The following is a 45,547-nucleotide window of genomic DNA, read 5'->3' on the forward strand; positions in this document are numbered from 1 at the left end:
GGAGCAATTTTCCATATCGCTCAGAAGCGACTTTCATAATATAACATGATTAATTTATCATGTCAACATATTTTTTGTTGTTAAAAACTTTTCATTTACTCCTCATGTCGAGGACGAAATCTAATATAACATGTGAGTAAAATGTTTGCAATATAATTTTTTAAAAAGCTTATAAAAAAATATTTTTTCCCTTTTCATTTCATCATTAACCAAACCTTCTTTATTCTTCATTTACAAAAAGAACGCTGCTTTAAGAGATTTAATAGTATAAAAAATATCTTAGATATCCACAATTTATCAACAATAAAGTGAATAACATGTTATTAAAAATAAAGCATAACTATACTTATCCACAATTGTGTATAAATTTATTCACATTACCCACAGAAAATTATAGAAAAGTTAAGTGCTAACAGGAAAAACCTTTTCATAGAATAAAGATAAATCCAATCTAAAAATGAAAGATGAGAATATGCTGCAATCGATCGCACTCTATTTATCCCTATTTATGGCCATTCTATTTTTTGCCTTTGCCTACGTTGAAGGATTAAGAATTGCCGATTCCAATGAAAAAGTCTATGGAGGCACATCTATTTTTACTGTAGTTTTTGGTTTTATTTTTTCCAGACTCTCATATGTTTTTCTATAATCTATAAAAATAATCCCCTGCCGTAAGGGGATTACTTTTTGAAATCTTCTTTATAAAATTGATAAATCAGCTGCTTTCATTTCCTATTTTTTCTTTTAATTGTCGGTACAAATCATTTATGTCGTACAATACTATTGTTTCCGTTTTTCAATTTTTAAGTTATCTAAATAATTTTGGTCAATCAATCCTTTATACGTTTCTTGCCAACTTTTCACATGGACCCGAGCAATTTGAGCTGCATCGTCTCCCACTGCTTTACGTATAATCATATTCTCTCCTTCCGTTTATCTATACAGAATGTTCCCTCATATGTTTTATTTTTACTTTTCTTTCATCTATAAGGAATAAAGAAATACCGATAATAATAACTAGACCGCCAATCATTTGAGTAGCAATCACGTTCTCGCCGAGCAAAAAATATGCCATTATTGTCGCCCCAACCGGTTCAAAAAGGATAGCCATTGAGATCGTTGAAGTGCTGAGCCACTTTATGGACCAATTAAATAACGTGTGCCCAAGCAGCGTCGGAATGAGTGCAAGCAAAATGAAATAAATCCAGTCCTTTCTCTCTGCCGGTATAATTGGCTCATTTACAGCAAGGATATAAATAAAAAGCGTAATAGTACTGATGGTGTAGACAACAAAAGTATAAGTGATAAGAGACAGTCTTTTTCTCACTGTTTGGCCAAATAACAAATAGGCAGTTACAAGAGCACAAGCTGCAAGGGCCAAAAAGTCGCCAAATAAAGCGGCTCCGCTGATTTGAAAATCACCCCAGCTAATAATAACGCTCCCGGCAACTGCGATAATTCCGCTTAATATCGCTTTACCCGATAATCTTTCCTTGAAGAAAAAATAAGTACCTATAAAAGCAAAGATAGGCTGCAATGTTACAAGAACTGTCGAGCTTGCAACAGATGTGAAATTTAAAGACTCAAACCAGAAGATAAAATGAAATGCTAAAAATAAACCGGCTACAATGGAATATAGCCAGTCTCTCATCGTAATAAAACGGAGCTCGCCGGCATATTTCAAAAGAAAGAGCGGCAGCATAAATAAAACTGAAAAAAATAATCTATAAAAAGCAATTACACCCGAGGGCGAAGCAGCTACCTTTACAAGAATGGCGGATGTTGAAACTGCTATGACCCCAATTGCGAGGGCAAGGTATGGATTTACTTTCTGATCCCGCATAGTCTAACTCCTTTGCCTCTTTGGTTTAAAATTACACCATTTTACACCATGAAAAGGGGTAATTCTTATGAAATTATTAATTTTTTAAATGCTAAGAGAAAATTGGTCTCATTACTTTTTTCCAGTTACTCCAAGTTCTCAACTTCCACCTGATTAACCCCTGCCAATGATTTCAATTGGTGATAAACTTCTGTCGTATAAACATTTTTATTTGTGGTGATAATACCACTGATCGTAACGTCATCCTTTTCTTCTTTTAATTTAATTCGTTTTATCCCTATTTTCCTGCTTTTCATTTCTATCAATAAATTGGTTAAATCTGTTGTTTTATCAATGATTATCTTAAATTTGATTTCTTTTTCACTTAACTTTTTTGGTCCAATCCACTCAAACAAAAAAGGGATGATTTTTACTCCAACGATAATAAAAATAACACCTAGAAAAGCCTCTATGTAAAAACCAGCACCAATAGATATTCCGATTCCTGCGGAAGCTAAAACTAATGCGGCAGTTGTTAATCCTGATATAGCCTCATTGCTTCTTCGTAAAATCACCCCTGCCCCCAAAAAACCAATTCCGCTAATGATATACGACGGTATGCGCCCGGGATCCATTGGACGAGAGTATTCTTTAGAATAAAGAAAAGCGGACTCATAAGATACAATCGTTAATAAACAAGCCATAACTGAAACAATTTGGCATGTTTTTAAACCTAAAGGCTTCCCCTTTAATTCTCTTTCTAATCCAATGACCAAACCCGCTAATCCAGCAAAAATTAATTTTACCAACACTTCATTTTTTATTAACGATTCGACAATCTGATTCATTTTCTCTCCCCTTTAACCTGTATTTAAATCTTTTTATTAATATATAACATAATTACAGTGATAAGTTTTTAATTCTGTTTAATTGATTTCATAATATTTATTAAATAATTTAAACTGAAACATGATTAGAATCAAAGTTTGTAAAGAGTTTACCAAAATTTCAACTGCTTTTTAAAAAATTTTTCTATTGCATAGAAAGTAAAATGCCGCTATAATATCTTCTGTACCTCATACGGGGCATTAGCTCAGCTGGGAGAGCGCTTGCATGGCATGCAAGAGGTCAGCGGTTCGAGCCCGCTATGCTCCACTTAATAGCTTATGATGAAACGCCATTTCAATTGAAATGGTGTTTTTTATTGAAGATAGATGGGATTACTCAGTCAAACTTACATTTTTTCTAATACTTTACAGATGAAAATTTTTTGGAAATATGCTATATTATTCACCGTCGGTTTAACAAATTCAATTAAGCGGATGTGGCGGAATGTCAGACGCGCTAGATTCAGGTTCTAGTGGTAGTAATACCGTGGGGGTTCAAGTCCCTTCATACGCATTTTTTCAGGCTTCAACTTTTTTGGTTGAGGTCTTCTTAAATTGACCTTAAATTATTTCATTAAAGGGATCTGTATCCATCCACTCCCTTTAAAGCTTCTCAATCGGGAAGTAGCTCAGCTTGGCAGAGTACCACGTTCGGGACGTGGGGGTCGCAGGTTCAAATCCTGTCTTCCCGACCATCATAAAAATGCGTGTGTAGTTTAATAGTAGAATTTCAGCTTCCCAAGCTGACGGCGGGGGGGCGATTCCCATCACCCGCTCTGCAGCCTAGTTTGGCGAAATAATTCATATCTATCATTCTGGAGAAGTACCCAAGTGGTTTAAGGGGGCGCACTCGAAATGCGCTAGGACGGGCAACCGTCGCGTGAGTTCGAATCTCACCTTCTCCGCTTATTGTTTGGCAAAAAAAGACTTTTAACTTATAGAAAGATTGAAAATGCCGGGATTTTTCTCGGCATTTTTTGCATTTCTATAACAGAAAAAACTTTAGGTGCTTAAGAATTCAAATTTTTCCTTCTTCGAAGCAGAAATTGACATGTAACCAAAAGGTTTTATATACTTAAATACGAAACCTTTTGGTTGCATATCTATTTAAAAACGGAGGTAAGTCATATGGAAGTAAATCAGCCAAGCAAAGTTCCAGACATCCGTAAAACAACCGTATTTAATGCACCAATTCAGAAAGTATGGGAAGCAGTAGCAACTTCAGAGGGCATCGCTGCATGGTTTATGCCAAATAATTTTGAGCCAAAAGTCGGGCATGAATTTACTTTACAGTCACCTTTTGGACCATCACCTTGCAAAGTTCTTGAACTTGACCCGCCTCACCGCCTTTCCTTTTCGTGGGATGAAAGTTGGCATGTTTCTTTTGAATTAAAGGAATTGGAAGGAAAAACGGAATTTACACTCATTCATTCCGGTTGGGGTGATCCGAATGAAATAATGACAAAGCCGGGAGAAACACAATCCGTCATAAGAAACCGAATGAACAATGGCTGGGAGTCTATTGTTAAAGAGAAACTCCGTAAAGTAGTTGAGGGTTAATGTCAGCAGCGAAAAAGCATGATATTTTCCAAGCAATCGCTGATCCTACCCGGCGTAAGATGCTTCGACTTCTCGCTGAAAAAGAATTGCCTGTCACTGAAATAAGCAGGCACTTTCCTATGAGTCGTACAGCAGTTTCGAAACATTTACGCGTTCTTTCTGAATCGAAACTTGTCAGTGTCAAGAAATCGGGGAGGGAGAAGCTTTATAAGCTCCAACCGGACGCACTGCTCGAACTAAAAGAATGGCTTTCCTTTTTCGAGCAATTTTGGGAAAATAAGATTTCAATGCTTCAACATTTTGTGGAAAATGAAGAGATAGGCGAATTAAATCTTATAGTACCTAACAATGAGGAATCGAATGAATGATACCGGTCTTAATGACCAAAAAAGGTAAGCAATCATATTCAATATGACGAATATGTGCTTACCTTTTATTTTTTCGTCTAAAGATTAAAATGTATGGGCTAATTCCTTAGCGCGGGCAATTGCATTTTCTTTAATTTCTTGAGCTTTGTCAGGCATTGCATTGTGTCCTTCAATAAATAAGCCTTCAAGTGAAGGAACGCCGAAGAATTTCATCATAGCGTCGATGAATCTGTGGCCCATTTCTAATTCAGCTGCCGGACCTTCTGAATAGATACCGCCGCGTGCTTGAATGTGCAATGCTTTTTTATCTGTTAACAAACCAACTGATCCTTGTTCTGTATATTTAAAAGTTTTTCCTGCAACAGCAACTGAATCAAGATATGCCTTCATAACTGGAGGGAATGAAAAGTTCCACATAGGAGTTACGAATACATATTTATCTGCTGCGATGAACTGTTCGCACAACTCTGAAAGTCGGCCCACTTTTGCTTTTTCTTCAGCGGTAAGTTCTTCGAATGATTGTCCTGAACGAAGTTTTCCCCAACCGCTAAGTACGTCTGCGTCAATTTGCGGAATGTTTTCTTTAAATAAATCAATATGAACCACTTCATCGTTCGGGTTGACTTCTTTATAAGTATCGATAAACACTTTTCCTGCTGCCAAGCTGTAGGATTGTGTTTCATTTAGCGGGTGAGCCGTGATGTACAATACTTTTGCCATGATGTTTTTCACCTTTCTTTTATTAAATTTTCTTTGACATTTTAGTTTTCATCAGAAAACTAAATAATAGTCAAAAAATATATCTCGAATTAAATTATTTTTAATTCGAGATAAATAATACTAAAATTTTTTTTTCGAATCAACCATTTTGTCTCTGAATAAATATAAAAAAGATTTGCCTGAAATGACAAATCCTTTTTATATTACTAATTATTATCAAATGAATAAGGATTGCGACCTATGATTTTTCTCATTTCATCAGTTATCTCAAAATAATCATTTCCTGCAGACTCATCAGAAACCGTATTTTCCAACTGTACGCTGCCATCATAGTACATAGGTTTTTGTTCCAATTATTTTCACCTCCACAAACTATTAGGCAAACGATATACATTTATCTAAATATATTTTATCATTAATATGAAAGATTTTGAATATTTAATAAATATTATTTTTTTATAATTATCTCTATATATTAGAAGGTCTTGATCTTTACTGCCAAAGCAATTATAATTAAAAACTGATGTCCCAGTAGCTCAGCAGGATAGAGCAACAGTTTCCTAAACTGTAGGTCGGGAGTTCGAATCTCTCCTGGGACGTTATATTATTTTTACCTATTCAATTAAGAGGCGGATATTACCAATTCCCGCCTCTTTTTATGAGAAAATGAAAAGGACCTGACTGTATGAGCCAGGCCCTTTTTGATTAATCGTAATTAAGAGAAGAAACCCATCATCTAAAACTTTATTACAATGGCAAAAGAGCAATTGATTCACGTGAACGGATATCTTCAATCATATTTACCCATTCTTGCGGTTTTTCCGAAAGCACAGAATAATAAGTAGTAAGGAAATCTGCTACCAAGCTGGCCGAAAGTTCCGTTACATTTTCGTCCATCGGCATAAAGCAAAGATCCAGTCCCGAAACCGCCTCTCCGTTATTCTCCCATGAAGGATGCACATATGAAAGGTCAAGGCGTTTATAGCCAAGGTGTGAAAGCACTTCGCGGCGAACGTAAGGATCCATCGGTTTTACTCCGCCAAATTGATAGTTTTCTACTTGGTAAGGATCGTAGATTTCAGCAAACATTCCAAATAACTCATTTCCGTTTTCTTTTGCTAAATTTTGCAAATCTTTTAAACGATTTTGGGCAAGAAAGCGTCCAAGGCTTAAGCCCGGTTTCCCAATGATCGTAAAATCTGTCATCGCAATGTTCCAGTCTTTGTAGTAGCGGTATTCCGTGGCTCCTACTACCTCATCCTCATGAACCGCTACAAATACACGGATATCCGGGTCCTCTAACGGTTCTTTCCATAGATCAAATTCTAACACTTCTTCAGGTGGAAATACCTCTTTCATTAAATTATGAAGTTTTGAAAACAAAGGATCTTCAATGCTCGTAATACGTACATATTCCATCTGTCATCCCCCATTGCATATTATTCTTTATTTTTTCTCATTTCCAAAAAGATTGCTGATTTTAAAAATTCTTTGAGTTGCTTAATGTGTTCCCATCAAATGTGATGTAAATTCACAGCAAATTAGTAATCCTATTCATTTACATATTTTTTAAAGAACAAAAGTTCAATAAAACCTTTATTTAAATGGATTTTTCCATTCCATTAATGCAGCATATCCGCATGATTCTTCATCTTCCAGATAATTTTCCACAACTCCGATTGGCATACGGCCGCAACGCAGCAGGAACGTAATAACAGGGTCTTTTAATTCTCCCTTGACAACTGCTTCTAAATAGTCATTAGCTGACATTTCATCTGCTTTCTTGTGATAGCCAGGCATCCGCCCGCCGCCGAGCAGCCGGTCAAGCCCTTTTTGAATCACGACATGGTACATTGACTGCATCATAATCTTTCCGAGCCCAAGCTTTCTGTATTTAGGACGGACGCTGATATCAACAATATACAATGTATTTCCATTTGGATTATGATTGCGGATGTAGCCGTTATCGGTAACTTCTTCCCACGTGTGGTTCGGGTGTTCAGGGTCAAAATCCGTTATGAGGCCAGTGAGTGACCCTGCCAACTCCCCATTCACTTCGATGCATAATGCCCCTTCCGGAAACAGAGTGACATGATTATTCAACTGCTCCTTATTCCACCATAATTCAGATGGAAACGGCGGAGGAAAGCATTCAGCTTGAATTTGAATTAGGTCATCAAAATCTTTCTCCGTATAGTTGCGAACTACAGCCGGCAAAGGGCGATCTTGATCATACACATATATTTCACTGCGGTAATAAATGTTACGATCTTTCAACTTCCATTCCCTCCCAATCCGGATATAAATCATTTCTGCGGTCGCGCCATGTTGTCACGGATCCCCGCTCGCGCACTTCGTACAGAAGATCTAAATCAAGATCAGCAGTTATAATCATATCGTCGTTTATTTCACCTTCTGCCAAGATTCCCTTCGGCGGGAACGGAATATCATTCGGCGTAATAATAGCTGCCTGTCCGAAATTAGCGCGCATAAAATCAACAGTCGGCAAGGAGCCGATTGTTCCCGTTACAACGACATACACTTGATTTTCAATTGCTCTTGCATGGCTAGTGTATCGGACTCGGTGGAAGCCGTGGCGGTCATCCGTACAGGACGGGCAGAAGATTACATCCGCTCCTTTTGCTTTTGCCATCCGGACGATTTCCGGAAATTCAATATCATAACAAGTTAGGAGAGCAATTTTTCCCTTCTCCGTGTCAAAAATGCGGAAGTCTTCGCCAGGCGCCATATTCCATTCATGAACCTCCGTTGGCGTGATATGCAGCTTTGCCTGTTCTTCTATTCTTCCGTCCGGATAAAATAAATGAGCTACGTTATAAAGGCGGTCATTTCTGCGAATGACATGGGTGCCGCCAATAATATGCGTGTTTGTTTCTTTAGCAAAGTTTGAAAAAAGAGTTCGGTATTGCTCCGTGAAATCAGGTAATTTGTCGATAGGCAACCCTTTTCCATCCTTGCTTCCGATCGATAAAAGCTGTGTCGTAAAGAATTCAGGGAAAAGAATAAACTCCGCATTAAATTCTTGGGCAGTTTTTATATAATGTTCGCATTGTCTTGCAAACTCATCAAACGAATTAATTGTATGCAAATGATACTGAACAGCTGAAACCCGAATTTTCAACTTAATCCCCCCAGTATGATTCAAATCATTAATTTATTTTCTCTACTGTGATTATGAGTCATTTTTTACATTATCACAAGTACTGACTTTTGTGTTATATGGTTACAAAAAAGTAACCAACTTTTTTTCTTAACTATCAGTGTACAAGACTTATAAGGGAATGTACATTCAAATATGTATTTCAAAATATAGTATTGTTAATAATGGTCGAAGAATACTTGTTTTGAGGTGAAAAGTGTGCACCAACGTTTTTATGCAAATTTTTTGCGGCTTCCAATTATATTACGAACCCTTTTCTTGGCATTATCGGCCATAATCTTTTTTGGTGCACTAATACATATAATCGAACCGTCAACATTTCCGTCTATTTTTGACGGCATCTGGTGGGCAATTGTCACGACATCAACTGTCGGATACGGAGACTTTGCCCCTAAAACAATTCCGGGACGAATAACCGGAATGTTTTTAATCTTAACAGGAGCTGGATTTTTATCTTTTTACTTTGTAAATTTAGCAACAGCAACCGTTACAAGACAAAACGCATATATTGAAGGAAAGGTGGCATTTAAAGGCATGGGGCATTTGATCATAATCGGTTGGAACGAACGTTCAAGAGAAATTATCCATCATTTATCGAATGCCGGACCTAATCTTCAAATTATTCTAATCGATGAAACACTTGAATCAAATCCAATGCCCAACATTCTTCATTTTGTAAGAGGAAGAGCGAATCAGGACGAAACTTTAGTAAAAGCGAACATTTTTAAAGCTGAAAAAGTGTTAATTACATCAGACCAGCATAAAGATGAATTGCATGCTGATATGTTCTCGATTCTTACCCTCTTGACGATTAAAGGGTTATGTCCCTCTGTTCATTGTATTGTTGAGGTGCTGACAACTGAACAGATGGCCAATGCAAAACGTGCCGGAGCTGACGAAATTATTCAATCGAACGTTCTGACTAGTTTTGTGATGGTGAATAGCATAACAGCCAGGAGAAAAATATCATCGATATTAGAACTTTTAGGCCAGCTTGATGGAGTCAAATTGACTTTGTCTGAATCATCAGACAATTTGATCGGCAAATCCTTCAAGGAGGCTTCCTCATTATTACTGGCAGAGGGGATTTTAATCGTAGGCATAAAAAGAGGAGAGGAAACTTTTGTAAATCCCTCCCACCCGTTTATCATTTCTAAAGATGATCAATTACTTAAGATTATTCGTTAATCAGCTAACAAGACAGATTCTAATTCATTCACCAGCGATTTACCAATGTCTATATATTTTTCAGGAAAGCTTGCATCTTTATCGACCGGTTCTGAAAATTGATTAAAAGACGTAAGAGTATTCCCCATAGAAGCATTGTCATCCAGCCCGCTTTCGTATAGATGAGAAAGCAGATAAGGCCTTTCAACCATTACTGTGCAGCTATGAGAGTCAAGCTGACCATCAATCGCCCTAAAGGGAATCCTTAAAAATTGATACCCTGATTCATCATCAATTTTATAATCAAATGAACCATGATCATATTCCCAGTTGCCTCCAATCGAATATCCGAGAGGCTTTAATAGCTGTTCAAGCTTGTATAAATCAACATGCAGTCCTTCGACCTTTGAAGGGATTTCAATCATCATCTTTCCACCTTTCCAAACGTTTTCTTTAGTTTCTCCCAAAAAAATTTTTTAATAAAAAAAAGTGCTGACCAATTATCAGCACTCTCTCACCGTCATTTCTTATTTCAAGCGTTTTTCAAGCTCCTCTTTTTTCTCTTCAAAGCCCGGTTTTCCAAGTAAGGCAAACATATTTGCTTTATAAGCTTCAACTCCGGGCTGATCAAATGGATTGACACCAAGCAAGTATCCGCTCATCGCACATGCCTTTTCAAAGAAGTACACTAAATAACCGAAGGTATACTCATCTAATTGCGGAATGGAAACAATAAGGTTCGGTACTCCTCCGTCTGTATGGGCAAGCAATGTTCCTTCGAATGCTTTATTATTAACGAAATCAACTGTTTTGCCGGCAAGGTAATTCAAGCCGTCAAGGTCGCTTGCTTCTTCTTCAATCATTAATTCATGGCGCGGTTTTTCCACTTTTATAATGGTTTCAAATAAATCTCGGCGGCCTTCTTGGATATATTGACCTAATGAGTGAAGGTCCGTGGAGAAATTTGCCGAAGCCGGGAATATTCCTTTTTGGTCTTTCCCTTCGCTTTCGCCAAATAATTGTTTCCACCATTCTGCAAAATATTGAAGACCAGGTTCGTAGTTAATGAGCATTTCAATTGTTTTGCCTTTATTGTAAAGAATGTTTCTTATTGCAGCATACTGATAGGCAGGGTTTTCTTCGAGCTCTGATTTTCCGAAATCTTCCCGTGCCTGGGCTGCCCCTTTCATCATCGCTTCAATATCGGCACCACTGACTGCAATAGGAAGAAGACCTACAGCAGTTAATACAGAGTATCGGCCGCCTATATCATCAGGAATAACAAATGACTCATATCCCTCATTATTGGCAAGTGTTTTTAGAGCACCTTTTGCTTTATCTGTTGTTGCATAAATGCGTTTACGCGCCTCTTCCACACCATACTTTTCCTGAAGCAGTTTGCGGAAAATCCGAAATGCAACCGCCGGTTCCGTAGTCGTACCTGATTTGGAGATGACATTGATGGAGAAATCTTTGCCTTCCAGCAAATCCATGATGTCTTTCATATATGTTGAACTGATATTATTTCCGACAAACAAAATTTGCGGTGTTCTTCTTTTTTCTTTCGGCAGGGCGTTATAAAAGCTGTGTTGCAGCATTTCAATTGCTGCGCGGGCACCTAAGTACGAACCGCCGATACCGATTACTAGTAATACATCTGAATCACTTTTTATTTTTTCCGCCGCTTTTTGAATTCGGGCAAACTCTTCTTTATCATAATCAACAGGCAGATCAATCCAGCCTAAAAAATCGCTCCCTGTTCCGGTTTTTTCATGCAGTGAATGATGAGCTACTTTTACCATATCTCTTAAGTATGTAAGTTCATGTTCACGAAAAAACCCAAGGGCTTTCGAGTAATCAAAGCGAACGTGCGTCATATCTGACCCTCCGTAAAATTATTTACAATTTCACTTTATCGAATGCTTTCTCGTTTATCAAGAAACTATCTATTATGTAAGCGCGCCAAAATTTAAATAGATACTCGTGGAAGCTTATTCATGAATGAAAACTGGTAAGCTCTCCCGATGAATCGATTCCGAAGCGTTCCTTGCGGAGCTGGACACGTCCAAAATAGCGGACCTGAAAAGTTTATAAAGATGCACGATAAATAGCGAGAATATCTTCACGAGTTAATTTTTTGAAATTGCCAATTTCACCTTCCAACATTACTTTATCTGCCATGATTTCAAGTTTGCTGTCGTCAATGCCATAATCTCCCAGCCGGGAAGGGGCACCGATGCTGTTCCAGAACTCCCGCAATTTTTCAATACCTTCAAGCCCTGCTTCTTCGTCTGTTTTTCCTTCAGGATTCACACCGAAAACGCGAACTGCAAGCTGTTTGAAGCGCTCCGGTTTTACTTTCAAATTATGTTTCATCCAGTTAGGGAAAAGGATGGCTAAGCCGCCGCCATGAGGGATATCATAAACAGCTGATACAGCATGTTCAATTTTGTGTGTTGCCCAATCACCGCGGTAACCCATTGAAAGCATTCCGTTTAATGCCATTGTTCCGCAATAAAGAATCGTTGACCTGTGTTCATAGCTTTCAAGATTTTCAAGCAATTTCGGCGCAGTTTCCATCACAGTAATCAATAAAGATTCACACATGCGGTCTTGGAAAGGAGTATTTTCCTCCGGGTGGAAATAATGTTCGAACACATGGGACATCATGTCCACTATTCCATAAACAGTTTGGTCTCTTGGAACGGTAAATGTATTTTCAGGCTCGAGTATGGAGAACTTCGGAAAAACTGCCGGGCTTGACCAGCCATGTTTTTCGTTTGTCTCCCAATTGGTGATGACAGACCCGGAATTCATTTCCGATCCCGTTGCTGCAAGTGTTAATACTGTGCCAAAAGGAAGAGCTTCTTTCACTCTGACTTTTTTAATTACGAAATCCCATGGATCTCCTTCATATTTGACTCCGGCAGCAATTGCTTTTGTACAGTCAATGACACTTCCGCCGCCAACTGCAAGGATAAATTCGATTCCTTCTTTCCTGCATATTTCGATCCCTTTCCGGACAGTTGAAATGCGCGGATTCGGTTCAACTCCTGATAGTTCAAAAATTTCCGAATTGATTTCCTTTAAATAATTAACAACTCTGTCATAAAGGCCGCTTCGCTTTATGCTTCCTCCTCCGTATACAAGAAGCACTTTTTTTCCGTATTGAGGAATTTCCGTTTTTAACTGCTCCAATTGGCTGCTTCCAAATATTAATTTTGTAGGATTCCAATATGTAAAATTCTCCATAATGATCAACCTCCTTTATCTATTATACGCTCTTTTCTAAAAGAATGTTGTTTTTTGAAACTCGTGAAATATTCCATTTTTACTAATAAAATTATAAATCCTATGATGAATAATTCCGAAAAAGTTGTATTAACCTATTAACGAATTTATTTCACAAGGAGGAAAAGCAAAATGAGTACCATTCAACGTATTGCACTAGTTCTTACGATTATTGGAGCTATTAACTGGGGTTTAATCGGCTTTTTTCAATTCGATTTAGTCGCAGCTTTATTTAACGGACAGGATTCCGCTATGTCCAGAATTATTTACGGTTTAGTAGGAATTGCCGGCCTCATTAATATTGGCCTCCTGTTTGTGCCTAACGAACGGGAAGATGAGGCTGCAGAAGCAAGACCAACAAGATAAAATAAGAAAGCGCAAGCGCCTTGGTTAGCCCCGACAAGCGCTGGAGCTAGATTGCGTATATCTGATCCAAAGACACATTTCTGCTTTAACAAAGTTCAACTTTCTTTGAAAAGGCGCAAAAGAACCTTACTCATGAGAGGCAAGGTTCTTTTCTTTTATACCAATCCTCGAAACGGGAATGCCTCAGCTTAAAACTTTCTTGATCCGTTCGATTGCCCAATCCAATTCTTCTTCGCTGATCACAAGCGGCGGCGCAAAACGAATCACTGTTTCATGAGTTTCTTTGCAAAGCAAGCCTTCATCTTTTAATTTCTCACAATATTTGCGGGCAGGTTCATGAAGCTCCATTCCGATAAATAAGCCGCGGCCGCGAATTTCTTTAATGAAAGGATTTTTTATTTCCTGAAGCTTGCTGATAAAATACTCTCCCAGTTTCAAAGAGCGTTCTGCTAGCTTTTCATCCACTAACACATCAAGTGAGGCGATCGAAACAGCACAAGCCATCGGATTTCCTCCGAATGTTGATCCGTGGGAACCAGGATTAAATACTCCCAGCACGTCTTTGTTCGCAACTACGCAAGAAATTGGAAATACTCCCCCACCTAAAGCTTTTCCGAGAATATACATATCCGGCTCAACATCTTCCCATTCACAAGCAAACATTTTCCCGGTACGTCCAAGGCCGGTTTGAATCTCATCAGCAATGAACAGCACATTATTTTCTTTACAAATTTCATAAGCTTGTTTTAAGAAGCCTTCCGGTGGAATGATTATCCCTGCTTCTCCTTGAATAGGCTCGATCAAAAATGCCGCTGTATTCGGCGTAATCGCATTTTTCAATGCTTCAATATCGCCGTAAGGAATCAATTTAATTCCCGGAAGCATTGGACCGAAGCCCCGTTTGTATTCTTCTTCAGATGACAATGAGACAGCAGTCATCGTACGGCCATGGAAGTTTCCGACGCACGCGATAATTTCAGCCTGATTATCAGCGACCCCTTTTACATCATAAGCCCATCGGCGTGCAGCTTTAATGGCAGTTTCTACAGCTTCCGCACCTGTATTCATTGGAAGAACCATTTCTTTATGCGTTAATTTGCTAACCTTTTCATACCATGGTCCAAGCTGATCATTATGGAAAGCACGGGATGTAAGCGTGACTCTGTCAGCCTGGTCCTTCAGTGCTTGAATAATTTTTGGATGGCGGTGCCCTTGATTCACTGCTGAATAAGCACTAAGCATATCCATATATTTGTTTCCTTCTGGATCTTCCACCCAAACGCCTTCTGCTTTTGAAATGACGATTGGGAGCGGATGGTAGTTATTAGCGCCATATTTTTCAGTTTGCTCAATTATTTGTTCTGTTTTTGCCGTCACCTTAATTCCCTCATTTCATGCGAAAATAGCGATTACATTTCCATTTTATCGAAAAACCTTCATTGATTAAAGTCTCCAATAAAAGAGGGTCAGACCCCCCCGACAAACCATTCTATAGATTGTCATTATTGCAAGGTGTCAGACCCTCTAAATAAAAAAACCGGAAATTCCGGTTTTCTTACCTTTTTATTAAATCTTCGCGCTGGGATTGTTCAATCCACTCTTCAAGTTTTTCTTTTAATGTATTAAATCCTTGCGAGTCATTCTGGGTATACTGCTGAATCGCTGCTTGGCGCTTGCGCGGTTTTCTTGTTTTTGCAGCTGTCTGGGCAGAAGCCTCTTCAGTTGCCCGAATCGAAAGCCCGATTTTTCCAGCTTCTTCATCCACTGAAAGCACTTTTACTTTCACTTCGTCACCGATCTTCAAATGCTCGTTCACATCTTTCACATAACCGTGTGTAATTTCTGAAATATGGACTAGGCCCTGGGTATTTTCATCCAACGAAATAAAGGCTCCGTATGGTTGAATTCCGGTAACCTTACCGGTTATTATACTTCCTACTTCTATTTTCTCTGACATAAAAACACTCCTAAATTTTGTTATTTAATCATCCCATTTATACGCAATAAAATATTTTATCACAAATAGTGCCTATTATCAAAAAATGAAAAAGTGTTTCCGCTTTTTGTCATTAGGTAGAATTAAAGCGAGGCAGAGGCCTCGCTTTTTTTGAAAATATTTTTCATAACCATGTATAAAAAAAGAAGGAATGGATATCCTTATACTATAAGGCTTTCTAGTATTCCCCCCTTTTTGATGCGGACGACCGGTTTCGGTTGTCTTTTTTTTGTGGAAAAGGGGCGGAGCTGCGCTAACAAAAATAGAAATGGCAACTATCTTTTAGCAAGATACATGTTCAGCTTTGTAATTATTTTGAGCTTGGCTTCGCTCACACCGCCTTATTATGTTGGTTATGTTTTAAAATGAAACCTATTTTCATGTTAGGGTTGGGAGTATAAACTCATGCACGTTTCTTATCAATTACCTTAACAGTCGATCAAAGACTATTCAGAAACCTCTTGATTCGCTTTATGGCCTCTTGAAGCTGTTCCATCGAAGACGCATACGAACAGCGCACATGGCCCTCGCCGCTTTCACCGAAAACATTCCCTGGAACAACGGCTACCTTTTCCTTTAGCAATAATTGCTCAGCAAACTGTTCAGATGTTAATCCGGTACTTTCAATGGATGGAAAGGCATAAAAGGCGCCTCCCGGGATATGGCATTCCAAGCCGATCTCATTAAGGGATTGAACAAAATAGTTGCGGCGCCTGCGGTAACTCTTCTTCATCTCCTCAACATCATTTCTGCCATTTCTTAAAGCTTCAATCGCCGCATATTGCGCCATCGTTGGTGCACACATCATCGTATATTGATGAATTTTCAGCATTGCAGCCGATAATTCTTCAGGAGCGCACACAAATCCAAGCCGCCATCCGGTCATGGCAAAGCCTTTAGAAAAACCTTGGATCAGCAGCGTTCTTTTTCTCATTTCAGGAATGGCTGCCATGCTTGTAAATTCTTCATCATACGAAAGTTCAGCATAAATTTCATCAGAGATAATCAATAGATCGTATTTTTCCGCAATCCGGCCAATTTCTTCCAGATCGCTTCTCGACAGCATTGTACCTGTCGGGTTATTCGGTGAACAAATCATAATTGCCTTCGTTCTGGCAGTGATTGCAGCCTCTATTTGGAAAGGCATAATCTTAAAGTCGTTATCCTTTAAAGATTGAACATGAATTGGGGTTCCTCCGGCAAGGGTAACGAGCGGTGCATAGGAGACAAAGCTCGGTTCGACAACGATCACTTCATCCCCCGGGTTGATAATCGCTCTTAAAGCGATGTCTAATGCCTGGCTCCCCCCGACTGTTACAATAATTTCCGTCTTTGGAGAATATTGAACACCAAAAGACTTATACATATATTGGCTAATTTCTTCACGAAGCTCCAGGAGCCCCGCATTGGCTGTGTAAGACGTGTAACCTTGTTCAAGCGAAAGTATTGCCGCTTCCCTTACTGACCAAGAAGTTACAAAATCCGGCTCTCCTACTCCGAGGGATATGACACCTTCCATTCCGGCAGCCAGATCAAAAAAACGGCGGATTCCGGAAGGCTTAAGTTGATCAACTGTTTTTGACAAATATGTTTTCGTTTGTTCCATTATGGCGACACCACGATTCTTTTATCATCATCTGTCTGTTCAAAAATCGTTCCATCATGCTTATATTTTTTCAAAATGAAATGAGTTGTTGTGGAAATGACAGAATCCAAAGTCGACAGTTTCTCCGATACAAAACGGGCCACTTCATTCATCGAGCGGCCTTCAATAACAACAGAAAGATCATAGGCGCCTGACATCAAATAAACGGACTTTACCTCTTTAAATCGATAAATTCTCTCGGCAACTTCATCGAAACCAACACCCCGCTTCGGAGTAACCTTCACATCGATCATGGCAGTGACCCCTTCATGACCATCAATTTTTGACCAGTCAATGACGGTCGGATAGCTGACAATGACCTTTAAGTCTTCCAATTTTGCAATAATCTTATTTGTTTCTTCGCAGTCAAGACCCGCCATTTTTGATAGATCTTCGATCGAAATGCGGGCATTCTTTTCTAAAATTTCGACAATTTCCAGCTCTTTTTCAGATAATTTCATAGGAAACCCCTCTCATTATTTTCATTGAAATAATTACATTATAACAAAAATTCAGTCTAGAAGAGCATTACCTTATGTTTATTTTTTCAAAATAATTTTTGTCTAAGAGTGAAGTTAAAAATAGAGGGGAAAATAAAGAAGAGTTCCATTTGGAAACATTGTTTGCAGGAGTGAAGGTGAGAATGAATAGATCCGTTTTTAGCGACAGCAGAAACATTAATGGAATTGAAATTTATTATGAATATTACCGCAATGAACAATCAAAAGAAACGATCGTATTGCTGCACGGTTTTCTTTCGTCTACTTTCAGTTTTCGCAGACTGATTCCGCTGTTGAACGAAGACTTTAATGTGATTTCAATTGATCTTCCCCCTTTCGGAAAAAGCGGAAAATCTTACAATTTTATCTATTCTTATGAAAATATTGCACGAACAGTTATCACCCTTTTAGAATCACTTGATATTAGGAAAATATCTGTGACAGGCCATTCCATGGGAGGGCAAATTTCCTTAAAAATCGCCTCCCTTCGTCCGGATTTAGTACAAAAAGCAGTACTGCTTTGCAGCTCTGCTTACTTAAAACGATCAAAATTGCCGTTGATTTTATCAAGTTATATTCCATATTTTCATTTATATGTAAAAATGTGGCTCATAAGGTCAGGAGTACGAAATAACTTGCAAAATGTGGTGTATGATCACTCGTTAATTGATGAGGAAATGATGTACGGTTACATGAAGCCTTTTTTAGAGGAAGATATTTTCAAAGCGTTAGCAAGGATGATCAGAGACAGGGAAGGCGATCTGCATTCAAATACCCTGAAACAAATTGAAACCCCATGCTTATTAATTTGGGGAGAGCATGATAAAGTAGTCCCTCTTTCTGTAGGAAAAAGATTGACAAACGAATTGAATAATTCTAAGCTAATTGTCTTAAATAATACAGGGCACCTTTTGCCGGAGGAACGGCCGGAAGAAGTGTATCGGCATATTAAAGAATTTATATTTAGTTAAAATTTTGGAATATAACTTAGAAAAGCGCAAGCGCCTCGCTCAGGCCCGACAAGCGCTGGAGGGCCTGTCGGTGAAGTCGTTTTTTGACTTCATTGGCAGGCGTGAGGCGACCTCGAGGGCCTAGGCGCTCCTCGAAAAACTATCGCTTTCCTTCGTGCGATGTATCGCTTCCAAAGCGTTCCCTTGTGGAGCTGGACAGTTTTCAAAGTCCAGAAATATATACTTTCTTATACTTTTAAAAAAGGGTTGACTCCCTCCAACAATGATTAGAATGATTTTTTTAATGTTTGTCTTTAAGTTTATTGGTGGAGTCTAACCCTTTGTTTTAAATCAGCCTCTTTTTGATTATGATACTTTTGATTCTTTTTCCCCTTCAATGGACGGCTTTTCTTTTGAAAACAACCACCCGCAAACAGCAATTAAGATTAAAACGACATAGAACGTAATTTTCCATTCATGCGATGTCGCAAAACTTTCCGGCAGCACACTAAGTGCAGGATGCGACAACGTATAAACGGCAAGCTTAACGCCCACCCATCCGACAATAATAAACGCAGCAATTTCCAAACCGGGGCGCTTTTGCAGCAAATTAACGAAGACATTTGCCGCGAACCTTATTATGATTAAACCGATCATTCCTCCTGCAAAGACGACAAGGAATTTTCCACCGTCCAATCCTCCGATGCTCGGCAGTGGAGTGTTTGGCAGAGTTACGGCAAGAGCAACCGCAGCTAATATGGAATCAACTGCAAATGCGATGTCAGCTAATTCTACCTTAAAAACAGTCATCCAAAAACCTGAACCTTTTTTAACTTCTTTTTGATCTTCCTGGTTGGTTTTCCCCTTAACAAACTTTCGAAAGATATGATTAATCGACATAAATAATAAATAAATTGCACCGATTGCCTGAACCTGCCATACATCAACAAGATACGATATCGCAAATAGTGATGCGAAACGGAATACGAACGCCCCTGCAAGCCCATAGAATAACGCTTTTTTCCGATCCTCTTCCGGCAAATGCTTTACCATAATTGCCAGCACCAATGCATTATCGGCTGCCAAAAGCCCTTCTAGTGCAACAAGCACAATTAAAACCCAACCATACTCCATTAAAAGTGATAAATCCAAGTAAAAATCCTCCTCCATAAATCATTATTTTTTAATTTCTTTTTGCCTTTTCAAATAACGTAAAAAGGCCTTTACCTGCATCCGGTAAAGGCCTCAAAAATATAAAAGACCTTTACCATGAAGTAAAGGTCTTGCCAGCAACATTTCATGTTGCCAATAAAGCCGGAGATACGAATCTCGAAATGACGACTTTATTGAACAGCTACTCCCCTTTAAAAGGAAATATTTATTTAATTTCAATATACAATGAAGTTCCAATAATGTAAAGAATTTTATTTGCACAACTTTCTCAGAATCTGATTAAGGCGCTTTCATTTTGTTTACTGTTCGCCTTGTTTGTCATCCTGTGCTTTTTTCTGCTCTGTTTGTCCTTTGTCTTTTGAAATTTTTCCACATGCCACCCTTGATCCGGAGTCTCCGGCAGGCTGGGTCATTCCATCATCTTTTTCTTCGTGTATAACGATAGACGTTCCCTCCTTCGTAAACAAGGAAGTTTTTCCATTTTGCAATGTAACTTGTGGAGCCATAATTTCGGCCTTAGCCTTTCCGTCATCTTCAACAATTAAATTTGGAAGGTCTCCGGCATGAGCACCTTTAGGGTGCAGCAGGCCATGCTGTTTATTATCAGGATTAAAATGATTTCCGGCCGATTGAAAATCAGGCGGGTCACATTTGCCTATTTCATGAATGTGCATGGCATGTTCACCCGGCAGCAGTCCTTCAAGATTGACCTCCAGCTTAACCCCTGAAGCCTGTTCCGTTATTTTTATATTTCCAAGCGAATCGCCTACGCTGTTGAACATTTCAACGTCAACACTTTTAGGGTTTTCCTCTGCACACCCCGCCAAAAGAATCATTGAAATGATCATCCATCCTATTCTCATGCGATTTTTCCTCCATCAAGACAATTTGTCTCTATTCTTGCCTTTTTAATAAATACTTAAACGGATAGACACATGTCTTTTAAGAATAAAAAACGTGCATGAGTGTTAAACTCCCAACCCTAACATGGAAATAGCTTTCATTTTAATACATAACCAACATAATAAGGCGGTGTGAGCGAAGCCACGCTTTATATATTTACAAAGCTAAACTTGTAATTTGCTCAAGCAGGTTGGCATTAATAACTTTGTTAGTGCAGCTCCGCCCTTTTTCCGCAAAAAAAGAACAGCTTATTTGGCTGTTCCATTTTGGTCATTCTGTTCTAATATTCGTTTTTCCAGTTCTTTGCTTTTTTCTTCTTCCTTCCTGGAATAGATAACGATAAAGCGAAATGTAATAATGCACGCAATAAAAAAGATCATGAAAGAAATCGCAGCCGGTATATACTCTGACTTGTCTTCCGGGAAGTATAAAAACAAAGATAAAACGTACCATTGAATCATAACGTTTCTTCCTTTCTGCCATTTTAGCAGTGGTTCAATGAAATATTATACCAATTATTTTTGACTTCACCAACTGTAAAGAGTAAACTCCCAATCATTTTCCCGGCGCGCGAACTAAATTTTCAACTATTTTAAAACGGTAATTTTATTAATAACAACGTCTTCTTTCGGTTTATCGTGAAGCCCCGTTGGAGTGTTTGCGATTTTATCCACAACTTCCATACCTTCGATAACCTGTCCAAAAACAGTATGGCGAAAATCAAGCCAAGGCGTTCCGCCATTTTCGTAAGCTTTAATAATTTCCTCCGGGTAGCCTGCTTGTTCCATTTGGCTCTTCATGCCCGGATCAATGGAGTTGTTTTGAACAATAAAGAATTGGCTTCCGTTCGTATTAGGGCCTGCATTTGCCATCGATAATGCTCCGCGGATATTAAATAACCGATCCGAAAATTCATCTTCAAAAGGATGGCCGTAAATACTTTCTCCGCCGGTTCCATTTCCTTTTGGATCCCCGCCCTGAATCATAAAATCTTTAATGACGCGATGGAAGATCAAGCCGTTATAATAGCCATTTTCACTGTGAGTAATAAAATTTTCTACTGTTTTTGGAGCATATTCAGGAAAAAGCTTGATTTTAATTGTCCCCATGGAAGTTTCCATTTCCACTAATCTTTCATTTTCCAATACTTCTGTTGTTAACTGAGGATAGACCACTGTTCCATTCCCTTCTTTCTTTTCAGCTTTATTGTTTGAGACTCACTTGTTTGATTTTCAGGAGAACTTGATTCCTTTTAAAACTTGTCTCGCATGCGGCCAATAATAGCACAACTATAAGCAAATAAGCAACTATACGGATCCTATATTTCTTCCCTCCAATCTTATCCTAATTTTTATCGAATAATACTCGGACAGTTTCCTTTCTTTAACGGGAAACTGTTTGTTAAACTAATCATAAAATGGAAGGAGAGAAAACAGATGAGCGAATTAAAAATTGGTGATAAAGTTACTGCCATTTATAAAACTGGCAAATATATAGGTGAAATAACTGATATCCGTCCCCGGCATTTTCTAGTTAGAATATTAGCAGTCTTAAAACATCCGATCCAAGGGGACTTGCATCATCCGAAAGAAGCAGAAGGCGTTTTCTTTCACGAGCGCCGCGCCCTTTCGTTCAGAGAACAGACAAACGTACCAAAGCAAATGGTCAAGCCATTTGCTGATGAAATACCTGATTATATGGATTCATTAAAAGCAGCTGTCGAAAAAATGAAAGAGGAACTTCTTGCAGACGGATCTGCCTGGGCACAGCGAAGCTTAAAAAATTTTGAGTCTTTGGAAAAAGATTATTTTAGATAATTGGCTGACAGCTCATAAATCGGATATTGGTACTTCTAGGAAAAGCTGCGGTACAGTGCACAGAAACTTTATTGATCACTGTATTTGAGGGCGACCGAAGAACAATACAAATGGCTTCGGAAGCCCTGTCCGTTTATTTTTTCTTGATTACTGCAACTGTACACCTCGAGATACAAATAAGCTTTTCCTGTTCATCAACGATTTTAATATCCCAAACCATTGTTGTTCTGCCTCTATGTACAACCTCTCCATGTGCAGTCACGATTCCTTCTGTTTTCGGGCGCACATGATTGGCGTTAATTTCAAGTCCGGCAACTGCCTCTGTTTCCTTATCCACAAGTTCATAAGCTCCGAGACTGGCAACTGTTTCCGCCAAAGCAACAGAGGCTCCCCCATGCAATAATCCAAATGGCTGCTTCGTCCGTTCGTCAACAGGCATTGTTGCTGTTACTTTGCCTTTTTCAAGCGCGGTAATCTCAATTCCTAATGCATTAATCAGAGTATTTTTCATCTCCACTTCAATTTCCTCCTGTTTTTGGAAAAAATTATCAAATTCAGTATAATAACCAACGATTAAAATGTCTCTCTAAAAGGACTGCCCATGCATTTTCTGCTTTCTTTTTTTTATTTTTACAATCACAAAAATCGTAAAAGAAATCGCAACAAGGATTAGCAATTCTTTCCCATAGTGCATGATTGTATCGATATGATCCCCAAATAAATAACCCAATGTGAAAACGATTGACAACCACAGTAAAGCCCCAATATAGGCAAAAAAAGCAAACGATTTAAATGACAGCCTGCTCGAACCATATATAAATGGAACAAAATTCCGAATTCCCGGAAAAAAATAACTGAATAAAAGAGAGTGAGAATGATATTTTTCTATTAGGTGCAAAGAAATAGAAATGGAATGGGCAAACTTCTTCCTTTTTTCTAAAAAGCGAAGCAGCGGCCTGCCTAAAAAACGCCCCAATGAATAGATCGTCGTTAACGCTACCAAAATTCCCGAATATGTAACCATGAAAGTTAATAATGGATTAAGAATCTTTTTGGAAGATGCGAAACCGACTGTCATAATAATCACTTCATTCGGGACCGGCATTCCAAATATACCAAGCCAAAGCCAGAAAAAAAGGCCGGCATATCCGCCTTCTTCAATAATATTTAAAATAAAATCTAGATCCATGCAGTGTTCCTCCCCTTTTTGGCACTGCCAATTTTAAAAAAATTGTTCCTATAATTTCTATGATCATTTCCTATTTTCCTTTATTAAAAATCATAATCAGGATCAATTTTTTATAGAGATAGTAATGAATGTGTATAAGTTCGCATGAATATATTGATAAAGGTGTAATGATAAGAAAAACATTTAAAAAGCTCTCTGCATTCAGAGAGCTTTTTTCATTTATTATATTAACATTAAAATGGATATCCGCCTCCATATCCATAATAAGGTGGATAGTAAGGATATGACGGATAGTAGTATGGCCGAGGATAAAAAAGCGCTCCTGCCGCAAGTCCTCCTAAGAGCCCTCCAAGAAACGGCGCTCCAAAGAACGGTCCTCCAAAGAAAAATCCTCTTCTGCCGGGTCCATACGGAATTCTATAATCATACATCCGGGTAACCTCCTTTTCATTCTGCACTGCCCTACATTACTGAATATGCATTTGTACAAATTTTGGATTGGGCAAATGTACAGGATTTATAGAAAAACCCCGAAACACACGTGCTTCGGGGTTGATTTCATCCTATAAAGTTTTAAACTTTGAAAAACGTTCGATTTCCGCCACTTTTTCGTTTCATTGTCTTATAATGTTTCAAACCGCTCAACAAGCAATGCCAATGTACGGGTCATGACACCTGTTGCGCCGGATGGTCCAAGGTCATGTTCCTTATTCGTCGTTGCTGTTCCGGCAATATCTAAGTGCACCCACGGGGTGTCTTCAGCAAATTCGCCGACAAAGGCACCTCCCATGATTGCATGCCCTTCTCTCCCTGGAGAGTTATTTAGATCGGCAATCTTGCTGCTTCGCACTCTTTCTTTATCCCGCTCAAAGAGTGGAAGGCGCCAGATCGGTTCACCTGCTTCAAAAGATGCTTCAAGAACTTGCTCAAAAAATGCTTCATTGTTCGTCAACGCACCCGTCGTTTCTGTACCAAGGGCAATAATGACTCCGCCGGTAAGGGTTGCGACATCCACTAAATAATCTGCTCCTTGTTGCTTCGCATATGTCACTGCATCAGCCAAAGCGAGGCGCCCTTCCGCATCGGTATTTAACACTTCAATCGTTTTTCCGCTCATCGAGGTAATCACATCATCCGGCTTTAATGCAGAACCACTTATCATGTTATCGGTTGATGGAATCACGGCCACCACGTTTTGTTCCGGCTTCAATTCTCCGATGATTTCCATTGCACCTAAGACGGCTGCAGCTCCGCCCATATCGGTTTTCATGCCGACAATTCCATCTTTCGGTTTTAGCGAGTATCCTCCAGTATCAAAGGTAATTCCTTTGCCGACAAGTCCAATCACATCTTTCCATTCGTCCTTGCCCTGATATTTCAAAACGATCATTTTCGGAGGTTCAGCAGATCCTTGATTGACAGCTAGAAGCGCGCCCATTCCAAGCTTGATCATATCTTCTTTCTCTAATATTTCCACTTCAAAATTATATTTTGCAGCCAATTCTTTTGCATAGTTTGCCATTTCTGTTGCAGTAAGCATGTTTCCCGGCATGTTTACAAGCGTGCGTGCTGAATTTGTTCCTTTACCGTACACATATCCCACCGTTAGAGAAGCCTTGATTTCATTCTCATCCGCTGCCCCGGCATAAACAGTAATGGTTTCAATCTTGATTTCAGGGTCATTGGATTTCTGTTTATAGCCATTAAATTGATACGTGGCAAGGGCAAATGCCTCACTTACAGCATGGGCGGCATCTTGTACGTCAACGGACCCTGCTGTAAATGAATCAAGAAAAATCGCTGTTTCACCCAGCTTGGCAGCCTTTATTTTCTTAAACGTTCTTCCGAGTGCTTCTCTAAGAAATTCAAAGCTGAATTTCTTTTCGTTTCCTAAGCCCACAAAAATTAATCTTTTTGCCCCGGCTTTTCCGAAAGTATGTATGATGGAAATGGCTTTTTTCTTTGCTGAAATATCCCCGCTTTTTGCTAGTCCGGTTAATTGGCCTTCAAAAAACTTGTCTAAATCAGCCAATTTTCCATCAAATATTGTTGGCTTATCAAATATACCAATGACGAGACTTTCATGCTCGTTTGTAAAATCGATTTCTTTTTTCATTTGAAACATTCTTTTCACCCCTAAATAATATGTTCTATTATATCGAATCAATACTGATATTTCGAATTTCTAAATATCTTGTAAATATAAATAAAGGTCCGGAAGTTTTGGAAGGGAACTTATATTGTTATATGAGACTTTGTCAATTCCATCTGGTATAATAAATAAACATTGTTCGATAAAATGATTCACCTCTTCCAAATCTAATCCCCAATAAGACGGGCGATACTCTTGCAAATATTGATGAGCTGCTTTCATCATGTGGCGTGCCCCTTTTATATTTCCATACTCATAATGATAGATGGCTACACTCATTTGCAGCAAGCCTTTTAAAAATAAATTATTTTTATCAGTCATCCACATCTCTTCAAGAAGATCGTGGCATGTATAGTAGTCACCTTCATTGAAACTGACAAAAAATTCATAATACTCGATCGGATAATTGATCATTTCAAGGCTCACCCTTCCAAAAGGTATATTAACAAGAAATATCGAATGTTTTAATATCTTATCAAACTTTGTAACGCACTTATATTTTTTCGTATCCCAAACAGGTAAAAAATGAAATAGCAAAAGGTGGTTTCCGAATGGAATTATTCTTTAATTTTCCATTATGGGCCTCAATTGCTGCGATTTTTTTCGCACAATTTATGAAAGTGCCCATCCAATTCATTGCAACAAAAAGACTTAATTGGTCGCTCATAACAAGCACAGGCGGTATGCCAAGCTCCCATTCCGCTGCTGTCACAGCTTTATCAACGGGGATTGCACTTGAAACAGGCTTAAATTCCAGCATTTTTGCTGTTTCAACCGTTTTTGCGATTATCACGATGTTTGACGCTACCGGGGTCCGAAGACAGGCAGGCGAACACGCGGTCGTCTTAAATAAGCTTGTAGCCGATTTTAATAGATTCTTGGAAGAAGCAAAGGTCTGGCAAAAAAAACATGAACACGAAAAACGAAAGGAATTAAAAGAACTGTTAGGCCATAAACCGATCGAAGTTTTTTTCGGCGGGCTGACAGGCATCCTTTTAACACTGGTATTGCACTATATCATTTCGAAATAGGTGATATGAATGAAAGTTATTTCAATATGCCCAAGCAACACTGAAGTTCTTGGATATTTAGGTCTGGCTGATCAGCTGATTGGAGTCGATGATTATTCCGATTGGCCTGGGGAGGTTCGTCATCTGCCGAGACTTGGACCTGATTTATCCATCAATATGGATATGGTCGAAGAGTTGAACCCAGACCTTGTCATTGCGTCATTAAGTGTTCCCGGAATGGAAAAGAACGTAGAAGAGCTTAAAAAGCGGAAAATCCCTCATATTATATTAAATCCACAGAGTCTTTCTGACATTCAAAATGATCTTGTGGTAACCGGAAAAGCTTTAAATGAGCCGGAGAGAGGATTAGAGGCCGCAAAAAAATTCCAATCGAGAATCGAGGAATTAAAAAAGAAAGCAGGAACCGTTCACGAAAAGCGTCCTTCCCTTTACTGGGAATGGTGGCCGAAGCCTGTTTTTACACCGGGAAAGTTGAACTGGCTGACAGAAATAAGCGAATTGGTCGGCGCAACGAATCTATTTCAAGATATTGAATTAGCCAGTGTACAAACGGATTGGCAAGACGTTTATGAACGAAACCCTGATTATATATGCCTAGCCTGGGTAGGAGTCCGGACGGAAAAAGTGAAACCGGAAATTTTGTTAAAGCGCCCGGGATGGAAGGATTTAAAAGCGGTAAAGCAAGGAAATGTTTTCGTTTTAGAAGAAGAACTGTTTTGCAGACCTTCTCCCCGTCTTTTGGAAGGAGCAGAAAAACTGCTGTCTCTCTTAACAGCTAAACAAGCTGAATAGCAAACAGGCACTCCCATAAGGAAATGCCTGTTTGTTTTTAAATGGTTTTTCTATGTAGTTTCATTTATGGATACCATATTACTTTCTTTCCGTTTTTATATATTGCTGGCGAAAAACTTGCATTGATTCATTTTCGTTCAGCTTTAATAAATCCTGCTCGGTCAGTGTTCCATCACCAATTTCTACGATATAAACATCAAGTGTTTGCTTTCCCCATTGGTTATAAACATCATCCACGGTGTCATAATAAAGATCAAGTTCGTTCCCTTTAATGGCCCCGCCTTTGTCTGCTACTACACCATAACCGTATCCCGGAACAAAAAGGATTGTTCCAATCGGGAATACATTTAGGTCTGCTGCCACTGTCGAGAATAAATCCCGTTTCACCTTTACACCTGAATAAGTAATCCCATACGCAGGGTGATCGGGGTTTTTCCCGGTAGATTCATACCCGGCTGTATACCCTGTAGCAACAACGGTTTTCTTTGGATATTTCGACCAGTCAAACGCTTCTTCCAGCTTCTGCGGAGTACCCGCTGCCGCTTCACTAGATGAGAGTTGCAGCTTATGCCGGGCGATCCTATTAATAAATTTTAACGCGGGTCCAATAGGTTTCATTTCATGATCATGAAAAGTATTTTCAGCTTCCTCATCTTGTCCATTGCCAGAAAAAATAATTGAAACAATCGACATTGCTTTCACACCGGAAAATGATTGGAATGTCGTTAATAACGCTGCTGAAAATAACACTGACATCATGAAACGTCTCGTCCATTTTTTTATTCCATTCATAAAAATATTTTCACTCCTCCCAAGACTATTCATCTCCAATAATTTCGACAAATATTCATCTCAGGAGGAAAAAATGAACAATACGAATCGGCAGACTCATATTTTATGTAACTCATTAATTCTTAATTTGTAATAAATTTTAGTCAAAAGAGCAGTAAAATGAAAAAAGCTTTCACACAAAAGGTGAAAACTTTTCTAGAACATTCGATATCCTTTTTTCCTGAGCAATTTGATCGTAATGCCGGCAAGAATAGCTCCTGCAAGGCCGCTGCTTAAGATTAATACATCAGCAACCGCAAGATTTGCAATTCGCCTTCCTAATTCAGCGATTGTTTCCCTGAAGTTTGTAAAATACTCGATAAATCGGACATTATCTACAATAAAAATCGCAACGATCGGATAAATAATCGCCATGATCCAAGACATTCTCAGAAGCATATTTAACAAAAAACCGATTCCAAAAAATAAGACAAAAAATAAAAGCATTGATATGATTAATGTTACAATTGTCAGTTTCATCGGTTACTCCTCCCTCAAGCCATCAACTTTTAGTGTACTAAACGGAGCTTTAGGGAGTCAAATTTATTCTCTATTATTATTAAATTTTCGCAATTTATAAAAATAATTTATAGGATGTATATCCGAATTGATTTCCCGGATTAATTCCATCGATTAAAGGTTTCGCCGAAGTTTCTGATAAATTCAGAAGGTATTGAAGAAGAACAGAGGTTTCTTCCGTTTGGTTAATCAGTTTCTCCGGATTCATAAACTTTGCATCGAGCAGTTCATTCTCCTGTATTTTGATCGTCTGTTCATTTTTCAGCTCCAGCAAAAAAAGGATCATATTATCGCTTATTTCTCCTCTAATCACCCCTGTGCGCAAGCCGATCATCCCGACTAATTCGCACTTAATCCCGGTCTCCTCAAATACCTCACGGATGGCTGCTTCATCGGCCGTTTCATTGGCATCTACAAAACCTGCAGGGAGGGACCATTTCCCTTTAAGCCCGCCGTACTTTTTCTTAACGACGAGCCATTCCCCGGCTTTATTCGTAACCAAGCCCGATACTCCAAGCCAAACATTGCCCCTTTTATTTTCTCCCATATGGCCTCCCATTAAGTGCTTGTCATATTTTTAACAAAAAAAGAGCAGACCGTCTTTAAGTCTGCCATAACCGAATAAATTAAAATACTTTAAATTTTCCTTTTTTCAATACGAGTGACGCACCGCCAATCTTGTATAGCGCACGATTATCGACCATTTTCTTCATAAATGAAGCTCTGGTGCCGACCATTTTCTTGCCAAATACAATACCAATTGCATCATCATCACCTAAAGAACATACTGTTCCTTTAATATCTGGTTTAAATGCCTCAAGCTCTTTATTACGAATTAATGCCACAAGATTTCTTGCACAAACTTCACCTTGCTGCATCGCAATTTGAGCAGTAGGAGGGTATGGTCGATTAATTTCTTCATTAATGATTAAAGAGCAATCACCGATGATAAACACATTGTCATGTCCAGGCGCTCTTAAGTCAGGCTCGACTTTTACACGGGCGCGCATCGCTTCGAATCCGGATTTTTCAATAATAGCGTTTCCTCTTACACCAGCTGCCCAGACAACAGTGCCGGCTTTAATTTCCTCAACTTCTTCTTCACCTTTTGCGACAATGATTCCATCAGGCGTACATTCTTTGATAGGAGTACCAATTCGGAACTCGACTCCTTTGCTCTCTAGTCTTGACATAGCATACTTAACAAGCTCAGGATCAAAGCCTGGAAGAGCCGTTGGAGCTGCTTCAACACAAAGTATTTTTACTTTATCAAAGTCAACATCATATTCACGGCATAGTTCAGGAACACGGTTTACTAATTCGCCTAAAAACTCAATTCCTGTAAAACCTGCTCCGCCTACAACAATTGTTAAACGTTCATCTTTCTTTTCCGCTTCAGTGTTATAAGTTGCAAACTGATATTCAATATGCTCGCGGATTCGTCTCGCAGCATTCACATTAGAAATTGAGAACGCATATTCTTTCATCCCTTTAATGCCGAAAGTTTCAGATTCGCCGCCAACAGCAACGACTAAATAATCATATTCAAGTTCGCGGTCCTCAAGAAGCACTTTATTTTCAGCAGTCTTAATTTCCACAGCAGTGCCTTTGATAAAATTAACCTTATTACGGTCGATTACATCCTTAATATCGTAGCGAACGCGATCATGATGCAAAGTACCTGCAGATGCTTCATGCAGCCATGTTGTTTCATAATGGTATTCATTTTTGTTGACGAGGATGATTTCTGCTTCATTGACCCCGACAAGCTTTTGAAGTCGAGTCGTTGTAACTAATCCACCATATCCAGCACCTAAAATTACGATTTTTGGCTTTCTCAAAGTGTATCACTTCCCCTTTATTAAAATTTTCCATGGTCGAGCACTTTTTCTTATCTCCCTCAAATTTTTATAATATATTTTTTGAGAACAAAGAAAAAGTTTGTGATTTGCTTCACGAAGAAATTCAAAAAAACGTTACAAAATTGTCAATAAATATTAACATAATTCCATAACAACATAATATTAGTTTTATCGACGATTATCAAGCAATTTTTATATTTTTTAAAGATTAAGAATATTATGAAAATTATTTGATTTTAAAGTTTCTTCCTATATATTATTACATTATATTTCCTAATTTATCAATTGAGGATTTTTTTCATTTGTGATATAAATAAAAAACAAATGTTTACTACATAGATTGGGGGATATGGAGTGCAAGAAGATCAAAAAGTATATGATATTACGATTATTGGCGGCGGTCCCACAGGTTTATTTACTGCTTTTTATGGCGGCATGCGACAAGCTTCCGTAAAAATTATTGAAAGTTTGCCTCAGCTCGGGGGGCAATTATCTGCCTTGTATCCGGAAAAATACATATACGATGTTGCCGGTTTTCCTAAAATCCGTGCCCAGGAACTCATAAACAATTTGAAAGAGCAAATGGCGAAGTTCCATCCCACTGTCGTTCTTGAGCAATCGGTAGAAAAGCTGGAAAAACAACCTGATGGAATTTTTAAATTAACAACCAACAAGGAAGTCCATTATTCCAAAACAATCATCATTACTGCCGGAAACGGCGCATTCCAGCCTCGTCGCCTGGAACTTGACAACGCTGGGCAATATGAAGGAAAAAACCTTCATTACTTCATTGATGATCTAAATCAATTTGCTGGTCAAAAGGTAGTTGTATTTGGAGGGGGAGACTCTGCCGTTGACTGGGCATTGATGTTAGAACCAATCGCGGAAAAGGTTACAATTGTTCACCGCCGCGACAAATTCCGTGCTCATGAGCATAGTGTTGAAAACTTGAAAAATTCAAAAGTTGAAATTAAGACTCCGTATGTTCCTGCAGAGTTAATCGGCGACGGAGACCAAATTAAGCAGGTTGTTATCCAAGCAGCAAACGGAGAAGAAAAAGAAGTCATTGATGTTGATTCCGTAATCGTTAATTTTGGTTTCGTATCATCCCTTGGCCCTATCAAGGAATGGGGATTAACAATCGAAAAGAATTCGATAGTAGTTAACTCAAAGATGGAAACAAATATCCCGGGTATTTATGCAGCAGGGGACATTTGTACTTATGATGGAAAAGTGAAGCTTATTGCTTGCGGATTTGGAGAAGCTCCAACTGCAGTTAATAACGCAAAAGCCTATATCGATCCAAAAGCAAGAGTACAGCCAATGCACAGTACTTCGATGTTTAACTAGAAAAGCGGAAATCCCGGTCAGAGCAGCCTCAGAAAAAAACAAAAATCCCCGAGATTTTCATATCGTCGGGGATTTTTTTGGATCTGGATTAACACTCTTCCGGAGTGCCGGCCACTGTTGCTGTGCGGAATGATGAACCACAGCCGCAGGAAGCGATCGCATTTGGATTGTCGATGGTAAAACCGCCGCCCATTAACGACTGTTTGTAATCAATTTTTGTTCCATTCAATATCATGGCGCTTTCTTTGTCAACAACAATCTTAATGCCGTGCTGTTCAAATTGGATATCCTCATTTGCCGGCTCATGCTCAAAACCCATTCCATATGAGAGGCCGCTGCAACCTCCGCCCTTAACTGCAACCCTTAAAAAAGCGCCTTCCTCTTCATTTTGCTTCATCATATCCTTTATTTGAAACGCTGCTGCTTCCGTAATCACAAGAACGTCTTGCATCTTGTTTTCCCGCCTTTCTAAAAAGTAACTTCTATTATTTATAGTATATACAGTAAGGTTACAGTACTCAACTATGTTAACTTGCAGAAAAATAACGGTTTATGATTTACCAATTCTGGCACACTTTTCTCGAAAACCTAGTCCTTTTTTCATACATATACTGTATAATCAAAGTAACAACATAAGCATCTAGAACTATAAGCATATCAAGAAGGTGATATAATGGCCGAACTCACGCCTCTTTACAACAAAACTTATCAATGCATGATGTGCAAAAATACGTTCTCCACTAAAAAAGTCCGTTCCCGGTTTGTCAAAGTAAAAGACTACGATTCTGACTTCCGTCCTGTTTATGAATCAGATGAAAACAATCCCATCCTTTACTTTATTAATGTTTGCCCTCATTGCGGCTTCTCATTTTCTGATGATTCTTCACCATATTTTCCTCCTGGTACAAAAGAAGAAATTACAGAGAAAATTTGCAAGCAGTGGGCGCCGCAAAATTTTGGTCATAAGAGAACAGTGATTGATTCGATTAAAACGTATAAGCTTGCTGCATATTGTGCTACTTTAAAAAAGGAAAAACACATTTTTGTTGCCGGAATGTATATGCGGCTTGCATGGCTGTATCGGTCTATAAATGATGAGATGCAAGAACAGCGGTTTATGAAACTTGCGATTAGTGAATACATGGAATCGTACTCAACTGGTGATTTTCAAAGAACTCAAGTATCGGAAATCAAAATTCTCTATTTAATCGGGGAGCTTTCGAGAAGAACACATAATATCGGACAAGCAACTCAATTTTTTTCAAAAGTCATCGAAAAACAGAGCCGGACTGTTGATACAAAAATTGTTGAAATGGCTAGAGACAGATGGCATGAGATAAGAAAACTTCAAAAAAATGCATAAAAAGGACGGCTACACAGTTGGCCATCCTTTTTATGTGGAAAAGGGGCGGAGCTACGCTAACAAAGATAGAAATGGGAACTTATCTTTAACATGATACTTGTTTAGCTTTGTAAATATTTAGAGCTTAGCTTCGCTCACACCGCTTTATTATGTTGGTTCTGTTTTATAATGAAATCTATTTACATGTTAGAGTTGGGAGTTTAAAACTCATGCTCGTTTTCTATCAGTACATCGGGTTTTCCTCCAAGAATTGATAGATATTTTCTACCAACTCATCGGGAGTTTCCCCGGTAACAATCTCACCATTTACAAGCGCAAATAAATGTTCTGCACATTTCCCGCAATAACCGAGACAACCATATTCAATAATGTCCAAGTTCGGATCTCTTTCCAACTGTTCGAGAGCAGCTTGAGAGCCGTTTGCCAAGTTGCTGATGCAGAACTCTATGATAGGCTTTATCATCTCCTTCACCTCTCTACAAAAGTTAATGCTACAATTTTTGCTGAAAAATCGCAAGCACCTCGCTAGAGTTGCCAAAGAATTCTTGAGAGTTAGATCTGATATCAATTTTTTCATCTATGGAAGGATGATATACCCTGGAAAAGCTTTGAACACACTGAAAAATACAATTACCACTAAGAGTGTGTTCTTGTCAAGTTTTTCATCAAAATTGTTGTGATTTTGTGACATTTTCGTTATACTCATGATGGAATTAAATTTTTAACGAAAAAATTCAATTTATTAGTTTTTTATCAAAGAAAAACAAGCAGCTCTCTATCTATGCTACTATGTAAACGTTAACATTTTTTTCTTTGCCATTTTTCTATTATTCTGTATTTTTCTATAAACACGTTTTTCATTATAAAAACAAGGGGATTTGGAAGATACTTATCTGCTTCCATCACAGAAAAAAGGGGTTATTTGCATGAAAAATCTAGTTTTGCTTGGCGGCGGTTACGGAGGCATGAGAATACTTCACCGTCTATTGCCGAATCATTTGCCTGAGGATGTTTCTATTACACTTATTGATCGTGTTCCATACCATTGTTTAAAAACCGAGTATTACGCTCTTGCTGCGGGAACAATCTCTGATCATCACATCCGGGTACCATTTCCGGAACATCCGCGATTAAATATTAAATTCGGTGAAGTTACAGGAATTGACCTTAAGGAAAAGAAGGTATTTTTAAAAGATCAGGAAACGGTTCAATATGATGATCTCGTGATTGGACTTGGCTGTGAAGACAAATATCATAATGTACCTGGAGCCGAGCTTTATACTTATAGTATTCAGTCCATTGAAAAATCGAGATGCACATATCAGGCCCTTAATAACCTTGAACCGGGATCAACTGTCGCAATTGTCGGGGCAGGATTAAGCGGTGTGGAGTTGGCGAGCGAGTTAAGCGAAAGCCGCAAAGATCTTCACATTATATTATTTGACAGGGGAAGCCATATATTGTCAGCCTTCCCGAAACGATTAAGTACTTATGTGGAAAACTGGTTTGACAATCACAATGTTGAAATTGTGAATAACGCAAACATTACGAGAGTTGAAGAAAATGTGTTATTCAATCATGGCGAGCCTATTCATTGTGATGCGATCGTATGGACTGCAGGCATTCAGCCGAATAAGGTTGTCAGGGATTTAGATGTCGAAAAGGATAGAAAGGGCAGAGTAGTGCTAACTCCTCAGCATAATCTCCCAAATGACGAGCATGTTTATGTAGTAGGCGATTGTGCAAGCCTTCCTCATGCTCCGAGCGCCCAGCTAGCAGAAGCCCAGGCTGAACAGATTGTCCAAGTTCTGTTAAAACGTTGGAACGGCGAACAGCCGCCGGAAAGTTTTCCGCCAATCAAACTAAAAGGAATTCTCGGGTCCCTTGGCAGAAAACACGGTTTTGGCCTAGTCGCAGAGCGCCCCATTACAGGCCGTGTACCCCGCCTGCTGAAATCAGGGGTACTGTGGATGTATAAGTATCATAATGGATGAGATGACAAATCAACATACAGTGGCTGACTCATAAGGGTCTGATCCCTACAATAATGACAATATATAGGATGGTTTTATTAATCTATCTATATATTGTGTTGAAGGGGTCTGACCCTTTGTTTATTGTCCCTCTCTTTTTTCTGTTCAATAAAAAGGATTACTATTTCGTTTACCAATGATTGCAAATTTTTTATAAAAAAATTTAAAATATTTGTAACATTTATGTAGAACATTCGTCTTTTTAAGTGAAAAAAATTGGGAGGTAGAAACAATGAAAAAAATTTTTTCACTGCTAATGGTTGCTGTAGTTTTGTTGACTTTTAGTATTGGTGCTTCAGCTAAAACAACAGGTGATCTAACAAGCAGTCAAGCAATAAAACTTGCCTTGAGTGCTCGTCAACACTATTGGGACACAATGAACGGCCACATTCAAAAAGTAAAAAATTCAAAGTGCCCTTCAAAAACATTCATCTATAAAGGAACTGAGTATCGATACTTCTGCAGTGAACTTGATACTAAAGAGGAACTTGTTAAATATTTGAATGAAGTTTTTACCCTAAACGCAATTGACAAAGCAATTAAAAAGTACAGATTTATTGAATACAATGGTAAGCTTGCATTGCCTAATGCAGACAGCGGAAGTTTACTTGAATGGGATAAAGCAAAAGCAAAGTTAATTTATCAAAGAAAAGACATTCGCTTATATGAGTTTACTGTTCCATACGGAAATCCAGTAAAGTATGAAAAAAGAAAAGTTACTTTCGTTAAAGTAAGAAATAAATGGCAAATAAATGCGTTTGATGCTGTAAGATAATGCGCCACAATCCACAATACAAAAACCGTTTACATGCATTCGTAAACGGTTTTATTTTTTCTCAAGTTCTTACAATGTTCCACTCTGTTTTCCAAAATGATCTTAACTTTTTCCTAGATTATTTAAACTTTTTCCAAAATTCCATCCTGTTTTCAAAATTTCCTCAAATTAATTTTGCCTAAACAAAAATCGGATCAGTAACCTCCCATTATTCCGTCCGGTACCCGTATTTTTCCATTTCTGCAAAAATAGTTTTCAATCTTGGATTTCCTTCACCAACTATTTTATCTTCAATCAGCACAACTGGATAAAACATATCCTGATCAATCACTTTTCGGGCAAAGATTTTCTTGTTTTCATCTTCCGGCGGGTTAAATATATCGACATAGGAAATTTTAAACGGCTGATCAGGGAACTTTCTTGCCACTGCAGCTTCCAGCCATTCGAACGTTTCTTTTGAAGAAGGAAGGTTCACACAGCTGGCACAAAGCTGTTCTGCCCCGTATACGATGATTTCCACTTCTTTATTTTCCACGCATCCCACACGCCCCTTATTAAGTTCTCCTTTATTATTATACAACACCTTTTCATTGAAAAAACCGTTAGAAACATGCAGGTAGGCACTTCAATCCCATTTTGTTCATTATGGATTGATTTCCATTTCTAATGAATGGATTTTTCCTTTGAATATAATTATAATAAAATTAGGAAAGGAGTCGATTAAATATGTCAGATCTAGAAATGAAAGAGCAAGTACAAGAAATACTAGATAAATTGCGCCCATTTCTTCTTCGTGACGGTGGAGACTGCGAACTAGTGGATGTTGAAGATGGCATTGTTAAGCTTCGCTTACTAGGTGCTTGCGGAAGCTGCCCAAGTTCAACAATCACTTTGAAAGCCGGAATCGAACGCGCACTTCTAGAAGAAGTTCCCGGAGTAGTTGAAGTAGAACAAGTATTCTAATATGATATTCTTTGAGAATATGTTTAAAGCGATTTCGCCAAATAACGAAATCGCTTTTTTTTTCTTATAAACAAGATAACTTTTCCGTTGTCACTTTGCTTCCAACCTGATCAATTTTCAGATTTAGCACTTCCATATCCGGCAGCAAGTCCTTTAATAACGAAGCTGTTCTTTCTCCTTTATCAGTTTCTGTGCAGCAAATCACAGCAGGACCTGCTCCGCTTAAAGCAACGCCAAATGCTCCGAAATCTAAAGCATGCTTCTCAATCAAGCCAAGGTGAGGTACAAGATTCCGGCGGTATGGCTGATGATACAAGTCATTTCTCATCATTTTTCCGGCCATTTCCCAGTCGCCGCTTATGAGAGAAGCAACGAGCAGATTTGCGGTTGCTCCTGCCTGGACAGCTTCTTGAAATGACAGCTGGTCCGGCAAAACGCCGCGGGAATCCTTCGTTAATAATTCTTCTTTCGGTATCACTGCGACAACATCAAATGAAATATTGGAAAATACAGCGCAATTTACTTCTTCCGCTGTTTGCTGGCCAATGACAAGTCCTCCAAATAGCGAGGCTCCTACATTATCAGGGTGCCCTTCAATTCTTGATGCAATTTCAAGCTTTTCCTGTTTCGATAACGATAATTGGCACACCACATCAGCTAACTCGATTGCGGCTACGATTGCTGCCGCACTAGATCCAAGTCCTCTTGCAAGCGGAATGCCGCTTTTTACTTTTAACCGGCATGGAGGCATCTGGCGCTGAAAAAGAGACGCTGTATAAATCGCTGTCTGGCTGATAAAATTTGTCTCATCTGTTGGGAGGGATTGCAGTTCTTCGGTAAGGAAAATGATCTCCCATTTGCTGCTTATCTCCGCTTCAATGGTTAAATAAAGATTTAAAGCTAATCCAACCGAGTCAAACCCAGGTCCCAAGTTGGCTGTACTGGCAGGGACCCGGATGAGGACCATTTCATCCTCGTTCATTGATGGACAACTCCCTTGATATGATCCCTAAGAGCTTCTTCATCATTCGGGAGAAGAACAGGCTTAACCGGGCTGCAATCAATAGCTGTATTCGGGTCCTTTAAACCATTTCCTGTCAGGACAGCAACAATTCTTGTTCCCTGCTCAATTTCACCATTTCGAAGCTGTTTATAAATCCCTGCCAAGGAAGCACATGATGCCGGTTCTGCAAAAATTCCTTCTGCAGAGGCCAATTTTCTGTATGCAATCAAAATTTCTTCATCGCTGACTTCATCGATTTTTCCATTTGATTCTTTAGCAGCATCGACAGCAAGATGCCAGCTCGCGGGATTGCCAATTCGAATCGCTGTAGCAATTGTTTCCGGATTTTCAAAAACACGGTTATGAACGATCGCAGCGGCGCCTTCCGCCTCAAAACCATGCATTTTAGGGAGTTTATGCCCTTTTTTTGCATTGTATTCTTTAAATCCTTTCCAATATGCACTGATATTTCCTGCATTTCCAATCGGGATGGCTAATATGTCAGGTGCCTCTCCCAGCTGATCGCATACTTCAAATGCGGCTGTTTTTTGCCCCTCAAGGCGGTAAGGATTAACTGAATTGACAAGTGTCACCGGTTCTTTCTCGCTGATGTTTCTCACCATTTTAAGCGCATCATCAAAGTTCCCTTGAATCGAAAGAATTTCTGCACCATACATGACCGCTTGCGCCACTTTTCCCATTGCAATTTTCCCTTCAGGAATAACGATTATGCAGCGCATTCCTGCCCTTGCTGCATACGCTGCGGCAGAGGCGGATGTATTTCCTGTTGAAGCGCAAATCACTGTATTGCTTCCAGCTTCTTTTGCTTTGGCGACAGCCATCACCATTCCGCGGTCTTTAAATGAACCAGTCGGATTTGCTCCTTCTACCTTTACGTACAGGTCAACTCCCCATTCCTTCGAGAGATTTTCAAGCCTGATTAACGGGGTATTTCCTTCATTCAATGTTAAGTCTGGCGTTTTGTCAGTAATCGGCAAATATTCTTTATATGCTGCAAGTAAGCCGGGCCATCTCATATTCTTGCACTCCCTTCAACCCGATACGAACTTTTTATTTCATGAATTGCATTTAAATCTCTTAATTTCACTAAAATATCTTCATAGTCTTGAAGAGATGCCTGGTGTGTAACAAGCACAACTTCTGCCAGTCCTTTTTCCTTTAACGGCATCTGAAGAATTTTCTCAAAACTAACCGAATGCTCTGAGAATATGGATGTAATATTTGCAAAAACCCCTACCTCGTCTTTTACTTGAAGCCTTAAAAAGAATTTGGAATAGATTTCATCCGGCCCTTTTAACTTCTTTTGATATTGCGGAGTGACAGCGTTCGCTCCATTTACGCCAAGACGCATATTTTTCATGACTCCTACAAGGTCGGAAACAACGGCAGTGGCCGTTGGGAGGCTTCCTGCCCCCGGACCGTAGAACATCGTTTCACCGACGGCTTCTCCGTAGACATAAACCGCATTATATTCATCGTTTACCGAAGCAAGTGGATGAGAATCCGAAAGCAAAGTCGGCTGAACACTTACTTCTACTTTTTCTCCCTCGCGGTGGGCAATTCCGATCAATTTCATCGTATATCCTAATTGCTTGCCATACTGGATATCTTCTTCGGTAATTCTTGTAATTCCCTCTACTTTTACATCGTCCAGGTCAATTTTCATGGAAAATCCGAGGGTTGCAAGTATGGCCATTTTTCTCGCAGCGTCGAGGCCTTCAACGTCGGAAGCAGGATCTGCCTCCGCATATCCTAATTCCTGTGCTTCTTTCAACACTTCTTCATAGGCACTTCCATGCTTGCTCATTTTCGTTAAAATGTAGTTCGTCGTACCGTTCACAATGCCCATCATTTTTGTAATTCGGTCAGAAGCGAGACCGTCTACTAAACTTCTTAAAATTGGTATTCCGCCCGCTACACTGGCCTCATAAAATAGATCACATCCGTTTGCGGAAGCTGCGGTCAAAAGCTCTGATCCGTAAACGGCCATCAAATCCTTATTGGCTGTCACAACATGCTTCTTCTCTGATAAGGCTTTAAGCAGATAGTTCCTTGTCTGTTCTACTCCGCCCATCACTTCGATAACGACATCAATTTCAGGATCTTGCAAAATATCATCCGCATTTGTCGTTAACTGTACTGAATCAACTTCTACATCCCTTTTTTTATTTAAATCCTGAACAAGAATTTTTTTCACCTTTACAGGACAGCCTACTTGATGCATTAATTTGTCCTGATGATTTTTAATGATTTTTACTACACCCGATCCAACGGTGCCTAATCCTAACAAGCCAACTTGGATTGCTTCCACACTCTTTCCCCTCCGTTTTGTTCACCTATTGTGCACATTTGTTTGTATATAGTAGACATTATATTTGTAGTTGCCACTTTTTTCAATAGGTAAATAAGGAGGTTTTTTCTCGTGAAAACGCTTACTATATGTTTATTTCGAAGTTTTTTGTAAATAAAAAAATTTTTTGAAAAAAGTACTCCCCTCTTTATTTATAAAGATTAAGATCACGGTCTCGCTAACCATTCAGGCAGTGGAATCCTATATTTTTGAACGGGAACTTTCGCAAGCTGATAAAAGTTTCCGAGGAACCGCTCGTATTCGCCTGACTGAGATAGAAATTTCAAAAAATGGTCTTCCAGCATGTGTCTTTGCTGTTCGGAATTCGTGATATAATAACTCTCAACACACTCATAAAAATGAAGAGGGAACAAGATTCTTGAAAATAAAAGCCTCCAGGAGAAAGAAGATAACGGGCTTACTGATTGATAATCGTTTATAAATTGTTTGACATCCGGTTCATACGTTTTTATATTGGCAAAATACCGTTCCCTAATCCATTCCGCAATATCCCTGCTTGAATGGTCAAAAACCCACTCAAATGGATTTTTACAATAGTGGCTCGTCCAGAGGGCCTCTGAAAATCTTTCATGGCAGACTGTTCCGCCGTCTGAAGCCATGGGCTCATCGTCTAACTCGGTATCAACCAAATATTGAATAGCATTTTCCGTTAGTCCCATGTAATAAGGAAACGATTCTAAAAACATTTTTTCAAATTCGTTTTCCGGCTGCTGGAATAACTTTTCTTTCCAAACCCTTTCCATTTGATCGAGCCTTTGTTCCCAGAGCTGCTTCCATTGCCCGATTCTGCTGATTTTCTTCACTTGAAACGGAATCGATCTGCCCCGGTAATGCAGTTTCGCGAGTTTTCTGCCCGGACTTATTTTTTTTGAAGGCTGAACATTTCGCGCCAGAAGAACACAAACATTTTCCTCATTCCACTTGGACGTTAACGCTCCTTCTTTTGTATGAACAAACGCTGCCACATGTCTGTCGCCTTTATTCATAAGATGCAAAGCAATTTGTTCAAGCTCTGACAACTCTTCGTTTTCGATATTTCCAGTCGGAATGATCATATAGACTTCATCGCTTCTTTTAAAGGCTTTATAGATCCCCATTCTGACCTCTTCTTCGGTTACAATACCATATTGCTGTTCGAGCAGCTGCTTCACGATGTTCCTCCTCTCTTCAAACTGCTTCTGTTTCTGTTCATATATATGAACGGAAAAATCAAAACTTGTGTTCAGGTTCTGGTTATCAAGCATTTCATTATTCAATTATTTGAACTTTCTGTTAAAATGAACTAGAAACACCTTTTGAAATATCATGAAAAGAGAACTATTCTCATTAGCTCTTATCTTGATTATTTGAGCATATTATAAGATATTGCAATATATATAAAGGGAAAATATACAGAAAAAGGTGAAGCATATGAAGGATGAAAAGAAAGTGATTAATATGACAGAGAAAACAGCACGGCAATGGCTCCATGAACGTGGAGTCGAAGTACAGGATATTGCTGAACTTGTTTATTTTCTTCAAAAAAAATATCACTCGAATTTAAAAATGGAAGAATGCATTCAAAACGTGGAGCGGGTTTTATCCAAACGCGAAGTGCAAAATGCGATTTTAACCGGTATTCAGCTTGACATAATGGCAGAAAAAGGAATGCTGGAGGAGCCTTTGCAAACAATTATTGCAACAGACGAAGGGTTATACGGTATTGACGAGATTTTAGCGTTTGCAATTGTAAATGTTTACGGTTCGATTGGCTTTACTAACTACGGTTATATCGATAAACAAAAACCGGGGATTTTAAAAGAATTAAATGATAAATCATCAGGGAAGTGCAACACCTTCTTAGATGACATTGTGGGCGCAATCGCAGCAGCCGCTTCAAGCCGTTTAGCCCATCGGGCAGCGAATGCGGAATAAAATTAGAAAAAAGCAAGCGCCTCGATTAGGCCCGACAAGCGCTGGAGGTCCTGCCAGTGAAGTCGCTTTTTGACTTCATTGGCAGGACCGAAGCGACCTCGAGGGCCTAGGCGCTGGAGTTAGACAAAAAAAGATGGAGTTCGTCTCCATCCTTTTTTATAAAATTTCCCATTGGTCAAGGGAATCAACGACATATGTTGGTTGTTTTTCATAGCGTTTTAAATGCTCTTTTGTTGTAACCCCTGTATGAACAAGCAATGTATCCATCCCTGCATTCATGCCGGCTAATATGTCTGTATCATAATTATCCCCGACCATTAAAGTATCCTCTTTATCTATTCCAAGCACCCTTAAAGCCTGTTCCACTATAATCGACTCCGGCTTTCCGATAAAAATCGGTTGTGTTTGCGTTGAAACAGCAATGACAGAAGTGATAGCTCCATTCCCAGGCAGCAAGCCTCTTTCAGTTACAAGTGCAATATCTCCATTTGTAGAAATAAATGTTGCTCCATTTCTTACCGCCAAACAAGCCACCGCTAATTTTTCGTAACTGATTGAACGATCAAGTCCTACTACGACAAAATCAGCATGTTCACCGCCAAATTGCAGCCCTTTTTCCTCAATCGCTGTTCGGATCCCTTCTTCCCCGATCACATATACGGAAGCATCGTTTTTCAATTCATAAATATAATTTGCTGTCGCTTGGCTAGTTGTAAATACAAGATTTTCTTCAGCCGGTATACCAAAATCACGCAGTTTTTCTGCAACTTGCGCCGGTGTTCTTGTTGAATTATTTGTAACAAATAAATAGGGAATCTTTTTATCCCGCAATTTTTTCACAAAATCAGCAGCTTCTTTAATGAGTTCTGTACCACGGTACATTGTTCCGTCAAGATCAATTAAATATCCTTTATAAGATTTCAAAATTATCACTCCTACCTGAATTTTTTTTAAATAAAAAAGTACTTGCAAACATAGTGGCTCATGCTCGTTCTCAATTAGCTGCTAATTTTTAAACGCTGACACCGGTCCCAGTTCATTTTCCAAATACTCTCTTACCTTTGGAGCAAAAAGCTTCAACTCCGGCAATTGCGCTGTAAACTCTTTTTGCAGCTCTTCATGACGTACATCGGTATATTGCTGAACAAGCCTTTTACGGAAAATAATAATCTTTTTTAAACTTTCACTCATTTTTTCTGTAATGACTTTCTCATCAGTTAAAATGTCGACGATATCTTCATAACTTCCCGGATCACGCATAATAAAGCCGTCTATCATAGCATTTCCCACATCTAAAATCGCTTCGATAATGTTATGCGCGATCCGTTCCAGGGCTGCTTTTTCATAATCAGTCGCCCAATCTTTTTTGTCTGCCAATAAAGAGAGCTGCCGTTCAAAAAAAAACAAAGTCTCGCCAATTTTTTCCCTGTCCACAAAATACATTTCCATGCCACCCTTTCAGACGTGTTCTATAAATGAAACAAGGTCTTCTTTCTTTAATAGTTTTGGCCGGGCGTAATGAATACTCTTGAAATTCAAACCGAACTTTTTGTCAGCCATAACAAGAGCTTTCTGATGGGCCTTATAAACCGCTTCCCAATTGAAAAATTCCTTTTATCCACAAACATATATCCCATGTGAAACACCGGTTTAAGCATTGGAAAAGCATCTTGAAGGCATCGCTCCGCCTCGAGCAGTAATTTTTTTATTTATCTGTCAATTTCCGGTGTAAAATGACGGTTATGTACAAACTTCAATCAATTGACAGAGCATTTGTTTCATTTCTCTCAGAAGCAAGCGTGAAATGCTATTTCAATTCTACCATAATAAGCTATTTTTTTGGTACGGGAACTGCCCCTCATTGTGTTAAAATGACAAAGAAGCAAAGTACATGATTTTTGGATCGCAAGTTCCGGTCGAATTTTTTAAATTTGTTCTAAAAATCGGAGGAATTAATAATGACAAATCGTTTTTTCTTATATGATGATACTGAAGATACGAAGACGCGTTTTGTAAGTTTTATGGGAGAAAACCAGCGTTTTGATTTGGCGATTATTCAAACGGGAGGGCATTACGGCAAACACCTTGTGCTCGATATGCAGGGCAACCGGTTTGCCATTATTGGCCCTGATGATCTCGATGAGGAAGGTTATTTAGAATACGCATTTCAACTTTCAGAAGAAGATGCAGAAGAAATGCGCTCTTTCCTTTATGAAATCATCTAATTTTTTCTCATCATTATTTTTGCTGGCAGCGAAAATAATAATGATGAGGTGATATAAATGGATAAAGAAAAGGAAACATATACCGATTTTTCCAATGTAGAAACACAAAGAAATTATCTTGTGCCGGAGTCGCTGCCTGAGGGAGCTTACGGTTCACCGCGCGGGAAAGATAAGCCTGTTGAAAACAAAAGCACCCCTTGGAAAGAGGGGCAGCGATACTATAGTGCCTATAACTATGTATTTAAATCGCTTCACCAGAACTTGCCCAGACAAATGGAAGGAGCTCACCCGCCCCACGACGATCCGGATAAAAACGAAGAACAGCCATACACTTCCAATAACAGCTCGTTTGATAAAAAATAAAATAACATCGGAAAAAATAAAGCGAAGATTTTAGAAAGGGGCCCTCCTTATACAAGCCCCTTTCCACTTTATCTTTTTACTTTTTTCACCACAAAATAAGCACAGCCAAAGTTGCAAAACTCATATAAATATTCAGTTAATGTACTGATTTTTGTATCAAAAGTAGCTTTTTGGTTTTGATCATCGAAAAACCCTTTTAACCGGAGCTGGCCATAGCCCCAGTCCCCTACGATATAATCGTATCTTGTCAATATATCAGTGTATCTTGCACGGAAAGCTTCCTCATTGAAACCATTTCGATTATCTTCTATTACTTCATAGCAAACATTGTTAATACAAATCATTCTTTCACCTCTTTTGCTGAGAATTCCTTAATTAAATTATAACTGATTCACCATCAATTACTAAGAGAAAAAAGCAAACCTCTGGTCATTCTAGTATTGA

At 38.9% G+C, this 45,547-nt stretch carries 54 protein-coding genes and 6 tRNA genes; 22 read left to right on the plus strand and 38 right to left on the minus strand.

Going from position 1 to position 45,547, the window contains the following annotated elements; all coding sequences use genetic code 11:
- Positions 1–780 precede the first annotated feature (780 nt).
- From C0966_RS17980 to C0966_RS17990, 3 genes are all read right to left on the minus strand, one after another.
- A complete protein-coding gene (locus C0966_RS17980) occupies positions 781–918 on the minus strand; it encodes a hypothetical protein (RefSeq protein WP_274857053.1) in 138 nt (45 codons plus the stop codon).
- Positions 919–937: 19 nt separating this feature from the next.
- The gene (locus C0966_RS17985; protein ID WP_274857054.1) at positions 938–1,843 is read right to left on the minus strand and encodes a DMT family transporter; all 906 of its coding nucleotides are present in this window, start codon (positions 1,841–1,843) and stop codon (positions 938–940) included.
- Between the two features lie 125 nt (positions 1,844–1,968).
- On the minus strand, positions 1,969–2,670 hold the full coding sequence (locus C0966_RS17990; protein ID WP_274857055.1) for an MgtC/SapB family protein: 702 nt from the start codon (positions 2,668–2,670) through the stop codon (positions 1,969–1,971).
- A 234-nt stretch (positions 2,671–2,904) separates the two neighbouring features.
- On the opposite strand from C0966_RS17990, the gene C0966_RS17995 reads away from it, so the two are divergent.
- From C0966_RS17995 to C0966_RS18025, 7 genes are all read left to right on the plus strand, one after another.
- Positions 2,905–2,977, plus strand: a tRNA-Ala gene (locus C0966_RS17995).
- Positions 2,978–3,140: 163 nt separating this feature from the next.
- Positions 3,141–3,223 (plus strand) — tRNA-Leu (locus tag C0966_RS18000).
- Between the two features lie 104 nt (positions 3,224–3,327).
- A tRNA-Pro gene (locus C0966_RS18005) sits at positions 3,328–3,404 on the plus strand.
- 10 nt (positions 3,405–3,414) lie between these two features.
- Positions 3,415–3,485, plus strand: a tRNA-Gly gene (locus C0966_RS18010).
- 41 nt (positions 3,486–3,526) lie between these two features.
- A tRNA-Ser gene (locus tag C0966_RS18015) sits at positions 3,527–3,614 on the plus strand.
- Between the two features lie 223 nt (positions 3,615–3,837).
- Positions 3,838–4,269, plus strand: a complete 432-nt coding sequence (locus C0966_RS18020; RefSeq protein ID WP_274857056.1) for an SRPBCC family protein — start codon at positions 3,838–3,840, stop codon at positions 4,267–4,269.
- Positions 4,269–4,637: an ArsR/SmtB family transcription factor gene (locus tag C0966_RS18025; protein ID WP_274857057.1), complete on the plus strand. Its 369-nt coding sequence runs from the start codon at positions 4,269–4,271 to the stop codon at positions 4,635–4,637. The genes C0966_RS18020 and C0966_RS18025 overlap by 1 nt, the downstream gene beginning before the upstream one ends.
- A gap of 84 nt (positions 4,638–4,721) precedes the next feature.
- Here the strand turns inward: C0966_RS18025 and C0966_RS18030 are convergent, their stop codons facing one another.
- Both C0966_RS18030 and C0966_RS18035 read right to left on the minus strand, forming a co-directional pair.
- Positions 4,722–5,357, minus strand: coding sequence for an FMN-dependent NADH-azoreductase (locus C0966_RS18030; RefSeq protein WP_274857058.1), 636 nt, complete (start codon positions 5,355–5,357; stop codon positions 4,722–4,724).
- 206 nt (positions 5,358–5,563) lie between these two features.
- On the minus strand, positions 5,564–5,710 hold the full coding sequence (locus C0966_RS18035) for a hypothetical protein (protein WP_274857059.1): 147 nt from the start codon (positions 5,708–5,710) through the stop codon (positions 5,564–5,566).
- A gap of 172 nt (positions 5,711–5,882) precedes the next feature.
- On the opposite strand from C0966_RS18035, the gene C0966_RS18040 reads away from it, so the two are divergent.
- Positions 5,883–5,956: transfer RNA gene (locus C0966_RS18040), tRNA-Arg, on the plus strand.
- Between the two features lie 148 nt (positions 5,957–6,104).
- On the opposite strand, the gene C0966_RS18045 is transcribed toward C0966_RS18040, so the two are convergent.
- The 3 genes from C0966_RS18045 to C0966_RS18055 all read right to left on the minus strand — a co-directional run bounded on the left by C0966_RS18045 (position 6,105) and on the right by C0966_RS18055 (position 8,499).
- On the minus strand, positions 6,105–6,776 hold the full coding sequence (locus tag C0966_RS18045) for a GNAT family N-acetyltransferase (protein ID WP_274857060.1): 672 nt from the start codon (positions 6,774–6,776) through the stop codon (positions 6,105–6,107).
- A gap of 177 nt (positions 6,777–6,953) precedes the next feature.
- Positions 6,954–7,634, minus strand: coding sequence for a GNAT family N-acetyltransferase (locus C0966_RS18050; protein WP_274857061.1), 681 nt, complete (start codon positions 7,632–7,634; stop codon positions 6,954–6,956).
- Positions 7,621–8,499: a carbon-nitrogen hydrolase family protein gene (locus tag C0966_RS18055; protein WP_274857062.1), complete on the minus strand. Its 879-nt coding sequence runs from the start codon at positions 8,497–8,499 to the stop codon at positions 7,621–7,623. The genes C0966_RS18050 and C0966_RS18055 overlap by 14 nt, the downstream gene beginning before the upstream one ends.
- Before the next feature lie 237 nt (positions 8,500–8,736).
- Between C0966_RS18055 and C0966_RS18060 the strand changes: the two genes are divergently transcribed.
- The gene (locus C0966_RS18060; protein ID WP_274857063.1) at positions 8,737–9,726 is read left to right on the plus strand and encodes a potassium channel family protein; all 990 of its coding nucleotides are present in this window, start codon (positions 8,737–8,739) and stop codon (positions 9,724–9,726) included.
- Here the strand turns inward: C0966_RS18060 and C0966_RS18065 are convergent.
- The 3 genes from C0966_RS18065 to C0966_RS18075 all read right to left on the minus strand — a co-directional run bounded on the left by C0966_RS18065 (position 9,723) and on the right by C0966_RS18075 (position 12,957).
- A complete protein-coding gene (locus C0966_RS18065; RefSeq protein ID WP_274857064.1) occupies positions 9,723–10,130 on the minus strand; it encodes a YugN-like family protein in 408 nt (135 codons plus the stop codon). The genes C0966_RS18060 and C0966_RS18065 overlap by 4 nt on opposite strands.
- A 102-nt stretch (positions 10,131–10,232) precedes the next feature.
- Positions 10,233–11,582 (minus strand): glucose-6-phosphate isomerase, encoded by a 1,350-nt coding sequence (locus C0966_RS18070; protein ID WP_274857065.1) that lies wholly within the window; start codon positions 11,580–11,582, stop codon positions 10,233–10,235.
- Between the two features lie 211 nt (positions 11,583–11,793).
- Complete coding sequence (locus C0966_RS18075; protein ID WP_274857066.1) at positions 11,794–12,957, minus strand: iron-containing alcohol dehydrogenase; 1,164 nt, start codon at positions 12,955–12,957, stop codon at positions 11,794–11,796.
- A gap of 171 nt (positions 12,958–13,128) precedes the next feature.
- Here C0966_RS18075 and C0966_RS18080 point away from each other — a divergent pair, with 171 nt between their 5' ends.
- Positions 13,129–13,362: a DUF378 domain-containing protein gene (locus tag C0966_RS18080; protein ID WP_274857067.1), complete on the plus strand. Its 234-nt coding sequence runs from the start codon at positions 13,129–13,131 to the stop codon at positions 13,360–13,362.
- A 183-nt stretch (positions 13,363–13,545) separates the two neighbouring features.
- Here C0966_RS18080 and C0966_RS18085 read toward each other — a convergent pair whose 3' ends face one another.
- From C0966_RS18085 to C0966_RS18100, 4 genes are all read right to left on the minus strand, one after another.
- A complete protein-coding gene (locus C0966_RS18085; RefSeq protein WP_425535966.1) occupies positions 13,546–14,739 on the minus strand; it encodes an ornithine--oxo-acid transaminase in 1,194 nt (397 codons plus the stop codon).
- A 178-nt stretch (positions 14,740–14,917) separates the two neighbouring features.
- Positions 14,918–15,319 (minus strand): S1 domain-containing post-transcriptional regulator GSP13, encoded by a 402-nt coding sequence (gene yugI / locus C0966_RS18090; protein WP_274857068.1) that lies wholly within the window; start codon positions 15,317–15,319, stop codon positions 14,918–14,920.
- A 478-nt stretch (positions 15,320–15,797) separates the two neighbouring features.
- Complete coding sequence (locus C0966_RS18095; RefSeq protein WP_274857069.1) at positions 15,798–16,964, minus strand: aminotransferase; 1,167 nt, start codon at positions 16,962–16,964, stop codon at positions 15,798–15,800.
- On the minus strand, positions 16,964–17,464 hold the full coding sequence (locus tag C0966_RS18100; RefSeq protein WP_274857070.1) for an Lrp/AsnC family transcriptional regulator: 501 nt from the start codon (positions 17,462–17,464) through the stop codon (positions 16,964–16,966). Before C0966_RS18100 ends, C0966_RS18095 begins: the two co-directional genes overlap by 1 nt.
- Positions 17,465–17,646: 182 nt before the next feature.
- Here C0966_RS18100 and C0966_RS18105 point away from each other — a divergent pair, with 182 nt between their 5' ends.
- Entirely contained in the window at positions 17,647–18,474 is an 828-nt protein-coding gene (locus C0966_RS18105) for an alpha/beta fold hydrolase (RefSeq protein WP_274857071.1), read from the plus strand.
- Positions 18,475–18,819: 345 nt separating this feature from the next.
- On the opposite strand, the gene C0966_RS18110 is transcribed toward C0966_RS18105, so the two are convergent.
- The 4 genes from C0966_RS18110 to C0966_RS18125 form a co-directional block, all read right to left on the minus strand.
- On the minus strand, positions 18,820–19,623 hold the full coding sequence (locus C0966_RS18110; RefSeq protein ID WP_425535967.1) for a TerC family protein: 804 nt from the start codon (positions 19,621–19,623) through the stop codon (positions 18,820–18,822).
- 302 nt (positions 19,624–19,925) lie between these two features.
- Positions 19,926–20,489: a superoxide dismutase family protein gene (locus C0966_RS18115; RefSeq protein ID WP_274857073.1), complete on the minus strand. Its 564-nt coding sequence runs from the start codon at positions 20,487–20,489 to the stop codon at positions 19,926–19,928.
- A 288-nt stretch (positions 20,490–20,777) separates the two neighbouring features.
- On the minus strand, positions 20,778–20,990 hold the full coding sequence (locus tag C0966_RS18120; RefSeq protein ID WP_274857074.1) for a hypothetical protein: 213 nt from the start codon (positions 20,988–20,990) through the stop codon (positions 20,778–20,780).
- Between the two features lie 126 nt (positions 20,991–21,116).
- Positions 21,117–21,704: a peptidylprolyl isomerase gene (locus tag C0966_RS18125; protein ID WP_274857075.1), complete on the minus strand. Its 588-nt coding sequence runs from the start codon at positions 21,702–21,704 to the stop codon at positions 21,117–21,119.
- Positions 21,705–21,965: 261 nt separating this feature from the next.
- On the opposite strand from C0966_RS18125, the gene C0966_RS18130 reads away from it, so the two are divergent.
- The gene (locus tag C0966_RS18130) at positions 21,966–22,346 is read left to right on the plus strand and encodes a kinase-associated lipoprotein B (RefSeq protein ID WP_274857076.1); all 381 of its coding nucleotides are present in this window, start codon (positions 21,966–21,968) and stop codon (positions 22,344–22,346) included.
- A gap of 133 nt (positions 22,347–22,479) precedes the next feature.
- Here the strand turns inward: C0966_RS18130 and C0966_RS18135 are convergent, their stop codons facing one another.
- The 5 genes from C0966_RS18135 to C0966_RS18155 all read right to left on the minus strand — a co-directional run bounded on the left by C0966_RS18135 (position 22,480) and on the right by C0966_RS18155 (position 26,101).
- The gene (locus C0966_RS18135; protein WP_274857101.1) at positions 22,480–22,857 is read right to left on the minus strand and encodes a hotdog fold thioesterase; all 378 of its coding nucleotides are present in this window, start codon (positions 22,855–22,857) and stop codon (positions 22,480–22,482) included.
- Between the two features lie 75 nt (positions 22,858–22,932).
- The gene (locus C0966_RS18140) at positions 22,933–23,535 is read right to left on the minus strand and encodes a DedA family protein (protein WP_274857077.1); all 603 of its coding nucleotides are present in this window, start codon (positions 23,533–23,535) and stop codon (positions 22,933–22,935) included.
- Between the two features lie 233 nt (positions 23,536–23,768).
- Complete coding sequence (locus C0966_RS18145) at positions 23,769–23,966, minus strand: hypothetical protein (RefSeq protein WP_274857078.1); 198 nt, start codon at positions 23,964–23,966, stop codon at positions 23,769–23,771.
- Positions 23,967–24,157: 191 nt separating this feature from the next.
- Positions 24,158–25,660: a leucyl aminopeptidase gene (locus tag C0966_RS18150; RefSeq protein ID WP_274857079.1), complete on the minus strand. Its 1,503-nt coding sequence runs from the start codon at positions 25,658–25,660 to the stop codon at positions 24,158–24,160.
- Between the two features lie 60 nt (positions 25,661–25,720).
- On the minus strand, positions 25,721–26,101 hold the full coding sequence (locus C0966_RS18155) for a DUF309 domain-containing protein (RefSeq protein WP_274857080.1): 381 nt from the start codon (positions 26,099–26,101) through the stop codon (positions 25,721–25,723).
- 137 nt (positions 26,102–26,238) lie between these two features.
- On the opposite strand from C0966_RS18155, the gene C0966_RS18160 reads away from it, so the two are divergent.
- Together C0966_RS18160 and C0966_RS18165 are read left to right on the plus strand one after the other, a co-directional pair.
- The gene (locus C0966_RS18160) at positions 26,239–26,718 is read left to right on the plus strand and encodes a divergent PAP2 family protein (protein WP_274857081.1); all 480 of its coding nucleotides are present in this window, start codon (positions 26,239–26,241) and stop codon (positions 26,716–26,718) included.
- Between the two features lie 9 nt (positions 26,719–26,727).
- A complete protein-coding gene (locus C0966_RS18165; protein ID WP_274857082.1) occupies positions 26,728–27,510 on the plus strand; it encodes a cobalamin-binding protein in 783 nt (260 codons plus the stop codon).
- A 78-nt stretch (positions 27,511–27,588) separates the two neighbouring features.
- On the opposite strand, the gene C0966_RS18170 is transcribed toward C0966_RS18165, so the two are convergent.
- The 4 genes from C0966_RS18170 to C0966_RS18185 form a co-directional block, all read right to left on the minus strand.
- Positions 27,589–28,302, minus strand: coding sequence for a 3D domain-containing protein (locus C0966_RS18170; RefSeq protein WP_274857083.1), 714 nt, complete (start codon positions 28,300–28,302; stop codon positions 27,589–27,591).
- Positions 28,303–28,497: 195 nt separating this feature from the next.
- The gene (locus C0966_RS18175; protein ID WP_274857084.1) at positions 28,498–28,821 is read right to left on the minus strand and encodes a YuiB family protein; all 324 of its coding nucleotides are present in this window, start codon (positions 28,819–28,821) and stop codon (positions 28,498–28,500) included.
- Positions 28,822–28,915: 94 nt separating this feature from the next.
- Entirely contained in the window at positions 28,916–29,407 is a 492-nt protein-coding gene (locus C0966_RS18180; protein ID WP_274857085.1) for an NUDIX domain-containing protein, read from the minus strand.
- A gap of 79 nt (positions 29,408–29,486) precedes the next feature.
- Positions 29,487–30,701 (minus strand): NAD(P)/FAD-dependent oxidoreductase, encoded by a 1,215-nt coding sequence (locus C0966_RS18185; RefSeq protein WP_274857086.1) that lies wholly within the window; start codon positions 30,699–30,701, stop codon positions 29,487–29,489.
- A 375-nt stretch (positions 30,702–31,076) separates the two neighbouring features.
- On the opposite strand from C0966_RS18185, the gene C0966_RS18190 reads away from it, so the two are divergent.
- Entirely contained in the window at positions 31,077–32,072 is a 996-nt protein-coding gene (locus C0966_RS18190; protein ID WP_274857087.1) for an NAD(P)/FAD-dependent oxidoreductase, read from the plus strand.
- Positions 32,073–32,160: 88 nt separating this feature from the next.
- Here the strand turns inward: C0966_RS18190 and C0966_RS18195 are convergent, their stop codons facing one another.
- Entirely contained in the window at positions 32,161–32,523 is a 363-nt protein-coding gene (locus C0966_RS18195) for a HesB/IscA family protein (protein WP_003352192.1), read from the minus strand.
- A gap of 222 nt (positions 32,524–32,745) precedes the next feature.
- On the opposite strand from C0966_RS18195, the gene C0966_RS18200 reads away from it, so the two are divergent.
- Positions 32,746–33,435: a DUF2225 domain-containing protein gene (locus tag C0966_RS18200; protein ID WP_274857088.1), complete on the plus strand. Its 690-nt coding sequence runs from the start codon at positions 32,746–32,748 to the stop codon at positions 33,433–33,435.
- A gap of 223 nt (positions 33,436–33,658) precedes the next feature.
- Here the strand turns inward: C0966_RS18200 and C0966_RS18205 are convergent, their stop codons facing one another.
- Complete coding sequence (locus tag C0966_RS18205; protein WP_003352190.1) at positions 33,659–33,898, minus strand: YuzB family protein; 240 nt, start codon at positions 33,896–33,898, stop codon at positions 33,659–33,661.
- A 463-nt stretch (positions 33,899–34,361) separates the two neighbouring features.
- On the opposite strand from C0966_RS18205, the gene C0966_RS18210 reads away from it, so the two are divergent.
- Together C0966_RS18210 and C0966_RS18215 are read left to right on the plus strand one after the other, a co-directional pair.
- Entirely contained in the window at positions 34,362–35,429 is a 1,068-nt protein-coding gene (locus tag C0966_RS18210; protein WP_274857089.1) for an NAD(P)/FAD-dependent oxidoreductase, read from the plus strand.
- A 271-nt stretch (positions 35,430–35,700) separates the two neighbouring features.
- A complete protein-coding gene (locus C0966_RS18215; RefSeq protein ID WP_274857090.1) occupies positions 35,701–36,243 on the plus strand; it encodes an IseA DL-endopeptidase inhibitor family protein in 543 nt (180 codons plus the stop codon).
- 208 nt (positions 36,244–36,451) lie between these two features.
- On the opposite strand, the gene C0966_RS18220 is transcribed toward C0966_RS18215, so the two are convergent.
- A complete protein-coding gene (locus tag C0966_RS18220) occupies positions 36,452–36,778 on the minus strand; it encodes a YuzD family protein (RefSeq protein WP_274857091.1) in 327 nt (108 codons plus the stop codon).
- A 191-nt stretch (positions 36,779–36,969) separates the two neighbouring features.
- Here C0966_RS18220 and C0966_RS18225 point away from each other — a divergent pair, with 191 nt between their 5' ends.
- Complete coding sequence (locus C0966_RS18225; RefSeq protein WP_003349548.1) at positions 36,970–37,206, plus strand: NifU family protein; 237 nt, start codon at positions 36,970–36,972, stop codon at positions 37,204–37,206.
- Positions 37,207–37,270: 64 nt separating this feature from the next.
- On the opposite strand, the gene thrB is transcribed toward C0966_RS18225, so the two are convergent.
- From thrB to yutH, 4 genes are all read right to left on the minus strand, one after another.
- Positions 37,271–38,188 (minus strand): homoserine kinase, encoded by a 918-nt coding sequence (gene thrB / locus C0966_RS18230; protein WP_274857092.1) that lies wholly within the window; start codon positions 38,186–38,188, stop codon positions 37,271–37,273.
- The gene (gene thrC / locus C0966_RS18235; RefSeq protein WP_274857093.1) at positions 38,185–39,246 is read right to left on the minus strand and encodes a threonine synthase; all 1,062 of its coding nucleotides are present in this window, start codon (positions 39,244–39,246) and stop codon (positions 38,185–38,187) included. Before thrC ends, thrB begins: the two co-directional genes overlap by 4 nt.
- The gene (locus tag C0966_RS18240; protein ID WP_274857094.1) at positions 39,243–40,541 is read right to left on the minus strand and encodes a homoserine dehydrogenase; all 1,299 of its coding nucleotides are present in this window, start codon (positions 40,539–40,541) and stop codon (positions 39,243–39,245) included. Before C0966_RS18240 ends, thrC begins: the two co-directional genes overlap by 4 nt.
- 206 nt (positions 40,542–40,747) lie before the next feature.
- Positions 40,748–41,755 (minus strand): spore coat putative kinase YutH, encoded by a 1,008-nt coding sequence (yutH, locus tag C0966_RS18245; RefSeq protein ID WP_274857102.1) that lies wholly within the window; start codon positions 41,753–41,755, stop codon positions 40,748–40,750.
- 256 nt (positions 41,756–42,011) lie between these two features.
- Between yutH and C0966_RS18250 the strand changes: the two genes are divergently transcribed.
- The gene (locus tag C0966_RS18250) at positions 42,012–42,515 is read left to right on the plus strand and encodes a phosphatidylglycerophosphatase A family protein (protein ID WP_274857095.1); all 504 of its coding nucleotides are present in this window, start codon (positions 42,012–42,014) and stop codon (positions 42,513–42,515) included.
- Between the two features lie 156 nt (positions 42,516–42,671).
- On the opposite strand, the gene C0966_RS18255 is transcribed toward C0966_RS18250, so the two are convergent.
- On the minus strand, positions 42,672–43,439 hold the full coding sequence (locus tag C0966_RS18255) for a TIGR01457 family HAD-type hydrolase (protein ID WP_274857096.1): 768 nt from the start codon (positions 43,437–43,439) through the stop codon (positions 42,672–42,674).
- An 81-nt stretch (positions 43,440–43,520) separates the two neighbouring features.
- Positions 43,521–43,958: a DUF86 domain-containing protein gene (locus C0966_RS18260; protein ID WP_274857097.1), complete on the minus strand. Its 438-nt coding sequence runs from the start codon at positions 43,956–43,958 to the stop codon at positions 43,521–43,523.
- Positions 43,959–44,473: 515 nt separating this feature from the next.
- On the opposite strand from C0966_RS18260, the gene C0966_RS18265 reads away from it, so the two are divergent.
- Together C0966_RS18265 and C0966_RS18270 are read left to right on the plus strand one after the other, a co-directional pair.
- Positions 44,474–44,740: a DUF3055 domain-containing protein gene (locus C0966_RS18265; RefSeq protein WP_274857098.1), complete on the plus strand. Its 267-nt coding sequence runs from the start codon at positions 44,474–44,476 to the stop codon at positions 44,738–44,740.
- A gap of 57 nt (positions 44,741–44,797) precedes the next feature.
- Positions 44,798–45,103, plus strand: coding sequence for a cytosolic protein (locus C0966_RS18270; protein ID WP_274857099.1), 306 nt, complete (start codon positions 44,798–44,800; stop codon positions 45,101–45,103).
- Positions 45,104–45,171: 68 nt separating this feature from the next.
- Here the strand turns inward: C0966_RS18270 and C0966_RS18275 are convergent, their stop codons facing one another.
- On the minus strand, positions 45,172–45,447 hold the full coding sequence (locus C0966_RS18275) for a YutD family protein (protein WP_003352176.1): 276 nt from the start codon (positions 45,445–45,447) through the stop codon (positions 45,172–45,174).
- Positions 45,448–45,547 lie beyond the last annotated feature (100 nt).

Origin of the sequence: Bacillus methanolicus, assembly GCF_028888695.1 — a bacterium.
GTDB lineage: Bacteria > Bacillota > Bacilli > Bacillales > Cytobacillaceae > Bacillus_Z > Bacillus_Z methanolicus_B.

Bases quoted from the DNA above. Each gene is read 5' to 3' on its own strand.
- C0966_RS17980 (WP_274857053.1), bottom strand. From the start codon at position 918: ATGATTATACGTAAAGCAGTGGGAGACGATGCAGCTCAAATTGCTCGG.
- C0966_RS17985 (WP_274857054.1), bottom strand. From the start codon at position 1,843: ATGCGGGATCAGAAAGTAAATCCATACCTTGCCCTCGCAATTGGGGTC.
- C0966_RS17990 (WP_274857055.1), bottom strand. From the start codon at position 2,670: ATGAATCAGATTGTCGAATCGTTAATAAAAAATGAAGTGTTGGTAAAA.
- C0966_RS18020 (WP_274857056.1), top strand. From the start codon at position 3,838: ATGGAAGTAAATCAGCCAAGCAAAGTTCCAGACATCCGTAAAACAACC.
- C0966_RS18025 (WP_274857057.1), top strand. From the start codon at position 4,269: ATGTCAGCAGCGAAAAAGCATGATATTTTCCAAGCAATCGCTGATCCT.
- C0966_RS18030 (WP_274857058.1), bottom strand. From the start codon at position 5,357: ATGGCAAAAGTATTGTACATCACGGCTCACCCGCTAAATGAAACACAA.
- C0966_RS18045 (WP_274857060.1), bottom strand. From the start codon at position 6,776: ATGGAATATGTACGTATTACGAGCATTGAAGATCCTTTGTTTTCAAAA.
- C0966_RS18065 (WP_274857064.1), bottom strand. From the start codon at position 10,130: ATGATTGAAATCCCTTCAAAGGTCGAAGGACTGCATGTTGATTTATAC.
- C0966_RS18070 (WP_274857065.1), bottom strand. From the start codon at position 11,582: ATGACGCACGTTCGCTTTGATTACTCGAAAGCCCTTGGGTTTTTTCGT.
- C0966_RS18075 (WP_274857066.1), bottom strand. From the start codon at position 12,957: ATGGAGAATTTTACATATTGGAATCCTACAAAATTAATATTTGGAAGC.
- C0966_RS18080 (WP_274857067.1), top strand. From the start codon at position 13,129: ATGAGTACCATTCAACGTATTGCACTAGTTCTTACGATTATTGGAGCT.
- yugI (WP_274857068.1), bottom strand. From the start codon at position 15,319: ATGTCAGAGAAAATAGAAGTAGGAAGTATAATAACCGGTAAGGTTACC.
- C0966_RS18095 (WP_274857069.1), bottom strand. From the start codon at position 16,964: ATGGAACAAACGAAAACATATTTGTCAAAAACAGTTGATCAACTTAAG.
- C0966_RS18100 (WP_274857070.1), bottom strand. From the start codon at position 17,464: ATGAAATTATCTGAAAAAGAGCTGGAAATTGTCGAAATTTTAGAAAAG.
- C0966_RS18105 (WP_274857071.1), top strand. From the start codon at position 17,647: ATGAATAGATCCGTTTTTAGCGACAGCAGAAACATTAATGGAATTGAA.
- C0966_RS18110 (WP_425535967.1), bottom strand. From the start codon at position 19,623: ATGGAGGAGGATTTTTACTTGGATTTATCACTTTTAATGGAGTATGGT.
- C0966_RS18115 (WP_274857073.1), bottom strand. From the start codon at position 20,489: ATGAGAATAGGATGGATGATCATTTCAATGATTCTTTTGGCGGGGTGT.
- C0966_RS18120 (WP_274857074.1), bottom strand. From the start codon at position 20,990: ATGATTCAATGGTACGTTTTATCTTTGTTTTTATACTTCCCGGAAGAC.
- C0966_RS18130 (WP_274857076.1), top strand. From the start codon at position 21,966: ATGAGCGAATTAAAAATTGGTGATAAAGTTACTGCCATTTATAAAACT.
- C0966_RS18135 (WP_274857101.1), bottom strand. From the start codon at position 22,857: ATGAAAAATACTCTGATTAATGCATTAGGAATTGAGATTACCGCGCTT.
- C0966_RS18140 (WP_274857077.1), bottom strand. From the start codon at position 23,535: ATGGATCTAGATTTTATTTTAAATATTATTGAAGAAGGCGGATATGCC.
- C0966_RS18145 (WP_274857078.1), bottom strand. From the start codon at position 23,966: ATGTATGATTATAGAATTCCGTATGGACCCGGCAGAAGAGGATTTTTC.
- C0966_RS18150 (WP_274857079.1), bottom strand. From the start codon at position 25,660: ATGTTTCAAATGAAAAAAGAAATCGATTTTACAAACGAGCATGAAAGT.
- C0966_RS18155 (WP_274857080.1), bottom strand. From the start codon at position 26,101: ATGATCAATTATCCGATCGAGTATTATGAATTTTTTGTCAGTTTCAAT.
- C0966_RS18160 (WP_274857081.1), top strand. From the start codon at position 26,239: ATGGAATTATTCTTTAATTTTCCATTATGGGCCTCAATTGCTGCGATT.
- C0966_RS18165 (WP_274857082.1), top strand. From the start codon at position 26,728: ATGAAAGTTATTTCAATATGCCCAAGCAACACTGAAGTTCTTGGATAT.
- C0966_RS18170 (WP_274857083.1), bottom strand. From the start codon at position 28,302: ATGAATGGAATAAAAAAATGGACGAGACGTTTCATGATGTCAGTGTTA.
- C0966_RS18175 (WP_274857084.1), bottom strand. From the start codon at position 28,821: ATGAAACTGACAATTGTAACATTAATCATATCAATGCTTTTATTTTTT.
- C0966_RS18180 (WP_274857085.1), bottom strand. From the start codon at position 29,407: ATGGGAGAAAATAAAAGGGGCAATGTTTGGCTTGGAGTATCGGGCTTG.
- C0966_RS18195 (WP_003352192.1), bottom strand. From the start codon at position 32,523: ATGCAAGACGTTCTTGTGATTACGGAAGCAGCAGCGTTTCAAATAAAG.
- C0966_RS18200 (WP_274857088.1), top strand. From the start codon at position 32,746: ATGGCCGAACTCACGCCTCTTTACAACAAAACTTATCAATGCATGATG.
- C0966_RS18205 (WP_003352190.1), bottom strand. From the start codon at position 33,898: ATGATAAAGCCTATCATAGAGTTCTGCATCAGCAACTTGGCAAACGGC.
- C0966_RS18210 (WP_274857089.1), top strand. From the start codon at position 34,362: ATGAAAAATCTAGTTTTGCTTGGCGGCGGTTACGGAGGCATGAGAATA.
- C0966_RS18215 (WP_274857090.1), top strand. From the start codon at position 35,701: ATGAAAAAAATTTTTTCACTGCTAATGGTTGCTGTAGTTTTGTTGACT.
- C0966_RS18225 (WP_003349548.1), top strand. From the start codon at position 36,970: ATGTCAGATCTAGAAATGAAAGAGCAAGTACAAGAAATACTAGATAAA.
- thrB (WP_274857092.1), bottom strand. From the start codon at position 38,188: ATGAACGAGGATGAAATGGTCCTCATCCGGGTCCCTGCCAGTACAGCC.
- thrC (WP_274857093.1), bottom strand. From the start codon at position 39,246: ATGAGATGGCCCGGCTTACTTGCAGCATATAAAGAATATTTGCCGATT.
- C0966_RS18250 (WP_274857095.1), top strand. From the start codon at position 42,012: ATGAAGGATGAAAAGAAAGTGATTAATATGACAGAGAAAACAGCACGG.
- C0966_RS18260 (WP_274857097.1), bottom strand. From the start codon at position 43,958: ATGTATTTTGTGGACAGGGAAAAAATTGGCGAGACTTTGTTTTTTTTT.
- C0966_RS18265 (WP_274857098.1), top strand. From the start codon at position 44,474: ATGACAAATCGTTTTTTCTTATATGATGATACTGAAGATACGAAGACG.
- C0966_RS18270 (WP_274857099.1), top strand. From the start codon at position 44,798: ATGGATAAAGAAAAGGAAACATATACCGATTTTTCCAATGTAGAAACA.
- C0966_RS18275 (WP_003352176.1), bottom strand. From the start codon at position 45,447: ATGATTTGTATTAACAATGTTTGCTATGAAGTAATAGAAGATAATCGA.